Source organism: Serratia sp. ASV30 (assembly GCF_016428815.1).
GTDB lineage: Bacteria > Pseudomonadota > Gammaproteobacteria > Enterobacterales > Enterobacteriaceae > Chania > Chania fonticola_C.
Genome location: NZ_JAELTL010000012.1, coordinates 1 through 57,671, shown reverse-complemented (window position 1 = coordinate 57,671; position 57,671 = coordinate 1). Strand labels below are relative to the sequence as shown.

At 53.7% G+C, this 57,671-nt stretch carries 54 protein-coding genes and 1 other annotated feature (1 of these 55 running past the window's edge); of the genes, 17 read left to right on the top strand and 37 right to left on the bottom strand.

What is annotated here, in order from left to right:
- On the top strand, positions 1-556 hold the 3' portion of the coding sequence (pykF, locus tag JHD74_RS07655; protein ID WP_024529892.1) for a pyruvate kinase PykF. It extends 857 nt beyond the left edge of the window; the window shows 556 of its 1,413 coding nt (coding positions 858-1,413); its start codon lies beyond the left edge, outside the window; its stop codon occupies positions 554-556.
- Between the two features lie 307 nt (positions 557-863).
- A complete protein-coding gene (locus JHD74_RS07650; protein WP_005165631.1) occupies positions 864-1,100 on the top strand; it encodes a major outer membrane lipoprotein in 237 nt (78 codons plus the stop codon).
- Between the two features lie 152 nt (positions 1,101-1,252).
- Here the strand turns inward: JHD74_RS07650 and JHD74_RS07645 are convergent, their stop codons facing one another.
- The 7 genes from JHD74_RS07645 to sufA form a co-directional block, all read right to left on the bottom strand.
- Positions 1,253-2,272, bottom strand: coding sequence for a L,D-transpeptidase family protein (locus tag JHD74_RS07645; RefSeq protein ID WP_024529891.1), 1,020 nt, complete (start codon positions 2,270-2,272; stop codon positions 1,253-1,255).
- Between the two features lie 280 nt (positions 2,273-2,552).
- Complete coding sequence (gene sufE / locus JHD74_RS07640; protein WP_199062312.1) at positions 2,553-2,969, bottom strand: cysteine desulfuration protein SufE; 417 nt, start codon at positions 2,967-2,969, stop codon at positions 2,553-2,555.
- Between the two features lie 17 nt (positions 2,970-2,986).
- Positions 2,987-4,207, bottom strand: coding sequence for a cysteine desulfurase SufS (gene sufS / locus JHD74_RS07635; protein ID WP_199062310.1), 1,221 nt, complete (start codon positions 4,205-4,207; stop codon positions 2,987-2,989).
- On the bottom strand, positions 4,204-5,490 hold the full coding sequence (sufD, locus tag JHD74_RS07630) for a Fe-S cluster assembly protein SufD (protein ID WP_199062308.1): 1,287 nt from the start codon (positions 5,488-5,490) through the stop codon (positions 4,204-4,206). The genes sufS and sufD overlap by 4 nt, the downstream gene beginning before the upstream one ends.
- Positions 5,465-6,211: a Fe-S cluster assembly ATPase SufC gene (sufC, locus tag JHD74_RS07625; protein WP_021804565.1), complete on the bottom strand. Its 747-nt coding sequence runs from the start codon at positions 6,209-6,211 to the stop codon at positions 5,465-5,467. Before sufC ends, sufD begins: the two co-directional genes overlap by 26 nt.
- Positions 6,212-6,254: 43 nt before the next feature.
- Positions 6,255-7,754 carry a Fe-S cluster assembly protein SufB gene (sufB, locus tag JHD74_RS07620; protein ID WP_024529887.1) on the bottom strand — a complete coding sequence of 500 codons (1,500 nt, stop codon included), beginning with the start codon at positions 7,752-7,754 and terminating at the stop codon, positions 6,255-6,257.
- A 14-nt stretch (positions 7,755-7,768) separates the two neighbouring features.
- Positions 7,769-8,140 carry a Fe-S cluster assembly scaffold SufA gene (gene sufA, locus JHD74_RS07615; protein WP_021178114.1) on the bottom strand — a complete coding sequence of 124 codons (372 nt, stop codon included), beginning with the start codon at positions 8,138-8,140 and terminating at the stop codon, positions 7,769-7,771.
- Positions 8,141-8,615: 475 nt separating this feature from the next.
- Here sufA and JHD74_RS07610 point away from each other — a divergent pair, with 475 nt between their 5' ends.
- Positions 8,616-9,020 (top strand): hypothetical protein, encoded by a 405-nt coding sequence (locus tag JHD74_RS07610; protein ID WP_024486172.1) that lies wholly within the window; start codon positions 8,616-8,618, stop codon positions 9,018-9,020.
- Between the two features lie 171 nt (positions 9,021-9,191).
- Here JHD74_RS07610 and menI read toward each other — a convergent pair whose 3' ends face one another.
- The 4 genes from menI to JHD74_RS07590 form a co-directional block, all read right to left on the bottom strand.
- The gene (gene menI, locus JHD74_RS07605) at positions 9,192-9,608 is read right to left on the bottom strand and encodes a 1,4-dihydroxy-2-naphthoyl-CoA hydrolase (RefSeq protein ID WP_021178115.1); all 417 of its coding nucleotides are present in this window, start codon (positions 9,606-9,608) and stop codon (positions 9,192-9,194) included.
- The gene (locus JHD74_RS07600; RefSeq protein ID WP_024531325.1) at positions 9,605-12,661 is read right to left on the bottom strand and encodes an FAD-binding and (Fe-S)-binding domain-containing protein; all 3,057 of its coding nucleotides are present in this window, start codon (positions 12,659-12,661) and stop codon (positions 9,605-9,607) included. Before JHD74_RS07600 ends, menI begins: the two co-directional genes overlap by 4 nt.
- Positions 12,662-12,908: 247 nt before the next feature.
- The gene (locus tag JHD74_RS07595; RefSeq protein WP_074031386.1) at positions 12,909-13,811 is read right to left on the bottom strand and encodes an L-ribulose-5-phosphate 3-epimerase; all 903 of its coding nucleotides are present in this window, start codon (positions 13,809-13,811) and stop codon (positions 12,909-12,911) included.
- 257 nt (positions 13,812-14,068) lie between these two features.
- On the bottom strand, positions 14,069-14,878 hold the full coding sequence (locus JHD74_RS07590; RefSeq protein ID WP_199062306.1) for a DeoR/GlpR family DNA-binding transcription regulator: 810 nt from the start codon (positions 14,876-14,878) through the stop codon (positions 14,069-14,071).
- A gap of 474 nt (positions 14,879-15,352) precedes the next feature.
- Between JHD74_RS07590 and araD the strand changes: the two genes are divergently transcribed.
- Positions 15,353-16,048 (top strand): L-ribulose-5-phosphate 4-epimerase, encoded by a 696-nt coding sequence (gene araD, locus JHD74_RS07585; RefSeq protein ID WP_199062304.1) that lies wholly within the window; start codon positions 15,353-15,355, stop codon positions 16,046-16,048.
- Between the two features lie 239 nt (positions 16,049-16,287).
- A complete protein-coding gene (gene ydiK, locus JHD74_RS07580; protein WP_199062302.1) occupies positions 16,288-17,388 on the top strand; it encodes an AI-2E family transporter YdiK in 1,101 nt (366 codons plus the stop codon).
- A 406-nt stretch (positions 17,389-17,794) separates the two neighbouring features.
- Here ydiK and ppsA read toward each other — a convergent pair whose 3' ends face one another.
- Positions 17,795-20,173, bottom strand: coding sequence for a phosphoenolpyruvate synthase (gene ppsA / locus JHD74_RS07575; RefSeq protein ID WP_199062300.1), 2,379 nt, complete (start codon positions 20,171-20,173; stop codon positions 17,795-17,797).
- 473 nt (positions 20,174-20,646) lie between these two features.
- Here ppsA and JHD74_RS07570 point away from each other — a divergent pair, with 473 nt between their 5' ends.
- The 9 genes from JHD74_RS07570 to JHD74_RS07530 all read left to right on the top strand — a co-directional run bounded on the left by JHD74_RS07570 (position 20,647) and on the right by JHD74_RS07530 (position 30,138).
- Positions 20,647-21,468 (top strand): pyruvate, water dikinase regulatory protein, encoded by an 822-nt coding sequence (locus tag JHD74_RS07570; RefSeq protein ID WP_021804571.1) that lies wholly within the window; start codon positions 20,647-20,649, stop codon positions 21,466-21,468.
- A gap of 169 nt (positions 21,469-21,637) precedes the next feature.
- Positions 21,638-22,684 (top strand): 3-deoxy-7-phosphoheptulonate synthase, encoded by a 1,047-nt coding sequence (locus JHD74_RS07565; protein WP_021178121.1) that lies wholly within the window; start codon positions 21,638-21,640, stop codon positions 22,682-22,684.
- A 740-nt stretch (positions 22,685-23,424) separates the two neighbouring features.
- Entirely contained in the window at positions 23,425-23,910 is a 486-nt protein-coding gene (locus JHD74_RS07560; protein WP_024529998.1) for a glutathione peroxidase, read from the top strand.
- Between the two features lie 155 nt (positions 23,911-24,065).
- Positions 24,066-24,260: a hemin uptake protein HemP gene (gene hemP, locus JHD74_RS07555; RefSeq protein ID WP_021804574.1), complete on the top strand. Its 195-nt coding sequence runs from the start codon at positions 24,066-24,068 to the stop codon at positions 24,258-24,260.
- Positions 24,261-24,353: 93 nt separating this feature from the next.
- Positions 24,354-26,426, top strand: a complete 2,073-nt coding sequence (locus JHD74_RS07550) for a TonB-dependent hemoglobin/transferrin/lactoferrin family receptor (protein ID WP_199062298.1) — start codon at positions 24,354-24,356, stop codon at positions 26,424-26,426.
- A 68-nt stretch (positions 26,427-26,494) separates the two neighbouring features.
- Positions 26,495-27,529, top strand: a complete 1,035-nt coding sequence (locus JHD74_RS07545; protein ID WP_199062296.1) for a hemin-degrading factor — start codon at positions 26,495-26,497, stop codon at positions 27,527-27,529.
- Complete coding sequence (locus JHD74_RS07540) at positions 27,526-28,356, top strand: hemin ABC transporter substrate-binding protein (RefSeq protein ID WP_074031023.1); 831 nt, start codon at positions 27,526-27,528, stop codon at positions 28,354-28,356. The genes JHD74_RS07545 and JHD74_RS07540 overlap by 4 nt, the downstream gene beginning before the upstream one ends.
- Positions 28,356-29,360: an iron ABC transporter permease gene (locus tag JHD74_RS07535; RefSeq protein ID WP_199062294.1), complete on the top strand. Its 1,005-nt coding sequence runs from the start codon at positions 28,356-28,358 to the stop codon at positions 29,358-29,360. The genes JHD74_RS07540 and JHD74_RS07535 overlap by 1 nt, the downstream gene beginning before the upstream one ends.
- Entirely contained in the window at positions 29,353-30,138 is a 786-nt protein-coding gene (locus tag JHD74_RS07530; protein ID WP_074031021.1) for a heme ABC transporter ATP-binding protein, read from the top strand. Before JHD74_RS07535 ends, JHD74_RS07530 begins: the two co-directional genes overlap by 8 nt.
- Before the next feature lie 27 nt (positions 30,139-30,165).
- Here the strand turns inward: JHD74_RS07530 and JHD74_RS07525 are convergent, their stop codons facing one another.
- From JHD74_RS07525 to thrS, 22 genes are all read right to left on the bottom strand, one after another.
- Positions 30,166-31,608: a protein adenylyltransferase SelO gene (locus JHD74_RS07525; protein WP_074031020.1), complete on the bottom strand. Its 1,443-nt coding sequence runs from the start codon at positions 31,606-31,608 to the stop codon at positions 30,166-30,168.
- A 271-nt stretch (positions 31,609-31,879) separates the two neighbouring features.
- The gene (locus tag JHD74_RS07520) at positions 31,880-32,617 is read right to left on the bottom strand and encodes an EAL domain-containing protein (protein ID WP_199062291.1); all 738 of its coding nucleotides are present in this window, start codon (positions 32,615-32,617) and stop codon (positions 31,880-31,882) included.
- A gap of 300 nt (positions 32,618-32,917) precedes the next feature.
- Positions 32,918-33,931, bottom strand: coding sequence for a lipoate--protein ligase A (locus tag JHD74_RS07515; protein WP_024530006.1), 1,014 nt, complete (start codon positions 33,929-33,931; stop codon positions 32,918-32,920).
- A 57-nt stretch (positions 33,932-33,988) separates the two neighbouring features.
- On the bottom strand, positions 33,989-34,447 hold the full coding sequence (locus JHD74_RS07510; protein ID WP_021178133.1) for an NlpC/P60 family protein: 459 nt from the start codon (positions 34,445-34,447) through the stop codon (positions 33,989-33,991).
- Between the two features lie 167 nt (positions 34,448-34,614).
- Positions 34,615-35,004, bottom strand: a complete 390-nt coding sequence (gene arnF / locus JHD74_RS07505) for a 4-amino-4-deoxy-L-arabinose-phosphoundecaprenol flippase subunit ArnF (protein WP_024530007.1) — start codon at positions 35,002-35,004, stop codon at positions 34,615-34,617.
- Entirely contained in the window at positions 35,001-35,345 is a 345-nt protein-coding gene (gene arnE, locus JHD74_RS07500) for a 4-amino-4-deoxy-L-arabinose-phosphoundecaprenol flippase subunit ArnE (RefSeq protein WP_024530008.1), read from the bottom strand. The genes arnF and arnE overlap by 4 nt, the downstream gene beginning before the upstream one ends.
- Positions 35,342-37,006, bottom strand: coding sequence for a lipid IV(A) 4-amino-4-deoxy-L-arabinosyltransferase (arnT, locus tag JHD74_RS07495; RefSeq protein ID WP_199062290.1), 1,665 nt, complete (start codon positions 37,004-37,006; stop codon positions 35,342-35,344). The genes arnE and arnT overlap by 4 nt, the downstream gene beginning before the upstream one ends.
- Positions 37,003-37,914, bottom strand: coding sequence for a 4-deoxy-4-formamido-L-arabinose-phosphoundecaprenol deformylase (gene arnD, locus JHD74_RS07490; protein WP_199062288.1), 912 nt, complete (start codon positions 37,912-37,914; stop codon positions 37,003-37,005). Before arnD ends, arnT begins: the two co-directional genes overlap by 4 nt.
- Positions 37,911-39,893, bottom strand: coding sequence for a bifunctional UDP-4-amino-4-deoxy-L-arabinose formyltransferase/UDP-glucuronic acid oxidase ArnA (gene arnA / locus JHD74_RS07485; RefSeq protein ID WP_024530011.1), 1,983 nt, complete (start codon positions 39,891-39,893; stop codon positions 37,911-37,913). Before arnA ends, arnD begins: the two co-directional genes overlap by 4 nt.
- A complete protein-coding gene (gene arnC, locus JHD74_RS07480; protein WP_024530012.1) occupies positions 39,893-40,873 on the bottom strand; it encodes an undecaprenyl-phosphate 4-deoxy-4-formamido-L-arabinose transferase in 981 nt (326 codons plus the stop codon). The genes arnA and arnC overlap by 1 nt, the downstream gene beginning before the upstream one ends.
- A complete protein-coding gene (gene arnB / locus JHD74_RS07475; protein ID WP_024530013.1) occupies positions 40,860-42,014 on the bottom strand; it encodes a UDP-4-amino-4-deoxy-L-arabinose aminotransferase in 1,155 nt (384 codons plus the stop codon). Before arnB ends, arnC begins: the two co-directional genes overlap by 14 nt.
- 397 nt (positions 42,015-42,411) lie before the next feature.
- Positions 42,412-43,167 (bottom strand): vitamin B12 ABC transporter ATP-binding protein BtuD, encoded by a 756-nt coding sequence (gene btuD, locus JHD74_RS07470; RefSeq protein ID WP_199062286.1) that lies wholly within the window; start codon positions 43,165-43,167, stop codon positions 42,412-42,414.
- 16 nt (positions 43,168-43,183) lie between these two features.
- A complete protein-coding gene (locus tag JHD74_RS07465; protein ID WP_024530015.1) occupies positions 43,184-43,735 on the bottom strand; it encodes a glutathione peroxidase in 552 nt (183 codons plus the stop codon).
- A gap of 70 nt (positions 43,736-43,805) precedes the next feature.
- Complete coding sequence (gene btuC / locus JHD74_RS07460) at positions 43,806-44,813, bottom strand: vitamin B12 ABC transporter permease BtuC (RefSeq protein WP_199062284.1); 1,008 nt, start codon at positions 44,811-44,813, stop codon at positions 43,806-43,808.
- Between the two features lie 247 nt (positions 44,814-45,060).
- Positions 45,061-45,357, bottom strand: a complete 297-nt coding sequence (ihfA, locus tag JHD74_RS07455; protein ID WP_004943604.1) for an integration host factor subunit alpha — start codon at positions 45,355-45,357, stop codon at positions 45,061-45,063.
- 4 nt (positions 45,358-45,361) lie between these two features.
- A complete protein-coding gene (gene pheT / locus JHD74_RS07450) occupies positions 45,362-47,749 on the bottom strand; it encodes a phenylalanine--tRNA ligase subunit beta (RefSeq protein WP_199062282.1) in 2,388 nt (795 codons plus the stop codon).
- Positions 47,750-47,763: 14 nt separating this feature from the next.
- The gene (gene pheS, locus JHD74_RS07445; protein ID WP_021804595.1) at positions 47,764-48,747 is read right to left on the bottom strand and encodes a phenylalanine--tRNA ligase subunit alpha; all 984 of its coding nucleotides are present in this window, start codon (positions 48,745-48,747) and stop codon (positions 47,764-47,766) included.
- Between the two features lie 139 nt (positions 48,748-48,886).
- Positions 48,887-49,011 (bottom strand) — a sequence feature (Phe leader region).
- Positions 48,961-49,005 carry a pheST operon leader peptide PheM gene (gene pheM, locus JHD74_RS07440; RefSeq protein ID WP_121608962.1) on the bottom strand — a complete coding sequence of 15 codons (45 nt, stop codon included), beginning with the start codon at positions 49,003-49,005 and terminating at the stop codon, positions 48,961-48,963. Its footprint overlaps the feature before it by 45 nt.
- 113 nt (positions 49,012-49,124) lie before the next feature.
- The gene (gene rplT, locus JHD74_RS07435; RefSeq protein ID WP_004963673.1) at positions 49,125-49,481 is read right to left on the bottom strand and encodes a 50S ribosomal protein L20; all 357 of its coding nucleotides are present in this window, start codon (positions 49,479-49,481) and stop codon (positions 49,125-49,127) included.
- Between the two features lie 43 nt (positions 49,482-49,524).
- A complete protein-coding gene (gene rpmI / locus JHD74_RS07430; protein WP_024485856.1) occupies positions 49,525-49,722 on the bottom strand; it encodes a 50S ribosomal protein L35 in 198 nt (65 codons plus the stop codon).
- Positions 49,723-49,819: 97 nt separating this feature from the next.
- The gene (gene infC, locus JHD74_RS07425; RefSeq protein ID WP_071683678.1) at positions 49,820-50,371 is read right to left on the bottom strand and encodes a translation initiation factor IF-3; all 552 of its coding nucleotides are present in this window, start codon (positions 50,369-50,371) and stop codon (positions 49,820-49,822) included.
- A 3-nt stretch (positions 50,372-50,374) separates the two neighbouring features.
- The gene (gene thrS / locus JHD74_RS07420; RefSeq protein WP_074031015.1) at positions 50,375-52,303 is read right to left on the bottom strand and encodes a threonine--tRNA ligase; all 1,929 of its coding nucleotides are present in this window, start codon (positions 52,301-52,303) and stop codon (positions 50,375-50,377) included.
- A gap of 303 nt (positions 52,304-52,606) precedes the next feature.
- Between thrS and JHD74_RS07415 the strand changes: the two genes are divergently transcribed.
- The 3 genes from JHD74_RS07415 to JHD74_RS07405 all read left to right on the top strand — a co-directional run bounded on the left by JHD74_RS07415 (position 52,607) and on the right by JHD74_RS07405 (position 55,395).
- Entirely contained in the window at positions 52,607-53,185 is a 579-nt protein-coding gene (locus tag JHD74_RS07415; protein WP_199062280.1) for a DUF2239 family protein, read from the top strand.
- 86 nt (positions 53,186-53,271) lie between these two features.
- Positions 53,272-54,636, top strand: a complete 1,365-nt coding sequence (locus JHD74_RS07410; RefSeq protein ID WP_024530021.1) for an MATE family efflux transporter — start codon at positions 53,272-53,274, stop codon at positions 54,634-54,636.
- A 72-nt stretch (positions 54,637-54,708) separates the two neighbouring features.
- The gene (locus JHD74_RS07405) at positions 54,709-55,395 is read left to right on the top strand and encodes a MarC family NAAT transporter (RefSeq protein ID WP_024530022.1); all 687 of its coding nucleotides are present in this window, start codon (positions 54,709-54,711) and stop codon (positions 55,393-55,395) included.
- Positions 55,396-55,432: 37 nt separating this feature from the next.
- On the opposite strand, the gene JHD74_RS07400 is transcribed toward JHD74_RS07405, so the two are convergent.
- The 3 genes from JHD74_RS07400 to JHD74_RS07390 form a co-directional block, all read right to left on the bottom strand.
- Positions 55,433-56,716 carry an HAAAP family serine/threonine permease gene (locus tag JHD74_RS07400; RefSeq protein WP_074031010.1) on the bottom strand — a complete coding sequence of 428 codons (1,284 nt, stop codon included), beginning with the start codon at positions 56,714-56,716 and terminating at the stop codon, positions 55,433-55,435.
- Between the two features lie 230 nt (positions 56,717-56,946).
- Positions 56,947-57,498 carry a hypothetical protein gene (locus JHD74_RS07395; protein ID WP_199062278.1) on the bottom strand — a complete coding sequence of 184 codons (552 nt, stop codon included), beginning with the start codon at positions 57,496-57,498 and terminating at the stop codon, positions 56,947-56,949.
- The coding region (locus JHD74_RS07390; protein ID WP_199062276.1) for a hypothetical protein at positions 57,479-57,671 on the bottom strand (193 nt) is incomplete at its 5' end. The genes JHD74_RS07395 and JHD74_RS07390, both read right to left, overlap by 20 nt.

The window sequence follows — 57,671 nt, the reverse complement described above, 5'->3', positions numbered from 1 at the left end:
GAACCCGCGCCCTACCCGTGCAGAAGCTGGTGACGTTGCCAACGCCATCCTGGACGGTACCGATGCGGTGATGCTGTCTGGTGAAAGCGCCAAGGGTAAATACCCGCTGGAAGCCGTCACCATCATGGCAACCATCTGCGAACGTACCGACCGCGTGATGCCTAGCCGTATCGACACCCTGAACGACAACCGTAAACTGCGTATTACTGAAGCGGTGTGCCGCGGTGCGGTAGAAACTGCCGAAAAACTGGACGCACCACTGATCGTGGTGGCTACCAGCGGCGGCAAGTCGGCCAAATCCGTGCGTAAGTACTTCCCTAACGCCGTGATCCTGGCGCTGACGACTAACGAAGTCACTGCTCGTCAGTTGATCCTGAGCAAAGGTATCACCACTCAGATGGTCAAAGAAATCGCTTCTACCGACGACTTCTACCGCATTGGTAAAGAAGTTGCTTTGGCGAGCGGCCTGGCACAGAAAGGCGACGTCGTGGTGATGGTTTCTGGTGCTCTGGTACCAAGCGGCACCACCAATACTGCCTCGGTTCACGTGCTGTAATAATAAACGTGACAACAAATCTGTGACCCAAACGCCGCTAAGCGGCGTTTTTTTTATCTGCAATACCGCACTTTCAGAAAAACGCAACCATTAAAGCGGTTTATTTCGCCAATTTCATTTGAGAGTTGTCCCATAGAATCAGGCTGTTTTCCTTCGATTTTTTAACTATTTTGCAAAACAAGATGCAAGTTTGAGCGAACGATCAAAATAAAGGGCCTTAATACAAAAAATTTATTCTCTTTCGAAAAAAGTTTGTGTAATACTTGTAACGCTACATGGAGATTAACTCAATCTAGAGGGTGTTATAATGAATCGTACTAAACTGGTACTGGGCGCGGTAATCCTGGCTTCTACTATGCTGGCTGGCTGCTCAAGCAACGCTAAAATCGATCAACTGTCTTCTGACGTTCAGACTCTGAACGCTAAAGTTGATCAGCTGAGCAACGACGTGAACGCAATCCGTTCTGACGTTCAAGCAGCTAAAGACGACGCAGCGCGCGCTAACCAGCGTCTGGACAACCAAGCACACGCTTACAAAAAGTAAGTTAGCTTCGGTTATTGAAAACGGTGCACATTGTGCACCGTTTTTTTTTGCCTCTCATTTGCCCCCTTGCAGGCAAAAAAAAGCCCGGCTCAACGCCAGGCTTCAGATTGGTGACACAAGGGGTATACCACGCCCTTACACAATGCAGGAACTCAGTTCACCGAGCTAATCGGTGCACCAGACTCGCCAGAGGGGTCAGCTCCCTCACCAGGAAGCGCTGTAGGCGGCGTAGCGACCTCAGAAGGCTCTTGCCCTACACTGACCAGCACCGGCATACCTGAACGCCGTACGATGGCGCTGTCGAGCATTGCCTTATCGGTTTGTGGATCGGCAGCAAAGGCTTTCTGATTTTTAGAAAGCGTGATAGGCATGGTCTGGGGATCGTCACTGGCCACTCTAGACAATGGCTGATGTACTTCTACATAGCGTTTGCCGTCTGGCTCCACGGAGACCTTCACCGGTTCATTGACGATTTGCACTCTGGTGCCTTGTGGCACCTGGTTGAACAACGCTTCGATATCGTCCGGGCGCAGGCGGATACAGCCCGAGCTCACGCGCATCCCGATACCAAAGTTGGCATTGGTGCCGTGGATCAGGTATTCACCGTGCCCCATGGCCAGACGCATGGCAAACAGCCCCATCGGATTCTCTGGCCCAGCCGGTATTACCGCAGGCAGAGTCACACCCTGTGACTGGTAGCGCTTGCGGATGTTGGCGGTGGGTGTCCAGGTTGGATTCGGGATCTTCTGGCTGACCGAGGTCACCTTCAACGGTGTATTCATACCGGTCTGGCCAATACCGATCGGATAGACAATCACCTTATCTTCCCCTTTCGGGTAATAGTACAAGCGCAGTTCTGCCAGATTGACCACAATTCCTTCACGTGGGGTATCCGGCAGCAGCATCTGTGTCGGGATCGTCAGCGCCGACCCCGGTTTAGGCAGATAGGGATCGGTCCCCGGGTTAGCTTCCAGCATGCCCAACAGCCCAATCTTGTAGTCAGCCGCAATGGCTTCCAGCGAACGGCCATCGTTTGGCACGTTGTAAATCGTATTCTCACCAATCAGACGGCTGCCTGGCGGCGGCAATGGGTATTCGTTCGCACTGGCGACCTGGGTGCCGGTCAGTACGGTGGCGAATAACACGCCCATTAGAGTCAACGCACGTTTCATTCTTATCCCTATTGATTTTACGGTTCATTGCAAGGCTAGCGGTCGCTGGCCAGCAGGTAAATAAGATAAATGCTCGTTCGATATTAGCAAGAACCGAGTCAAAGGCAATAAATTGTAAAAAATCAACATGTTATAACGTAATCAAACACAGGAATTGTCAATGCATCGTCAACGAGTAACTGACTGAAATAGCTATGATTTGCGGAAAACAGGCGGAGCTTGGCAGGAATTGTAAAGGCTCATTGACATAACCTGTCATCAATAAGCCTTGGGTGCCCGGTCAGGCGAGCTGGGCCGCTTTACTGCGAATAGCGCGGATCATCGCTTCCAAACCTTGAGAACGGGAAGGCGTCAGATGTTGGCTCAAGGCCAGTTCGCCGAAGAATGGACGTACATCCAGATCGAGAATTTGCTGCGGCGTAAGCTGGTGATAAACAATAAACACCACCGCCAGCAACCCCTTGACGATGGCGGCATCGCTATCACCATGAAACTCAACACGCCCTTGCGCATTGTTGCTCATCACGATCCAGACCTGGCTTTGACAGCCAGAAATCAGGTTGGCCGCCTGCCGCTCGCGTTCATCCAGCGCTGGCAACTGGCTTCCCAGCTCGATTACGTACAGGTACTTCTCTTCCCAGTTCAGGCAGCGGGAAAAATTACGCACCAATTTATCTTTGTCCGGCAAATGCGCCATGGGGCTCCCTTTAATGATTAGCCTAACAAGCTGTGGATGCGCTGCAAACCGGCGACCAGCCGATCCACTTCCTGGCGGGTATTGTACAACGCCAGCGAGGCACGGCACATACTTGGCACCCGGTAGAATTCCATCAGCGGCATGGCGCAGTGGTGTCCGGTTCGGATCGCAATGCCGTATTGATCCAGGAAACTGCCCACATCGTAGGCATGGTGTTCACCCAGGTTAAAGGCAATCACGCCGGCACGCTGTGCGGGGCCATAGATCTTCAGCGTTGGCACCTGCTGCAATCCATCCAATGCGTAGCGCATTAAAGATTGCTCGTACTCGTGGATGTTTTCCAGCCCCAGAGCCTCGACATAGTCGATGGCCGCTCCCAGCCCCATCATACCTGCCGTATTAGGTGAACCGGCCTCAAAACGCCAGGGAGGCGCTGCAAAGGTAGTGCCTTGCGTCAGGCTTACCCGTTGGATCATCGCGCCGCCACCTTCCCACGGTGGCATCTGTTCCAGCAACGCTTGCTTACCATACAGAATGCCGATACCGCTAGGCCCATACAGCTTGTGGCCGGAGAACACATAGAAATCACAGTCAAGCGCCTGGACATCGATACGTTGATGCATCACCGCCTGAGCGCCATCCACCAGCACCTTCAGCCCAGCCGCTTTGGCCACGGGAACGATCTTATGCAGTGGGTTGACGGTTCCGAGCACGTTCGATACCTGGGTGATCGCCAACAGCTTGGTGGAGGCATCGATCAGGCCCGGCAGTTGCGCCAGATCCAAGGTGCCGTCTGGCTGCAATGGCCAAACACGCAGCGTGATGCCACGCTCTTGCGCCAACATTTGCCACGGCACAATGTTGGCGTGGTGCTCCATCTCGGTGATGATGATGCTATCGCCCGCCGTCAGCAAATGGCGGCCAAAGCTGTTAGCTACCAGATTAATGCCTTCGGTAGTACCTTTGACGAACACGATTTCTTCTGCAGAATCCGCGTTGATAAAGCGCGCCACTTGCTCACGCACGCCCTCCATCTGCTGGGTAGCTTCGGCGCTCAACGTATGAATGCCGCGGTGAACCGCGGCATAACCGTGACGGTAGAAATCCAGTTCGCGGTCAATCACGCTCTGCGGTTTCTGCGCGCTCGCAGCACTGTCCAGATAAGCCAACGGTTGCCCATTTACCTCCCGAGCCAGCAGGGGAAAATCACTACGTATCCGTTCCAGGGGATAACTCATGCCGCCTCCTGGGGTAAACGATCGGCGATACGAGCCAGCACCAACTCCCGTATGACCGGGTCGGCAATGCCCTCCGTCAGTTCAGCGGCAAAGGCAAAGATGATCATCTGCTGCGCCGCGTGCTTATCAATACCGCGCGATTGCAGATAGAACAGTTGCTCTTCATCGATCCGGCCCACGGTGGCACCGTGGCTACATTTGACATCATCGGCGTAGATTTCCAACTGCGGTTTGGTATCTACCTCCGCCACCTTGCCCAACAACAGGTTGTGGTTGTTCATTTGTCCGTCGGTTTTGATCGCGTGTTGCGCGACCTTGATCATGCCGTTAAACACCGCTTTGGCTCGATCGCTGACCACCGTTTTGTGCAGTTGGCGGCTTTCGCAGTAGCCTTTGTTGTGTTCCAGATAGGTACGGGTATCGCATACCTCTTTACCTACGGGCAGCACCAGACTATTGATGACCAGATTGCTCCCCTCACCGTTTAACTGCGCACTGGTGTGGTGGCGTGTCAGCCCCGCCCCGAGCAGGAAGCTGTCGCTTTTAACCCGCGCATCGCGGCCAACCAGCAGGTCGTTATGGGCAAAGTGATAACTGGCCTGGCTCTCAAACGCCAGTTTGCAATGATGCAGCTCGGCATTATCACCCACTGTCACGGTCAGGCGCGCACCGGTAAAGTGGGCCGCAGCGCTAACGCTGGTGTAGTGTTCGATGACCGAAGCTTGTGCGCCACTAGCAATCTCCAGATGATGCCGGTGATGCAACGTATTCACTTCTCCGGGCTGCTCGCGACCGGTGCTGATATGCAACAGATAAAGGGGCTTAACCGGATCTGTGCCAGCCGCCAGGCTAATCACGCTGGTTTCCTGTGCCAGGCTTTCTGTCAAATGCAGGAAAATTTCAGGCTGGATCGGATCCGGCAGCGTGAGTGGCGCATCATAGGCCACCCTGGTCAAGCGGTAGTCGCCAAGATCCTCATCGCTCAGTTGTGAACATAAGCGCCCATCGACAAACACCAGGCGATACGCATCGATCTTCAACGCCAACTTGTCACGCTGCTCCGCACTGAGCACGTTGTCTACAGGCTCCAGAAACTGCTGCTCCAGCAAGCCTTCCAACGGAGTATATTTCCAGTTTTCCTGCTTGCGAGTCGGCCAGCCTTGGCGCAAAGCCTGCTGCCAATGCGCTAACGCATGCGCAGAACGCTCGCCGCCGCGAGCTTCGAACAGGCTGTACATCTGCTGTAGTGCCTGTGAACTACTGTTGGTCGGAAAGCCAGCCATAGCCCTGCTCCTCCAACTGTTTCACCAATGAGAAATCACCGGATTTCACTATGCGCCCCTGGGAAAGCACGTGAACGTAATCCGGTTTGATGTAATCGAGAATACGCTGATAGTGGGTGACAATAATAAAGGCGCGCTTGCCGTCACGCAGCGAATTGACGCCGTTGGCGACGATCTTCAGGGCATCGATATCCAACCCGGAGTCCGTTTCATCCAGAATGCACAGCTCCGGCTCCAGCGCGGCCATTTGCAGGATGTCGTTGCGCTTCTTCTCGCCGCCGGAAAAACCGACGTTGACCGAACGGGTCAACAGATCCGCTGGCATATTCAGCAACTCGATCTTCTGTTCGATAAAGTCGGCGAAGTCGAAGCGATCCAGCGCCTCTTGGCCGCGGTAATTACGCACCGCATTCACCGAGGTCTGCAGGAAGAAATGGTTGCTGACGCCGGGGATCTCTACCGGATACTGGAATGCCAGGAACACGCCCTCACCGGCCCGATCCTCAGGAGCCAGCTCCAGCAGATCTTTACCTTTAAACGTCACTTCCCCAGCGGTGACCTCATACTCTTCCCGGCCAGCCAACGTGGCCGAAAGCGTGCTTTTGCCAGAGCCGTTGGGCCCCATAATGGCGTGCACTTCGCCGGGTTTGATATCCAGGCTCAGCCCCTTGAGGATCTCATTACCTTCGGCGCTGACGTGCAAATTCTTGATACTTAACATGCTGTGTCCTCTGATCGCGCTGCTGCGCTATAAATACGGGTGCTTAACCGACGCTGTGTTCCAGGCTGATAGCCAGTAACTTCTGTGCCTCCACGGCAAACTCCAGCGGCAGCTCGGAGAACACGTCCTTACAGAAACCATTGACGATCATTGAGATAGCGTTATCTTCGCTGATGCCTCGTTGCAGGCAGTAGAACAGTTGGTCGTCACCAATCTTCGAGGTGGTAGCCTCATGCTCAAGCTGGGCGCTGTTATTGCGCGTTTCCACATAAGGGAAGGTATGCGCCCCGCTGTTGGGCCCGATCAGCATCGAATCGCACTGGGTAAAGTTACGGGCGTTTTCCGCCCCAGGCAGGATTTTCACCAGCCCACGATAGGTATTTTGGCTGTGCCCGGCGGAGATCCCTTTGGCAATAATGGTCGACCTGGTGTTTTTACCAATGTGGATCATCTTGGTGCCGGTATCCGCCTGTTGGTAGCCGCTGGTCAGCGCCACCGAGAAAAACTCACCGATCGAGTTGTCGCCCTGCAAGATCACGCTTGGGTATTTCCAGGTGATGGCCGAGCCGGTTTCCGACTGTGTCCACGACATTTTGGACCCTGAGCCTTCACACAGCGCACGCTTGGTGACGAAGTTAAGAATGCCGCCCTTGCTTTCTCCGCCGCCGGAGAACCAGTTTTGCACCGTGGAATACTTCACTTCGGCGTCTTTATGCAGGATCACTTCTACCACCGCCGCGTGCAGTTGATAGCTGTCGCGTACCGGTGCTGAGCAGCCTTCGATATAGCTGACGTAGCTGCCTTCATCGGCAATCAGAATGGTGCGTTCAAACTGGCCGGTTTTCGCAGCGTTAATACGGAAATAGGTGGAAAGCTCCATTGGGCAGCGTACGCCCTTCGGCACGTAGACGAAGGTGCCGTCGGAAGCCACCGCAGCGTTTAGTGCGGCAAAGAAGTTGTCGTTATGCGGCACCACTCGGCCCAGATACTTACGTACCAAGTCTGGATGGTCGTGAATGGCCTCACCGAACGAGCAGAAGATCACCCCACTCTCCGCCAGCTTTTCACGGTAAGTGGTCGCGACGGAAACCGAGTCGAAAATGGCGTCTACTGCCACTTCGCTACCTTCACGCACCGGGACACCCAACTGATTAAACGCCAGTTCAACCTCGCTGGTCAGGTAGCCGTTTTCCGTACTGGCGCCAGGCTGCTGCTCAGCCCCAGGCTGAGAACCGCAGGAGTCATCACAGCTGCCGCAGGACGGCGCTGAATAGTAGCTGTAATCCTGATAGTTCAGCTTGTCATAGTGGGCTTTAAGCCAGTGTGGCTCTTCCATTTGCAGCCAGGCACGGTAAGCCTCCAGGCGGAATTCCAGCATCCACTCGGGTTCGTTACGCTTGGCCGAGATGGCGCGTACCACCTCTTCGTTGATACCTTTGGCCAACTCATCGGTGGCCAGTTGGGTAAAGAATCCTTCCTTGTAGCGACCTTCGCTGACCCAAGCCGGTACATCTTTCGCTGCTTCTACGTTGCTTCGTGTCATGTTGATTGCATCGCTTAAACGCCAAAGCTCTCACCGCACCCGCAGGCGTTCTGAGCTTTAGGGTTATTAAATTTGAACATCTGATTCAGCCCTTCCCGAACAAAATCTACCGTGGTGCCATCGATAAACGGCATCGCTTTGAGCGGCACGAACAGCTTGGCCCCGTCACGTTCGAACAACAGATCGTCGCTGGCCGGTTCGCGGGTCAAATCCAGTACATAGGCAAAGCCCGCACAACCCGATTGTTTGACGCCGAGTTGCAGCCCTTTCACCTGAGCATCCTGCTGCATGAGTCTGATTATCTGCTTCACCGCGCTGTCGCTCAGCGAAATGCCTTGCCAGACGTTGTCTGCCAAGGAAAAAGTACCAACATCTTCCGTATGCATATGGCCTACCTCACATTCGTGTTTTACTACAGCCGATCTGGCTTACCGTCCATGTTAGTGATAATGATTATCACTTCAACCGTTTGTTTTGCGGGGGTATTTACCAAACGCCCGGATTTACGCTCGGCAACACGATAAATCGATGGCGCATCCAGGCAGAATAGACATGGGGATAATTTTTATCCCTCTGAATTCATAGCAATTAATCATATCTTGTACGGCTTATCCCGCAGCCCCGATAAGGTTATAACACCGGATAAGTCGTCTGTTTTAAACATTCATAGAAAATACCTATTTCTGCATTTTGTCTGTCTGAAAAATGCCTTTCCCTGCTTTAAGTCTAGTCGCTCGCGTATTTTTAGCCCGTGGCGGTCAAAAGACCCACAACAGAAAAAAAACTGCGGGGAGCATTGATCATCGCCACAGCTGCAAATATGATAATGATTATCATTAAGCTTTAATTGGGCGTGGACCTATGGCTATCTCGATGAATGCGTGGCTGCTGAGCAAAATTGATGAATACAAGTTCAACATCCGTGATGCCACGGTGGATTTCTATATGGCGGAAGCGGCGCTACAGCGGCCGGAATGCAACATCAATCATCTGAAGCGTTACAACGGCGTCAGCCTTGGCATGGCGAATTTATGCCTGGAAAATGGCGATGACGAGAGTTACCTGCATGCGCTGAGCAAACTGCATAACCGGCTGATCGTCGAGATCAACAACCCACAGCGTTGTCAGCTGTTCCGCGTACAGTGCTATCATTTTGCCCGGCATACGCTAACGCTGATTTGCCAGAAATATTCGATGGAAGGCGGCTGGGACAAGGCTACCGCTTTTCAGAAGGATTTTGTGAAACGGGTCCCCTTCCAGTTATAAAGCTGGCCCCTCTCCCACAGGGCAAGGGGACCGATCGAGTGCAACTGAAATTCGCTGACGCACTTTGGATGAGGGGGCGTTCGCGTTTGCTGAGATGACCTCCTTACTTCCAAAAAAGCAGAGGCCAACAGCTCCCTCTCCCTGTGAGAGAGGGTTGGGGTGAGGGGGCCTCTATTCCAATACCGCCGTGGTCAGCCGTGAGGTACAGCACAGGCGATCGCGATCGTCGAAGATCTCGATCTGCCAGACCTGATTGCGGCGGCCAGCATGCAACGCGCGACAAACCCCGCGCACCTGCCCTTTAAATACCGCACGCAGGTGGTTGGCGTTAATCTCCAACCCCACCACCTTTTGCTCCCCTTCGGTGCACAGATAACCGGCCATGGACCCCATAGACTCGGCCAGCACCACCGAAGCCCCTCCATGTAACAGGCCAAACGGCTGGGTCGTACGGTGATCGACGGGCATCACTGCTTCTAAATAGTCATCTTCCAAACGGGTGAACTGAATACCCACATGGGCCACCATGCATCCTTCGCCGCTTTGGTTGAGTTGTTCCAGCGTTGTTTCACGTTTCCACAGCTTCACGCAATCATCTCCAGAAGTGCCTGTAATGGATGCCGCACGCCATTGCCTTCAATGCGTTTTACCTGGCTGCGGCAAGAATAACCGGTCGCCAGACAGCGTTGCCTTGGCAAACGTTGTAGCGCCTGATGCCATGATAGCTCATAAATACCCAGGGAATTTTGCAGATTCTTGGCTTCGTGACCGTAAGTGCCCGCCATGCCACAGCAACCGACGCTGACGTTTTCCAACTTGGCGCCAAAACGGGCAAAGATGGCAGCCCACTGCTGGGTACTGGCCGGTAATGCGGTGGTTTCGGTGCAGTGACCAAACAGATACCACGCTTCCCCGGTGGCAGGCTGTTCCGCACGTTCTGCCAACAACTTTTGCAGCCATTCATGGACCAGTTGCACCTGGAAACTCCCCCGTTCGGCCCCGAGAATTTCTTGATACTCGTCGCGATAACACAGCACCAGCGCCGGATCGACACCCACCATCGGCATCCCCAGTTTGGCTACCCGGTTAAGGAAGTCCGCGGTCTTGCGCGCCGTTTTGGCAAAGCGCGTCAGGAAGCCTTTGATATGCTGTGCCTTACCGTTCGGTGAGAAAGGCAACAGCACCGGCTTGTAGCCCAGCTTTTCCACCAGCCGTACAAAGTCTGCCACGACCTGGGCATCGTAATAGCTGGTAAACGGATCCTGTACCACCAGCACATGCTGTTCGCGCTGGCTTTCGCTCAATGCTTCCAACTGTTCAAGCGTCATGCTGAACGCGCTATGGCCCGACAGCTGTTGGCGTAACGTTGGGCTGGATAGCAGCGGTAAATCCACCATACCGATGCTGCTGCGGCTCAGTTCGCGCACCCATGGCTGCTTGAAGAAGAAGTTGAACACCTTCGGCGCTTTGGCCATCAACGGGGTATAGCTCTCGACACCAGCGACCACATAGTCACGCATTGGGCGCAGATAACGGGTGTGATAAAGCTGCAGGAAGCGCGAACGGAAGCCCGGCACGTCGATCTTGATCGGGCACTGGGTCGAACAGGCTTTACAGGCCAGGCAGCCAGACATCGCTTCTTTGACTTCATGAGAGAAGTCATACTCGCCCTTGCCTGCATGCCAGCTATTACGGGTTTTCTCAACCAGAGTGCGGAAGCTGAGGCGCTGCTGCGGCAACTGCTTTTCCAGCGCGACGGGATCCACGCCCTGCTCTGCCAATAACCGTAACCATTCCCGCACCAGTGCCGCACGGCCTTTCGGCGAATGGATCCGATTCGCGGTGATCTTCATCGATGGGCACATCGGGCTGTGGACATCAAAGTTGAAACACAGTCCGTTGCCGTTACACTCCATCGCTCCACGGAACGAGGTGCGGACATCGATGGGAATGCGGCGATCAAACGTACCGCGTTTCACCGCATCGACTTTCATCATCACGGCATCAACACCCAGCGGCGGGCAGATTTTACCCGGGTTGAGTCGATTGAGCGGGTCAAACGCGGCCTTGATGCGGCGCAGTTCCTCGTAAAGTTCTTCGCCGAAGAACGCTGGGCTATACTCCGCCCGGAAGCCCTTTCCGTGTTCCCCCCACAGCAGGCCACCGTACTTCGCGGTTAATGCCACCACCTGGTCAGAGATCTGCTTCATCAGCACTTCTTGCTGGGGATCGCACATATCTAATGCCGGGCGCACGTGCAGTACCCCAGCATCAACGTGGCCGAACATACCGTAGCTCAGATTATGGCTATCCAACAGTTGGCGGAACTCGGTGATGTAGTCGGCCAGGTGCTGCGGCGGCACGCAGGTATCTTCGGCAAACGGAATGGGTTTGGCTTGCCCTTTGGCGTTACCCAGCAACCCAACCGCCTTTTTGCGCATATTGTAGATGCGCTCAATGCCGCTCAAATCGCCGCAAATCTGATAACCGATCACGCCAGCCTGTTGTTCGGAGATCAAGTCATCCAGACGCTCGCACAACGCTTCCATCTGGCCGTCGATCAGTTCCTTATCGTCACCGGCAAACTCAACGATGTTCAACCCGAGCATCTCTTTATCCGGCACGTTGGTGATCAGTTCGCTGACCGAGTGCCAGACGATATCTTCGCGGGCCAGATTCAGCACCTTGGAATCGATGGTTTCCACCGACAGCGCCTTGGCTTCCACCATAAAGGGGGCATTGCGCAAGGCTGAATCGAAAGAGTCATATTTGACGTTTACCAGCCGCCGCACCTTCGGCAACGGCGTGATATCCAGCCGCGCTTCGGTGATAAAGGCCAAGGTCCCTTCGGCACCGGTAAGAATGCGGGTCAGATCGAAAGTTTGCAGATCGTCGCTCAGCACGTGGCGCAGATCGTAGCCAGTGAGGAAACGGTTAAGCTTGGGGAATTTTTCCAGGATCAACGCCCGTTGCTCGCGGCATCGGTTCAGCACGGTGTGGTAGATCCGCCCCTCTGGCGTATCTTCCTGAGCAATCGTTTCCGCCAGCGGCGTCGGCATGACGCGGGTGTCGATCATTTCGCCCCCCAGCAATACCGCCCGCAGCCCCAACACGTGGTCTGAGGTTTTGCCGTACACCAGCGAACCTTGGCCAGACGCGTCGGTATTGATCATACCGCCAAGAGTAGCGCGGTTGCTGGTAGAAAGCTCCGGCGCAAAGAAATAACCGAATGGCCTTAAATACTGGTTGAGCTGGTCTTTAATCACCCCCGCTTCTACCCGTACCCAGCCCTGCTCGACGTTGATGTCCAGAATGCGGTTCATGTAGCGCGACATATCAACCACAATGCCGGTATTAAGTGCCTGCCCATTGGTGCCTGTGCCGCCACCGCGCGGGCTGAAGGTCAGCGCCTTGAAGCGTTCTTCGTCGGCCAACCGGGCGATCAGCGCCACGTCGGCGGTTGAGCGAGGAAACACCACCGCATCAGGCAACAGCTGGTAAATGCTGTTATCCGTCGCCATCGTCAGCCGATCGGCATAGCTAGTGGCGGTATCGCCGTTGAATCCGCTCTGTTTTAACGCGGCCAAAAAGTCCAGCACCCGTTGAACGAGGCCGGATGCCTGAGAAATTTGTGGGATCATTCGCTTGTTTGACTCTGTCTGCTCTTAATTGCTTAATCGGGCCCGGAACTGACCCTCCCCTGTCTTTTATTATCACGATAACCGCAAGGGGCGTTACTCGCCCCTGCATCATCGCTATCTACCTCATAATGGCGGGTGTTTTGCCGCTTGTACATCCTGAATTTGGCATTATTTGGCGGGAAAAATGATAGCGCAGCCGATGGCTACGCTTTAGGAAGAGGAAACTCTGGCGGTTATTCCACCGCGCTTAGTTTAATACTGGCTCCCCAGGAATGATCATGGATGAACGCTCATCCTGCCAGCCCGCAAGGCGCATCTGTTCTTCGATCCACTGACGCGCATGAATGATATCCAACATGGGTTGCGGCGACTTTTCTGTCCACATTTCGATCAGAAAGGTACCACGATAGTTGAGCCGCTGCAGGGTTGTGAACAGCCCGACAAAGTCCACGCATCCGTCACCAAAAGGCACATCGCGGAACTGCCCCGGCGCATCCGCAGTGACCGGATAAGTATCCTTCAGGTGAATTGCCGCGATCTGATCGATGCCGCAACTCAGCTCACTGTCCACATCATTGCCCCAGGCGGTCAGGTTGCCGATATCCGGGTAAACGGTAAACCAAGGTGAGTTGATCTTGTCTGCCAGCACTTTCCACTTGCTGATGGCGTTGATAAAAGGCGTATCCATTATCTCTACCGCACACATCACCTGCGCCCCGGCAGCCAGTGCCACTGCCCAGGCCAGCGAGGCTTCAAAATGCGCTATCGTTTCGCTGTCTTGCGGTTCGTAATAAACATCGTAACCCGCCAGTTGAATGGTGCGAATGCCCAAGTCCTGCGCCAGTTTTATCGCCTTGACCATGATAGCCCTGGCCCGCTCGCGGGTGGCGCTATCGCGGCTGCCAAACGGGAAACGCCGGTGCGCCGAGAGACACAGCGTCGGGATGCGAATACCGGTCTGCTGCATGGCCTGAACGATCGCCATCCGTTCGTCCTCGCTCCAGTCCAGGCGAGCCAGGCGTTCATCACTCTCATCAATCGACATTTCGACAAAATCAAAACCACAGGCTTTGGCCAGCACCAGCTTCTCAAGCCAACTGGTTTGCTTTGGCAACGCTTTCTCATAAATCCCTAATGGATGATTACGCATTATTTCTCCTCACTGCTGGCCAGCGAATGCTGCTTGGCCCGATTACGATCCATGGCACGTAGAGCCTGCCATTTGTCCAGAAAGATGTTGAACGTCAGCGCGCAGCCCACCCCAGAGCCACGTGCAGGCCCTTCGTTAAGAAAGGGAGGATTAATATTATCTTCACTTAAATATTTAAACTTACGCGGATGTGAGTGTTATTTTCCTGCGGCGTACAATAGTTATTTATTCGCGACCGTCATTTTCTTAAAAACAGCTTACTTATGAGCTTCAATAATTTCCAACCTCGGATTATCCCCGCGGTATTTAGATGAAACGAGTTTATTGGTGATCAGAATATCCACTTCATCCAACATGCATATTTTACAAAAGGAATATTGTTCAAACTTGCTGGAACCGGCCAGCAAAATCTTTTTCGCCGACACCTGCAACATGACCTGTTTTAATCTGGCATTGATTTCATTGCCATCGCGAATACCGTGTTCCTGATTTAACCCTTGGCACGAGAAGAAAAAGGTATTGATCTGAAAATTTCTCAGCGCGCTTTCGGCCACTGGGCCATGAAAGTCATCATGCCTTCTTGAGTATTCACCACCGATGCCTATCACACGGATCTTATCGCGACAGGCCAAGGCCTGAATGATTTTGACCGAGTTGGTGACTACCGTAATCTCAATATCCGGGATCTGCCGTGCCAAAAACCAGCAGGTACTGCTGTTATCCAGCAGAATGCAGTCGCCCGGATGGATAAACTGCAGGGCAGATTTGGCTATTTTCATCTTGATATCAGGGTGTTCTTCCGTTCTTTTGCGAAAGCTCTCAGCCTGATCGACACTGTTTGACACCGCAGTGCGCTCCCAAGAGTCAATCACTGGTACTTCATGTACATCCAGCGCCACGGCTCCGCCGAAGCTGCGGATTAGCTTCTTGTTCTTCGCTAATACCCGCAAATCGCGGCGGATCGTCTCAGGCGATACCTGACAGACCACGGATAACTCAGTTACCAAAGCAGAACCCTGTTGGTGTACGTGCGTACAAATGAGCTTATAACGTTCAGCTTGTAACATGTTATCCCTCTAAAAATACCGAGATTGGCTTAACGCTATAATGATATTTTTTAGCTGGCATGAAAGTGACTCAATTCAAGAAACTCTTTCCCTGACTTTTCCACTCATTATTATGTGATTTTATTAACAATAAATTGCAACAAAACAGAACACAAGACACTTTAATTGTGACCAAAGTCACATAAAAAAGAGCATTAGACATTATAGAAAGCCATTACCAAAAACAAACGGTCACAGTCAGGCACAAAATCAATGCCCGAATGTGACCGATTTCGCCCAAATATAACCATTTACTTTCCCCGTCAATGCTGTGCGCTTTATTCCTATTGGCAAGCGCAGTATTTTAACCTGAGAAAAATAATATTATTCGCCAGGTACTCAAGCTTTATTGACGCTAGCGTCTTTACCCGAGTGCGCAGAGAAAAAAATTGGTGATACTCCCCACCGCCCAACAGATATCTCACGAGGTAACTCATGTTACAGGAATTAAAACGGCAGGTTTTTGAGGCAAATTTATTATTGCCCAAACATCAATTAGTGACATTTACCTGGGGAAATGTCAGCGGTATCGATCGCCAAAGCGGGTTAATGGTGATTAAGCCCTCAGGGGTGGAATACAGCACTATGCAGATAGAAGATATGGTGGTGGTTGAACTGGCGAGCGGCAAAATCGTCGAGGGAAATAAAAAGCCCTCTTCGGATACGGCAACTCATCTTGCTCTGTATCAGGCCTTCCCCGACATTGGTGGCATCGTCCACACCCATTCCCGCCATGCCACCATCTGGGCGCAGGCGGGAAAGTCGCTTTCGGCATTAGGCACCACCCACGCCGACTACTTCTATGGCACCATACCCTGCACCCGTCTGATGCAGGATGAGGAGATTGCTGGCGAATACGAGCATGAAACCGGTAAGGTCATTATCGAGACCTTTCAACAGCTCGGCATCAACCCTAATGAGATCCCGGCAGTTCTGGTCAACAGCCATGGCCCCTTTAGCTGGGGAACAAATGCGGCCAGCGCAGTGCATAATGCAGTCGTTCTGGAGGAAATCGCCTATATGAATCTGTTTACCCAGCAACTCAGCCCACAGGTCCCCACAATGCAAGCCACGCTGTTAGACAAACATTTCTTACGTAAGCACGGAGCCAAAGCCTATTACGGCCAATAAACTACTGTCAACCCGCGCCCTGATTATAGCGATAAGCGACCAGCCAGATCCCTGGGTGGTCTGCCCTCCTAGCCGCAAATCTGTTCCCCCACATAACTTATTAATCCCACTAATCAATGAAAGTCTGTACCCCAGACCAAAATTCGCAGGAAAATGTGCGCTTAGCTGTGAAAGTTGCCAAAAATGCTCCATGATAAAAGGGTACCAAGGAATTAACTCACTAGGATGAAAACGCATTCATGACACAACCGCAACGCCGCTACGATTTACCGACGATAATTTTTGGCGTGCTGTTTATCGCCATTTTGATCGTTGCCAGCTTTTGGGTCGTTCAACCGTTTATTTTGGGCTTTGCCTGGGCATCCATGGTGGTGATCGCCACCTGGCCAGTGTTGATTAAGCTACAGCATTTGCTATGGGGCCGGCGGTCTCTGGCCGTGTTGGTGATGACCATCCTGCTGCTCTTGCTGTTCGTACTACCTATTGCCCTGCTGGTTAGTAGCGTGGTGGATAACAGTGCGCCAGTCGTGGCTTGGGTCAACGCACCGGGCCAAATCCACGCGCCACAATTGGAATGGCTACGCTCTACCCCGCTAATTGGGCAAAAACTTTATAGCAGCTATCACCTGCTGGTGAACACCGGTGGCAACGCCTTGATAGCCAAAATACAGCCTTACTTCGGCCAAACCGCTACCTGGTTTGTTGCTCAGGCGGCGCATATTGGCCGTTTCCTGATGCACTGTACGCTGATGTTACTGTTCAGCGCCTTGCTGTATGCCCGCGGTGAGCAGGTCGGTATGGCGATCCGCCATTTTGCCGTGCGCCTTGCTTCCAACAGGGGCGATGCGGCCGTGTTACTGGCCGGGCAAGCGATCCGTGCGGTAGCGTTGGGCGTGGTGGTTACGGCGTTGGTGCAATCCATATTGGGTGGCATTGGCTTGGCCGTTGCGGGCATTCCTGCCGCCACCCTGCTTAGCGTACTGATGTTCGTTTTCTGCGTGGCCCAACTGGGACCATTGCTGGTGCTGATCCCGGCTATTATCTGGTTGTATTGGACCGGTGACACCACCTGGGGCACAGTGCTATTGGTGTGGAGCTGTGTGGTAGGGACGTTGGATAACTTCCTGCGCCCGGCGCTAATCCGCATGGGTGCCGACCTGCCGTTGATTCTGATCTTGTCAGGCGTTATCGGTGGCCTGCTGGCCTTCGGGATGATTGGCCTGTTTATCGGCCCAGTCGTGCTGGCGGTCTCTTATCGGTTGCTTAGCGCCTGGGTAAACGAAGCCCCGGAACCCACTACCGATCTGGAAGAAGTCGCCAAAGATTTAGAACAGCTGTGATCCTGCATCGCCTGCCCATCCACTGGGCAGGAGATGACTCCGATATTCCCTTTCCACTCCGCATCCTCTCCGATAATTTCTCTACTGACTTACCTGCTTGCCATTCAAATGCCTGTTATTGCATTGGACCCATATAATCCCGCCTGTTTTATTGGGACGATTCTTAATGACGCGCGCCAGATAACTACCTAGTATGAAACTCTATCTTGCTGAAAATCATTGTTTTACAAACATTGTTTTCCAGTCAAGTCAGCTAACAAGGTAACCCCGAATCACTGAATTGCTGTGTGTAGTCTTTGCCCGTCTTTTGATGGGCTTTTTTTTATGCAAAATAACCCGCTCATATAAAAAAACCGCCAGGATTAACCGGCGGTTTTATGTTTTCAATAGACGTTGTTATTCAGGTTTACTTTCTTTGTGACAAATTAACCCAGGTCTGCACCACGGTATCCGGGTTAAGCGACAGGCTATCAATCCCCTGATCCATCAGCCACTCGGCAAAGTCTGCATGGTCTGACGGGCCTTGCCCACAGATGCCGACATATTTGCCGTGACGCTTGGCCGCCTGGATCGCCATGGAAAGCAGCGCCTTGACCGCCTCGTTGCGTTCGTCAAACAGTTCTGAAACCACACCGGAATCGCGATCCAGCCCCAGCGTGAGCTGCGTCATATCGTTGGAGCCGATAGAGAAGCCATCAAAGTGCTCAAGGAACTGATCGGCCAGCAAGGCGTTGGACGGGATCTCACACATCATGATCACTTTCAGCCCGTTTTCGCCGCGCTTGAGGCCCTGACGCCCCAACTCTGCCACCACGGCCTCCGCCTGAGCCACGGTACGCACAAACGGCACCATCACCTCAACGTTGGTCAAGCCCATTTCATTACGTACCCGCTTCATCGCGGCACATTCCATGGAGAAGCAGTCGCGGAAGCTGTCCGCCACGTAACGACCCGCGCCACGGAATCCTAACATCGGGTTTTCTTCGTGCGGCTCATATTTCTCGCCGCCGACCAGGTTGGCGTATTCGTTAGATTTGAAATCGGAAAGACGCACGATGACGCGCTTCGGCCAGAATGCCGCACCCAGCGTAGCGATCCCTTCGGTCAAACGACCGACATAGAACTCGACCGGATCGTCATAGCCTAACATCAGCGTCTTGATTTCTGCCTGCAGCTCTGGGGTCTGCTGATCGAACTCCAACAGGGCACGCGGGTGTACGCCGATCATGCGGTTGATAATAAACTCCAACCGGGCCAGCCCCACACCTTCATTTGGCAAGCGAGCGAAGTCGAACGCGCGGTCTGGGTTACCGACGTTCATCATGATCTTCAACGGGAGCTCTGGCAGTTCAGTGACTTCCGAGCTTTGCACGCTGAATTCCAGCATGTCGCTGTAGACAAAGCCGGTGTCGCCTTCGGCGCAGGAGACGGTGACTTTCTGCCCTTCTTTCAGCAGATCCGTCGCGTGGCCACAACCTACAACGGCAGGGATCCCCAGTTCACGGGCAATGATCGCCGCATGGCAGGTACGCCCGCCACGGTTGGTTACGATCGCAGCCGCCTTCTTCATGATCGGTTCCCAATCCGGGTCGGTCATATCGGTGACCAACACGTCACCCGGTTCAATGCGATCCATTTCGCTGATATTGTGGATGACCTTCACCGGGCCAGCCCCAATGCGATGACCTATGGCTCGGCCTTCCACCAGCACGGTGCTGTTACCGTTCAGTTGGTAGCGTTCCATCACCTGCTCATTGGAACGCACGGTTTCTGGCCGCGCCTGGACTATCAGCAGCTTGCCAGTATGACCGTCTTTGGCCCACTCGATATCCATCGGGCGGCCATAGTGTTTTTCGATCAACAACGCCTGATGCGCCAGTGCCTGGACTTCATCATCGGTCAAAGAGAAACGATTGCGTTGCTCTTCTGGCACATCTTCGATACGTACCTGCTTGCCGTGATCCTGTGAAGGCGCGTACACCATGCGGATTTTTTTCGAGCCAAGGTTGCGGCGCACAATGGCCGGATTGCCCTTCAGCAGCGTCGGTTTATGGACATAAAACTCATCCGGGTTGACCGCCCCTTGCACCACCATTTCCCCCAGGCCGAACGCCGAGGTAATAAACACCACCTGATCAAAGCCGGACTCGGTATCAATGGTAAACATGACCCCAGAGGAAGCCAGGTCGGAGCGCACCATGCGCTGTACACCGGCGGAAAGCGCCACGCCACGGTGATCGTAACCCTGATGCACACGATAAGAGATGGCCCGGTCGTTAAACAGGGAGGCGAAGACGTGTTTGATCGCCACCATCACCGCATCAATGCCCTGCACGTTGAGGAAGGTTTCCTGCTGGCCGGCAAACGAGGCGTCTGGCATATCTTCAGCCGTGGCGGAAGAACGCACGGCGAAGGAGGCTTCGCTTTCACCCTCGGACAGTTGCTGGTACGCCAGCGTAATTTCACGCTCAAATTCCGCGTGGAAAGGCGTATCGATCACCCATTGGCGAATTTGCGCACCGGCCTTGGACAGTTGAGCAATATCGTCAACGTCAGTCTGATCCAGCAGCTGATAAATGCGCTGGTTAACCCCACTTTGCTCAAGAAAATCGTTAAATGCCTGGGCGGTGGTGGCAAAACCGTTGGGTACGGCCACGCCCAAATCGGAGAGATTGGTGATCATTTCACCGAGGGAGGCATTTTTGCCGCCAACACGGTCAACGTCGTGCATGCCAAGCTGGTTGTACCAAAGCACATTACGCAAGTCTGGGCCATTGTTAGACATCGAGACAATCCTTATTGCTATCAGTAGGGTATTGACGGATTTTTGACTCGTACCGCAAAACACGGCACCCACCCACACTAGCACAATGATCCATAGACAATGGACAGGTGAATCGATCAAGCCAATGAAGAAAATAGCAATTAACAGAATTCCAGCAGGCACAATTTTATTAGGGATCGTTCCCTAACTGGCTAAAAGCTTACAATTCAACAAATTATGTATTATTTAAACTTTTTCTTAAATACCCGTACTTTTAGTGATTTTTTTGACGAAAATAGCGCCAACTTGCGTCGAGGTAGGTAGTTAAAATAGTATTCACTATTTTATAAAAAATGAAATTATGTTTTACTAAAAAAATCAAATTTCCGCAAATTATTCCCAGCGTCACAAAATTTCTATCCCCCTCTTTACCATATATGGATATGCAGACCATGATGTTGCTATCAGTCGTTTCAGGCATTAAGGAGTTATGGGTGGAAAGAAGCGTTTTTTATATCTCGGATGGCACGGCCATTACCGCCGAAGTATTGGGGCATGCGGTGCTGTCACAGTTTCCCGTCAAGGCCACCACTTTCACTCTACCTTTTGTGGAAACCGAAGCGCGTGCGCGGGGCGTATGCCAACAGATCAATGATATTTACCAGCAGACCGGGGTGCGTCCACTGGTGTTCTATTCGATTATCTCGCCGGAAGTGCGCCAGGTGATCACCCAAAGTGAAGGGTTCTGCCAGGATATCGTGCAAGCCCTGGTCGGCCCGCTACAGGGTGAATTAGCGGTGGATCCAACGCCGGTGCCTAATCGCACCCACGGGCTCACCGAAAACAACCTGGGTAAGTATGACGCCCGGATCGCGGCCATTGAATACACCCTGGCCCATGATGATGGGATATCGCTGCGCAATCTCGATCAGGCGCAGGTGATCCTGCTCGGCGTATCCCGCTGTGGTAAAACCCCCACCAGCCTGTATCTGGCGATGCAATTTGGTATCCGCGCGGCCAACTATCCGTTTACCGCCGATGATATGGATAATTTGCAGCTACCCGCCGCGTTAAAACCGTTTCAACATAAGTTATTTGGGTTGACCATTAACCCTGAGCGGTTAACGGCGATCCGCGAAGAACGCCGCGAAAACAGCCGTTACTCTTCCCCGCGCCAATGCAGGATGGAAGTTGCCGAAGTAGAAGCGTTGTTTCGCAAGAATCAGATCCGCTATCTCAATACCACCAACTATTCGGTGGAGGAGATCTCCACCAAGATCCTCGATATCCTCGGTATGAGCCGGCGGATGTTCTGATAGTAGGGGCTGGCGGATAGTCGTCTATGCCCCTCTTTTGTGCTTTTTTACCGGTTTTAATCAGCAGATCACAATCTCTACGGTTGAATTCAGCGGTTTTTGCGTTATTGTGATCGCCATCACTTCCCGGTATTCCTGCCGTCGCGAAGAACAAGTTTTAGAGACAATCATGCACAAAACAGATGAACTGCGGACCGCGCGCATCGACAGCTTGGTCACGCCTCAGGCGTTGGCAGAGAAGTTGCCGATCTCAGCATCGGTAGCCGATAACGTGACAGCGTCACGTAAACGTATCGAAAAAATCCTAACTGGCGAAGATAAACGCCTGTTGGTAGTGATTGGCCCCTGCTCCATTCACGATCTGGATGCGGCGATGGACTATGCCACCCGCCTTAACGTATTGCGCGAGCGCTATCAGGACCGCCTGGAAATCGTGATGCGTACCTATTTTGAAAAACCGCGCACCGTGGTGGGCTGGAAAGGCTTGATTTCCGATCCCGACCTGGACGGCAGCTATCAGGTCAACCGTGGCATTGAGATGGCGCGCAAGCTGCTATTGTCAGTGAATCAGCTTGGCCTGCCAACGGCGACCGAGTTCCTGGATATGGTGATCGGCCAGTATATTGCCGACCTGATCAGCTGGGGCGCAATTGGCGCTCGCACCACCGAAAGCCAGATCCACCGTGAAATGGCCTCGGCGCTCTCTTGCCCGGTTGGTTTCAAAAACGGTACCGACGGCAATACCCGCATCGCCATTGATGCCATCCGTGCTGCACGCGCCGGTCATATGTTCCTGTCGCCAGACAAAACCGGCCAGATGACCATTTACCAGACCAGCGGCAACCCTTATGGCCATATCATCATGCGCGGCGGCAAGACGCCAAACTATCACGCGACCGATGTGGTAGCCGCGTGTGATAGCTTGCGCGAGTTTGATTTACCTGAACAGCTGGTGATCGACTTCAGCCACGGTAATTGTCAGAAATTGCATCGCCGCCAGTTGGAAGTGGCGGAAAACGTCTGCCAACAGATCCGTGCAGGCTCCGTGGCCGTCGCTGGCGTGATGGCCGAAAGCTTCCTGGTGGAAGGCACGCAGAAGATCGTGGCTGGCCAATCACTAACCTACGGCCAATCCATTACCGACCCTTGCCTGAGCTGGTCGGACAGCGAGCAGTTGCTGGCTATGCTGGCCGACGCGGTAGATACCCGTTTCTGATTATTTTAGCCAGCATGCTTTTGGCCTGCTGGCTCTCATTTATTCGTTCACGCAGTATCACTTTCGTGATGGGATTGAAAACTCAATAATTCATCCACCCAATCATAAAAACCAAAAAAGGCATGAAAGAAAGATTTACGTACAACATACCTATGTTATCTATTTCTTTTAGGCATTTCTTTCCTTTAACCCACCGTATTACACAAGCCAATAGCATGAGAATAATGCAAAAATTTGCAGTGAAAATCTTATAGCCACTAAATACCCCTGCAAAAAAAAGCATCAAAGAGGCAAGTGTCATTGTATTTTTCTTAACGTCTGGAAATATTCTCGAACCCACAAAAAAGTGACAACAGACTGATAATATTAGAAATCCCATATTTAACACACTCATATCATCTCCCTATACAATAACTAGCTCATACTTTCCCTATTTACATCGACACCACGAAAAATAATATTCACATTCAAAAATCCAAGCGTCAATGCTTGTAAAATAAAAGTTGAACACCTATTATTACTCAATCAATTAAACATTCTCAATATAGTATGACATTTACATGTGATGCTTATTTTAATTTAATTATTGCTTTTCAACGAGTAAGTGGAAATTTTTAACACTACATTATCGGATTTTCATCACCTAAATCAGGTTATTGATGCCATATTCTACGAAGTATTCTTACCTCATTCAGCTATACTGGCCAAACATCCGAGCTAAACCGATCTGGAGCCCTTCTGTGAACCATTCACTGCTGTCCATTCCCTGTATCACCCTGCAAGGGGAACATAAAACGCTGGCCGACTTTCCGGCGCGAGCCTACCTGGTGGTCAATACCGCCAGCAAGTGTGGCTTTACCCCGCAGTATGCAGGCTTGGAAAAGCTGTGGCAGTATTATCGCTCACGAGGGTTGATGGTGCTGGGCTTCCCCTGCAATCAGTTTGGCGGGCAGGAGCCAGGCAACCCGCTGGAGATTGCCAACTTCTGCACTCTCAACTATGGCGTCAGCTTTCCGCTGTTCAGCAAGATCGACGTCAACGGCGCGCAGGCGCATCCCCTGTTCAGCGAGTTAAAACGCCGTGCTCCCGGTCTGTTAGGCAGCCAACGTATCAAGTGGAACTTCACCAAATTCCTGCTCACCGCCGATGGCGAGCGCATCACACGCTTTGCCCCCATCACCAAACCTGAGCGCCTGTTCGGCCGTATCGAAACCCTGTTGAAATAGCCGTTTTATCAGCAAATTGATCGCAATCAATCTAGCTCCGGTAAGCATGACGACAAAAAGGTTCCATCGGTAAGAAAATTTCCCTTGATGTAACCTTTTGCTCACATGATAATGATTATCAATTTGATACTAATTACCATTTACCGGTTGAATTTATGGACAATCTCAATAATTGCCAACAGTCCAACAACGCTTTGGTTACTCCTGACGGCAGTGCTCCTGCCGCTTTACCGCCCTGCTTCGACAGTGCCGAACTACTGGGCACGGATGGGCTGGCGGTGATCATCCATCAAGGACAACGCTATCAACTTCGCCAAACCAAAGCGGGAAAATTGATCTTAACCAAATAACGTCTTAGTTCCTTTTAACGCCAGCCACCCCGATCTTGCGATCCAGGCAGCCAGCAAATCTATTGATATGTTGAGTCATACGGAGAGTTGCACATGCCTGCCATTTTTGCCTCCCGGCTGCGTTTATCCGCATTAAGCCTGGCCATTGCCTGCGCTTTGCCTACGGTGGTTTTTGCTCAGACCGACACCAGTGTTTCCGCTGCCACCAAGGCACAAGAAAAAAACAGAGATGAGGCCATGACCGTGGTCGCCACCGGTAATCAGCGCAGCAGTTTTGAAGCGCCGATGATGGTGACGGTGATCGACGGCAACAGCCCTCAGAGCCAAACCGCCACCACCGCCGGCGATATGCTGCGTCATGTGCCTGGGGTTACCGTGACCGGTACCGGCCGGAGCAATGGGCAAGACATCATGATGCGGGGTTACGATCGCCGTGGTGTGCTGATCCTGGTTGATGGTATTCGTCAGGGAACCGATACCGGCCATATCAATGGCACCTTCCTGGATCCTGGATTGGTAAAACGTATTGAAGTAGTGCGTGGCCCGTCAGCACTGTTGTACGGCAGTGGCGCATTAGGTGGAGTTATCTCCTATGAAACCGTTGATGCCGCCGATCTGCTTTTGCCCGGCCATAACTCCGGCTACCGCGTGTTCGGCACGGCAGCTAGCGGCGATCATAGCCTTGGCATGGGTGCCAGCGCTTACGGTAAAACTGACGATCTCGATGGTTTGATCTCTTTCGGCACTCGCGATGTCGGCAATATTCGCCAAGGCGATGGCTTTAATGCACCGAACGATGAGACCATCAGCAACGTTCTGGCCAAAAGCGCCTGGGCCATTGATGACAACCAGTCCCTGAGCGGTAACCTGCGCTATTACAATAACCGGGCACAAGAACCCAAAAATCCGCAAACGCCTGATGTTTCAAGCAGTAATGTGTTAACTGACCGTTCTACGATTCAGCGTGACGCACAGCTCGGTTATAAGCTCAAACCTACAGGCCAAGATTGGCTGGATGCCGATGCCAAGATTTATTACTCCGAAGTAGAGATCAATGCGCATACGGACGGCAGCGCAGATGAAGCTCGCAAACAAACCACCAAAGGTGGCAAGCTGGAAAACCGTACCCGCCTGTTCGCCGACAGCTTCGCTTCACACCTGTTCACCTATGGTAGCGAAGCCTACCGGCAGGAACAGACGCCGGGGGGCGCAACAGAAAGCTTCCCACAGGCCAAGATCAACTTCGCTTCCGGCTGGCTGCAAGATGAGATCACGCTGCGCGACTTGCCTGTCTCTTTCCTGGCCGGGACGCGTTATGACAATTTCAAAGGCTCTAGCGACGGTTATGACGACGTCAACGCCAACAAGTGGTCATCCCGTGGTGCGATGAGCGTTACCCCTACTGATTGGTTGATGATGTTTGCCTCCTATGCTCAGGCATTCCGCGCACCGACCATGGGTGAGATGTACAACGACTCCAAGCACTTCTCGATCCCGATGGGGCCAACCACGATCACCAACTATTGGGTGCCGAACCCAAATCTGAAGCCAGAAACCAACGCCACGCAGGAATACGGTTTCGGCTTACGCTTTGACGATCTGTTAATGGCCGACGACAGCCTGCAATTCAAGGCCAGCTACTTCGATACCAAAGCCAGGGATTATATCACTACCGGTGTCACCATGGAGTTAGGCCGTGGCCCACGTGGCATGTACTGCATCAGTTGTACCACCTTCTCAACCAATATCGCTCGCGCCAAGATTTGGGGATGGGATACCTCGCTGAACTATAAAACCCGGTGGTTCGGTTTGGATCTGGCCTACAACCGCACACGTGGAAAAGATGAAACTACGGGTGACTGGCTCCCCAGTGTCAACCCGGATACGGTCACCAGCGTGTTGGATATTCCTATTGCCGAGACCGGTTTATCCACTGGCTGGGTCGGAACCTTTGCACAGAGTGCGCATAACGTGGCTACCGGCTACACCAAACAGGCCGGGTATGGCGTGAACGATTTCTACCTAAGCTATAAAGGCCGCGAAGACCTGCAGGGCGTCACCACTACCGTGGTCCTGGGGAACGCCTTCGATAAAGAATATTACTCACCACAGGGCATTCCGCAGGACGGTCGTAACGCCAAACTGCTGGTCAGCTATCAGTGGTAACCCATTGAACCACAGCGGGCAGGCCGTTTTTGCCCGCTCCTCCCCCCACAAGCACAGGAAGAAAAATAATGAGCGAGACCCTATACCAACGTTATGAGCAGGCGAAAATTGATCACCCAGGTAAATATGCCCGCGATCTGGCCGAGCTGTTGGGTATCAGCGAAGCCGAACTGACCCATGCCCGCGTCGGCCACGATGCTCGTCGCCTGCAAGCCGATGCCCGTACGCTGCTGACCGAACTGGAACAGGTTGGCGTCACCAAGTCCATCACGCGTAACAGCTATGCGGTACACGAGCAAGTTGGGCGTTATCAGAATCAGCACCTCAATGGCCATGCTGGGCTGATCCTCAACCCGCGCGAGCTGGATTTGCGCCTGTTCCTCAACCAATGGGACAGCGTTTTTGCCCTGAGTGAAACCAACAAGCGTGGCGTGCGCCACAGCATCCAGTTCTTTGATCATCAAGGCGATGCGCTGCATAAGGTGTACACCACCGACGAAACCGATCTCGCCGCCTGGTTCGCCCTGGTCGAGCGCCATCAGACTGCGGAAAACTCGGCACTGGAGCTGCAACCGGTCGAGATTAAAGAGAGTAACAGCGCGCCGGATACCGCCAAAATCGATGCCGACTGGCGTGCCATGACCGACGTCCACCAGTTCTTCCAACTGCTAAGCCGTAATAATCTGACCCGTCAGCAGGCCTTCCGCGCCGTGGGTAACGATCTTGCCTATCGCGTGGACAACAGCTCGCTGACGGCGATCCTGGAAGCCGCCAAGACTGCGCAAAACGAAATCATGATCTTCGTCGGCAACCGGGGCTGCGTGCAGATCTTTACCGGCCAGATCGAACGTCTGATGCCGCAGGACGGCTGGGTCAACATCTTCAACCGCCACTTTACCCTGCACCTGATTGAAGGGGCGATCGCCGAAAGCTGGATCACACGCAAACCAACCAAAGATGGCATGGTCACCAGCCTGGAGCTATTTGCCGCCGATGGCACCCAGATCGCCCAACTTTACGGGCAACGTACCGAAGGCCAACCGGAGCAGCTGCAGTGGCGTGAACAGGTTGCTGCACTTGAACCGAAGGATGTCGCCGCATGATAGCTTCATTGTTTCGTCGCCTGGCGCTGTGCGTTGCGCTGGCATTTCCATTAGCCGCCGTGGCGGCAGAGAGGATTGTTTCGATAGGGGGTGACGTGACCGAAATTGCCTTAGCGCTGGGCGCAGGTGATGAAGTTGTGGCTCGAGACAGTACCAGCCTACATCCTGCTGCGGTGCAGACATTGCCAGACGTGGGCTATATGCGCCAACTGAATGTCGAAGGTATCCTGGCGCTGAAACCCACCCTGATCCTGACCACCGAGTTGGCGGAGCCAGCATTGGTGCTGAAGCAGTTGGAAGACAGTGGTGTGAAGGTGGTGCGTATCCCTGGGGATACCTCTGTACAGGCGGTGCCCGAAAAAATCAGCGTGATAGCCGGGGCAGTCAACCGCAGTAGCCAAGGCAAGCAGTTGGCCGAACGCTATCAGCAACAGTTGGCAGCGGTAGCCAATACGCCGCTGCCGGTGAAAGTGCTGTTCGTGATGAGTCACGGAGGTATCACCCCCATGGCGGCGGGCCAGCAAACCGCGGCAGATGCCATTATCAGAGCGGCTGGGTTGAAAAACGCGATGCAAGGTTTCAGCCGTTACCGCCCGCTCTCGCAAGAGGGCGTGATTGCCAGCGCACCAGACTTGCTGTTGGTGACTACCGATGGCGTTCGCTCCATCGGTGGCCAGGAAAACCTGTGGCTGTTGCCCGGCATGGCTCTGACACCGGCGGGGAAAAACCGCCGCGTGCTGATCGTTGATGATATGGCGCTGCTCGGTTTTGGTCTTGAAACACCGCAGGCGCTGGGCCTGTTGCGTAAAGCGGCGGAGCAAAAGTAATGCGTTGCCGAACCTCGCCCCGCCTGGCGATCGTCAGCCTGCTGATCCTGCTGACGATCCTGGCACTTGGGGCCGCTAACCTGGGGGCGTTGACACTATCATTTCGCACCTTGTGGCAGGCTCCTCTCAGCGATGCCTCCTGGCATATCTGGCTGAATATACGCCTGCCTCGCGTGCTATTGGCCGTAGTGATCGGATGCGCGTTGGCGGTTTCCGGCGCGGTGATGCAGGGGCTGTTCCGGAACCCCTTGGCCGATCCCAGCCTGTTGGGGATCAGCAGCGGCGGCGCACTGTTCGTGGCCCTGGTGATCGTCATGCCGCTGGCCCTGCCCCCGCTCATCGCGCTATACAGCCATATGCTGGCGGCGTTTCTTGGCAGCCTGCTGGTTTCGATACTGATTTACGGCATCAGCCGCAGCGGGCACGGCAGCCTTTCTCGGCTGTTGCTGGCCGGTATCGCCATCAATGCGCTGTGCATGGCGGCGATTGGTGTGCTGTCGTACCTCAGTAGCGACCAGCAATTACGTCAGTTTTCACTCTGGATGATGGGCAGCCTTAGCCAGTCACAGTGGCCTACCCTGGTAGTGTCCGCTTCGCTGATCCTGCCAGCCGCATTGCTGACGCTGTTACAGGCTCGTCGTTTGAATCTGCTACAGCTGGGTGATGAAGAAGCACATTACCTTGGAGTTAATGTGCAACGCGCCAAGCTGCAGTTGCTACTGTTGAGCGCTCTGCTGATTGGGGCTGCCGTAGCGATGAGTGGCGTGATCGGCTTTATTGGCCTGGTGGTACCCCACCTGGTGCGTATGCGGCTTGGGGGCGATCACCGCTGGTTGTTGCCAGCCTCTGCCCTCGGCGGTGCCTGCCTGCTGTTGGTGAGCGATACGCTGGCACGGACGCTGATCGCTCCGGCAGAAATGCCGGTAGGCCTGATGACCAGCCTGATCGGTGGTCCCTATTTTCTGTGGCTGGTGATGCGCCAGCGGGAGCGCACCGGTGGATGATTCATCAAAGCTGACAGCACGGCAATTGCGTTACAACCTGGGGGATCGCAGGCTGATCACCGATGTCTCCCTCAGCATCACCAGTGGCGAAATGGTGGCGATTATCGGCCCCAACGGCGCGGGGAAGTCGACCCTGCTACGCTTACTTACTGGTTATCTGGCAGCAGACTGTGGCGAGTGCCGCCTGCAAGGTAAACCGCTTGAGCAGTGGCAACCGCAGCAGTTAGCCAAGGTCCGGGCGGTAATGCGTCAACACAGCGAACTGGCCTTTCCGTTTACCGTGGAAGAAGTGGTTGCCATGGGTCGCTCTCCGCATAGCGGGCGCGATGCCAAACGGGCGATCCAACAGGTGATGGAGCAGACCGATTGCACCAGCCTGGCCCAACGTGATTACCGCCAGCTTTCCGGCGGGGAACAGCAACGGGTGCAACTGGCCAGAGTATTGGTGCAGTTGTGGCAGCCGCAACCCGCACCATCCTGGTTATTTCTTGATGAACCCACCTCGGCGCTCGATCTGTATCATCAACAGCATACCTTACGCCTGCTGCGCTCCCTGACGCGTCAGCAGCCGTTGGCGGTCTGTTGCGTATTGCACGATCTTAATCTGGCCGCGCTGTATGCCGATCGTATTCTGTTGTTGCATCAGGGCCGCCTGGTCGCTTCCGGTACCCCACAGCAGGTATTGCAGACAGATATCCTGACACGTTGGTATCAGGCAGATCTCGGTGTCGCCGCCCACCCGGAGACCGCACTGCCGCAGGTGTTTTTACGTCAGTAACGGTAAGCCATGGAGGGCTTGCTACATTCAGCTCGAACAGGAAATTTCCAGATGCTTGCCCCAATCCGGTGGCAAGGCCGCCAGATCGTCATACTGAGCATCGTCGGCGAAAGGTTGCAGCAACGCCTGGTGCAAACGCGCCAACTTGCTGACATCGTCCTGCTCTGCCGCTTCGATAGCCTGCTGCGCCAGATAATTACGCAAAATCAGTTTAGGATTCGCCAGCTTCATCGCTTGCTGGCGCTCGGCATCACTCACCTGCTCAAGCTGTAAGCGCTGGCGATACTTTTGATACCAACCGTCAAAGGCGCCGCGATCGATAAAGTCATCACGCAATGGCGTTTGCGCCTGCTGCTGCTCAACGGCGCTCAATAAGCGGAAGGTGCGAGTGTAGTCACGTCCCTCTTGCGCCATCAGGCTCAATAAGCCGGTCAGCAGATCGTTATCCTGTTTTGACTGGGTAAACAAGCCCAGTTTGGCACGCATTTGCTCACCATAAGCCTGCATCAGCGCCGGTTCATAGGCGGCCAGTGCCTGCTGTAACTGCTCGGCACTCAGCAAACCGGATAGCGTTTGTGCCAATCGATGCAGGTTCCATAACCCCACGGCAGGCTGGTTATCGAACGCATAACGACCCTGATGATCGGAGTGGTTGCAGATATAATCGGGCCGGTAGTCATCAAGGAAGCCATAAGGTCCATAATCCATCGTCAGGCCGAGGATCGACATATTGTCGGTATTCATCACGCCGTGGGCAAACCCCACGCACTGCCAATGGGCAATCATACGAGCGGTGCGTTCCACCACATCGGTAAACCACAGCAGATAGCGATCCTGCTCATCAACCCATTGCGACCAATGGCGGGCAATAACGAAGTCCGCCAATTGCCTGACCTGCTCCGACTGTTGGCGGTAATAGAAATGTTCGAAATGCCCAAAGCGGACATGGCTTTCCGCCACCCGCAGCAGCATTGCCCCGCGCTCCGGTTGTTCACGGAACACAGGATGTTCGCTGGTGACAATTGTCAGGGCCCGCGTCGTCGGGATCCCCAGATGGTATAGCGCCTCGGAGGCCAGGAATTCACGGATCACCGAGCGTAGCACCGCCCGCCCATCGCCCATGCGTGAATATGGCGTTAAGCCAGCGCCTTTCAGATGCCAGTCCATACTGCGGCCGTCCACAAGCCGCTGTTCGCCCAGCAGGATCCCCCGGCCATCTCCCAACTGACCCGCCCAGGAACCAAACTGATGGCCGCTGTAAACCTGCGCCAAAGGCTGCATGCCGGGCAACAGGGTTTCCCCTGCCCAGATTGGCGTTTTCTCCGGGGTAAACCAGCTTGCGTCCAGCCCCAGTTCCTGAGCCAGTGGCTGGCTGTAATACAGTAAACGGGCCGCTTTAAGCGGCGTCGGCTGCAGTGCGGTATAAAAACCGGGCAGTTGTTGGTAATAAGCGTTTTCAAATTGCGGCATAGGCCCTCCGTAACGCTTAGTGTAGAGCCTGGAGGTGCGGATTAACACGGAGGATTTACAAGGGATTCGCCACTGGCCGATAACCTGCAGGGGCGCGGTAGACTAAAAAGCTGCAGCTTGGTTATTTAGCGCCTGCGGCGTGAGTCTTTTAATGACCTACTACGCGCATGGCTAAAGTGCTTTATCAATGATAAAGCGACAATAATTATCAGTACTGGGATCACGGTAAAAATCATCCAGTCCACTATTTACCCCGGTATGTAAGTAAAAATCAGCTATTATTATCGAACTCTTCAGCAATCCTGCGTAGAGACCGCAGATTATCCACACTGATGGCAGGCCATAAAAACCCCTGTAGCCCTAAAACACCGGTGTTAGTCAGTTTATTGAAATACTCATGTTTCTCAATGCCGCAAACAATAACTCCCTTACAAAGTTGATTGATATTCTTAAGCAGTGAATCGATAACCAGGTCATATCCCTGATGGGTAACCAATTGCCAATAAAAGCGTTTGTCGATCTTCACAAAATCAAATAAACCATCGTACAACGCGGCCAACGTCGCTTTGCCAGAACCGAAACCATCGAGCCAAAGCGAAAAGTAGGAACTTAACAAGCGGATTTTTCCGTTGTCTTTCCCCGCGGAAAGGTTGGGAAAACTCTCATTAATTTCAAAAGCAATAAACGGCAACTGCTGCACTCGCTGACGACATGTCTCGCTGCCAAGTAACCAATCGACAACCGTTTCTTCGATATTAATGGTCAATGTCACCCCGCTGGCAACAAACCATGACGCGTGCTTTTCAGCCAGCGTGAGTTGGTCGTTGAATAACTCAATCCTTTGTTCTGGGGTTAATAACCGCAGGCCGATCTCCGTAGGCATCGCCAGGTTGTCGCCCGAACCAGTAAAACGGGTGAGAAGTTCCACCGCCAGCAATCTTCCCGTCATGGCGTAAATCGGCAAGAAGACGTACTGACTAATAAAATCAACGTCAGATTGAATATTCATTTTAATGCCAGAGGCTTAATGGCGTGCAAACCATCGTATAACAATAAGTTATACCGATCAATCCCTCGGGAATAGTTCATAAATAGTAATGTGATTAGCTAGGCGTTGCCAAGTAATTGATAGCTTTAGCGATGTTTTTTTGTTCAGGCAGTCAGGTGCGATAATTATATTTGCGGCATCTATCGTTACACATTAAAAGCTTTACGCAATGCGTGAGTTATTTTTTATGTTCAACGATCAGGTGATGCGGCGACCACCTGATTTCATTAATAAAATTCCTAACTTATTTACCACACAGCACTACTTAATGGTTTCCAACAACCAACGCTGCAACTCACTAAGCTCGCTCTCCTGCTGTGGATATTGCGCTACCAGCTGTGCACAACAGTCTGCCAACGCCTCGCTGCGATAGGCACATCCCACCAGCTTTTCGGCCAAAGTCTGTAATGGCGCAGGGTTGAGGCTGTCGGTGAATATCTGCGCGCGTACAATCGCGCCCTTCTCGACGTCAAAAAAGATATCCACCCCACCCCAGGTAAATCGTTCATTCAGCAAGTGGCTAAACGCTGGCGCTTTGCCAAAATTCCATTCCCAACTGCTCTGCTTGGCAAATTGCTGGGCAAAATCAGGCAGGTCAGGGAAGACATCCGGGGAGATCACTTCCGGCTGTGCCGTTTCACCATAATGGGCGAAGAAAGCCTGAATAACGGCGTCACAAACCTGCTGATGGTCTATTTCTGGCACAAACTCGGCCAGGTTAGCGACCCTGGAACGTACAGAAGTGATGCCTTTCGCCTGCAATTTTTTCGGATCGGGATTGAGATAATCCGCCAGGCGATTGAGATCGGCATTCAACAATAGCGTACCGTGATGAAAGCCACGATCCTGGGTTTCTCGATAGGCTGAACCGGAAATTTTGCGCATTCCGTCGGCCGTTTCAACCACCAGATCGTTACGCCCGGAAGCCGATGCATCAATCCCAAGCTGTTTCAGCGCCGCCAAAATAATGCCGGTAGAAACGGTTTTATCGTAGCCGGGCTTACCGGCCATAAAGGTAAAGCAGGTATTGCCCAGGTCGTGAAACACCGCCCCGCCGCCGCTGCTGCGCCGTGCCAGACGAATGCCATCCTGTTCCATCCGCCGGGTATTGCATTCTTTCCACGGGTTCTGCGACTGGCCAATTACCACGGTTTCGGCATTACGCCACAGGAAGAGGATTTTTTGCGTGGTCATTTCGCGGAAGATGCACTCTTCTACCGCCAGATTAAACCAGGGATCGTAGGAATCAGAAATCAATAAACGTAAGGAATTCATGGCAGTCACCTCATCATGCAGTGCTGCCATAATACACCAGATAGGGGGTTTGGGTCGTTAAATCCGGCGCGCCTGCCAGTACACCTTGCGCCAGTAAACGTTGTTGAGTGAAGAACGCGTCACGCCTTTGCTGGTCGAGGCATGAATAAACTCGTCGTTGGTATCGTAGATCCCCACATGCAGGCCATTCTCTCCGCTGCCGGTTTTAAAGAACACCAGATCGCCCGGCATCAGCTCGTCGCGCGAGACTTTGGTCCCCAGCCCGGTTTGCTGCGCCGTGGAGCGCGGTAATTGCATATCAAAACGATCGCTGAAGGTGCGATAGACAAAGCCGGAACAGTCAACACCGCCGCGATCCAGCCCGCCGTAGCGATACGGAGTGCCATACCATTGACGCAGTTGCTCGTTCAATTGCGCTACCACCACAATGGAATCGGACAAACGGCCACTCGGCGGTGGCGCATGGCTGCTGCAACCGGCGAGAATTAAACTGGCTAATAGAAACCACACACGCATCGCATTTTACCTTTCACTTGAACACCGAACCGGATCAACCGCCTGCGGTATTTCACCACGCCACTCCAGGTAAGGAGAATGCTGTTTGGCGTTAATTTATCGCCCAAGATAATAAAAAGGCAAGCTTTGTGCGTGAGATATTCGAATCGACAGCGTTTTTTCCGCTATTAACGGTTTTTTTCCGCCCGATGGCTATTAATCAACCAGACGCCGAACAGAATAAACACTGTCCCCAGCGTTTTGAGCAAGGTGGCCGATTCATTAAACCAGGGCAGGATCACCGCCGCCAGGTAAACCAGCGCATAACTGACGCTCAACAGCGGATAAGCCCGGTTCAGCGGCAGGTAATGAAGCGCAAAGAACCAGCACAGCATTGATAATCCATAGCCGAAAATCCCGGCGGCTACCGCCAGCAAGGCCATTCCATACTGGTTGAGTAACGGCCAGGTAACATCGGCAAAGGACAACAGCGGGATCTGCCCCATCCCCCATTTCATCAACAGCTGGGCCAACGTGACTAACAGAACGCTGCCCGCCCCCCAAAGATAACCTTTCATGATTGCAGACTCATCATCAGGATCCCCAGCATAATCGACGCCACGCCGCACCAGTGGCGCACCGTGGTCGGCTCGTTAAACAACCAGCGTGCCGCCAGCGTCACCAGGACAAAGTTGAGGCTCAGCATCGGATAGGCCAAGCTGAGCGGCAGGCGCTGCAATACATTTAGCCACACCAGCATGCCCAGCCCCAATAACAATACTGCCAGCGCCAACCAGCGCAGCGTTAAAGCCCGCCGCCGCTCGCCAGCCTGTTGCCAGGTAAGGGCAGCCTGCTTCTGACACAGCTGCCCCGCACAGGTGAACAGGCTAACCAGGATCACCAATAAATACGCCATCATGGCTGCTGCTTGTACCATACCAATGCCATGCGATGCATCTCGACAACGCTGTCTGGCGTTGGCAAATCTGTCGGCACGTGCTCACCACGGGAGAGTTGCATGATCAGTGACACATCCCCTTGTTTGCGAGCCTCAGCCAACCAGCCAGCAAAATCTTCTTCGCTGATATAGTGGCCGTGCGCATCGGGATACGCCAAGCCATAAGTAAGCTCGCCTTTTTCACCGTACATCAGCACATCGCTGCGTTTCAGTTCCCAGGCCAGGCCTGCGGCGATACCCACGCGATCGGCCAGCACAAACTGGCTCTGGCTGAGCGTAGCTATATTCTCACGAATGAAGTTTTGCGGCTGCTTGGAGTCGATCACCTGTTGCGGAATAGCGTAACCGATCAACAGACAAAGCAGCAGCGGGCAAGCGGCCGCCCAGGTCCAGCGTTTCGCGTTATCACGAGCGGAAATCACGGCAAACAGCAGCCAACCACCAAAGGCAATCAGGCCGAGCACGATTTTCGGCCACTCATCGGCGGTAAACAGATGCACTTTAGGTAACACACCTGAGCCGATGAGCAACAACGCGATAATGCCAATCAGCCCAAACAGGCCATTTAGCACGGCATTCATCTTGAATACCCGAGTACGTAACTGCCCCGCGCAATCCTCGGCGTAAGCCGCCATCAGCAGTGCCAACGGCGCCATGCAAGGCAGAATATAGGTAGGCAACTTGCCTTTGGCGATGCTGAAGAAGATCAGCGGCATCACCACCCAGCTCAACAGGAAAAACAGCTCCGGGCGCTGCACACGCTCACGCCATCCCTTGAGCAGGGAACCTGGCAATAACCCCAACCACGGCAGTACCGCAGCGATCAGGATCGGGATGTAATACCAAAAAGGTGCCTTATGCTGGGCATTGTCTTCGGCAAAGCGCTGAATATGCTCCACCCAGAAGAAGTAGTTCCAATAGTCCGGCTCTCGTTGGGCCACCGCCAGCGCCCACGGCAGGCTGAGCAGTACCGCCACCACAATCGCCACTGGCCCATAGCAGAACAGATCTTTGACCTTACGCTGCTGAATAACAATGGGGATAACGGCAATCACCGGCACCGCCAGCGCCAGGAAGCCTTTGGTCATAAAGCCCATACCACAGGCCAGCCCGAGCAACACATAGGCACCCAGCTTACCTTTGGCGGTGGAGGCTTTCAGCGTCAGGTAATAACTGACCATGGCTGCCGTCAGCCACAGCGAGATCATCGGATCGAGCACGCTGTAAGTGCCGATACTGAATACCAGCACCATCGACAGGAAGATCAGCACCGCCAGATAGGCACGACGCGCATTTTTCCACATCAGCCAGGCCAGAGCAAAGACCAGTAAGGCAGTCAGGCCCGTGCTGAATATCGAGCCAAAGCGCACGGCAAAGTTACTATCGCCGAACAACCACTGGCTAATGTTGTTAAACCAGTAACCGGCAACCGGTTTTTCAAAATAGCGCAGGCCTAGCAGGTTAGGCACTATCCAATCTCCGCGCGCCAGCATTTCACGGCTAATTTCGGCGTAGCGGGTTTCATCCGGCTGCCATAGCAGCCGCCCATTCACCGGCAGCAGATACACCAGGGCAAAAAAAATGGCCAATACAATGGCCCAGGATCCTTTCAACGCTTTCATGAAACCTTTTCTCCCCCAACTTCGGTTTGATAACCCAACCAGCCTTCTCGGCCAGGAAATGGTGCGCGAGTAATGCGGCCTAACGGCAGTGATGACACATCTTGGGGCAGCAATGCACTCAGCGGGCAGAACTCGATACCTTGCTGTTTTGCACGCTGTAACAGTTGTTCGAACATGGCCGACTGCGACATGCCTTCCACCTCGGTATGTATGGTGTACACAGGCACCCCACGATCGTTTTCTATCGCTCGCAAAATATAATCATTGAAATCCGCCATGCTGGTCTCACGACCAATCACCTCATCAAAGGTTGGAAGAGTCACGGGGATTTGCACCGTGCCCGGTTGGCCATTCTCTAATAGCGGACGGAACGGGTGGGTGCCACGGCAATCACTGTTATACTCGAAACTAAAACCTTGCTTAACCTCCACGACGCGCTGATCGGCACGCCACCCCGCCACCGCCGAAAATCGGACCGGTTGACCGATCGCGTTTGACAGCGCATCAATGCCCAACTGAACCTGGTGCGTCAACTCGGGTTTGGACCACTTCCCCACCTTGGCCTGCCACCCTTGATGATCCCAGGCATGCAAACCCACTTCTTGGCCCATCTCCAACGTGCGTTTCATCAACGGCCCCAAAGATCGGGAAATATTCCTCCCAGGCCACGCGGTCCCCGCCAGCAGGATATCCCAGCCGTACAGGGAGGCGGCCTTGGAACGTAGCATTTTCAGCAGGAATTGGGGACGAAGCAGGCGCCACAAGTGGCGCCCCATGTTGTCCGGCCCGACGCTGAAGAAGAAGCTGGCCTGAATATCGTACTTGGCAAACAGTTCCAGCAGGCGCGGCACCCCTTCACGGGTACCGCTAAAGGTGTCTACATCAACTCGCAGGCCGACCTTCCTCATGCACCATCACCTTCCTTTACCGTGGTACGCAGGAAGTAGTCCAGAGTTTCGGCAACGGTTTGCTGCATGGCGATCGTCGGCTGCCAGCCCAGCAGGCGGCGCGCGTTCTTGATGCTTGGCGTACGGTGCTCAACGTCCTGATACCCTTTGCCGTAGTAGCTGCTGCTTTCCACGTCCTTGAAACCGGCAAACGGCGGGAAATTGCCGCGCAGCGGATGTTCATTGAAGCTGGCCAACAGCATTTCCGCCAGCTCACGAATACTGGCTTCGTTGGTTGGGTTGCCGATGTTGACGATCTGACCATCACATTGGCCATCGCGGTTTTCAATAATGCGATACAGCGCTTCAATACCGTCGTTGATATCGGTAAAGCAACGTTTCTGCGCCCCACCGTCCACCAGCTTGATCGGTGAGCCTTCGACCAGATTCAGGATCAACTGGGTGATTGCACGCGATGAGCCGATACGTGCCGCATCCAGGTTATCCAGGCGTGGCCCCATCCAGTTAAACGGACGGAACAGCGTGAACTTCAGGCCTTCTTTGGCCCCGTAAGCCCAGATAACCCGGTCCAACAGCTGTTTGGAGACCGAATAGATCCAGCGCTGTTTATTGATTGGCCCGACGATCAGGCGCGAGGTGTCCTCATCAAACTCTTTATCGTCACACATGCCATAAACTTCTGAAGTGGACGGGAAGATGATGCGTTTGTTGTATTTCACACAGTCGCGGACGATTTTCAGGTTTTCTTCGAAATCCAACTCGAACACGCGCAGCGGATTACGGGTGTATTCGATCGGTGTGGCGATTGCCACCAGCGGCAGTACCACGTCGCACTTCTTGATGTGATACTCGATCCACTCGGAATGAATGCTGATATCCCCTTCCACAAAGTGGAAGCGCGGGTTATCCAGGAAGCGGCTGATGGCGTCAGAGCCGATATCCAGACCGTAGATATCGTAGCGGTCTTCGCGCAGCAGACGTTCGGTGAGATGGTTGCCGATAAAGCCATTGACACCCAGGATCAGCACGCGGGTCCGGCGCTTCATCACAGAGCTTGGTTTGGCAGCCAGACGTACGTCGCTCACCATGCCCATTTCCGCTGCCAGGCGGCTGCCTTGCACATACAAACCAGACTCGCTCTGGCCAGCCACGATTTCCAGCGCACCTTCACCACAGGCAATTACCAGTGGGGTGGTGCTCAGCACCGTGCCTGGCTGCTTATCATGCGCGGTATCCAGAACGCGTGCGCGCCAAACGATCACCTTGCGCTGCCCCAGATAGCTGAATGCGCCCGGATAAGGTTCGGTGACAGCTCGCACCAGGTTGTTGATTTCATGAGCAGACTTGTGCCACTGGATCTCACCATCAGCAGCGGTACGGCGGCCAAAATAGCTGGCATCCGCTTCGTTTTGCACCGTCAGGCTGGCCGTACCGTTTTTCAGTTTCGGCAGTTGTTCTTTCAAGACGATCTGCGCCGCTTCCAACACTTTTTTGTGCAGCGTCAGTGCGGTGTCCTGATCGGAAATCGCCACTTTATGCTGACCTACGATATCACCGGCATCCGGACGTTTGACCATCTTGTGCAGCGTGGCACCGGTTTCGGTTTCGCCGTTCACCAGCGCCCAGTTGATCGGCGCGCGGCCACGGTAGCGTGGCAACAGTGAACCATGCAGGTTAAAACCACCTTTTGGAGCCAGAGACAGGATCTCATCGCTCAACATATTGCGGTAGTAGAAAGAGAAAATGATATCCGGCTGTAGCTCACGGATACGCTCAACCCACAACGGATGATTGACATCTTCCGGTGCATACACCGGCAGCTCCAGTTCAGCACCCTGGCGAGCAACGGAAGAGAAGAAGTTGTTTTCACCTGGATCATCGGTATGGGTAAATACGGCCTGTACGTCATAACCCGCTTCTGTCAGCGCTTTCAAGCCTGCGCAGCCGATATCATGGTAAGCAAATACAATAGCTTTCATCATTCTTCTTCCTGAGTATTTTGGGTTGGCTTGGCGCCGACCACTTTCTGGACAAAATAGCGGGGACGAGCACGGACGTCGTTATAAATCCGGCCGATGTACTCCCCTAACAATCCCATACCGACAAACTGTGCACCGATAAAGGTGAATAACACTGCAAACAGCGTGAAGACTCCGCCTGCCGCCCATTCTGGCCCCAAGACCAAGCGCAGCACGATCAACAACACCGCCAGCACGAAGCCCGACAGTGCAATCACGCTGCCTATCACGCTAAGCAGACGCAGCGGCGTGGTGGTCAGGCAGGTGATCAGGTCATACATCAGGTTGATCAGCTTCATCAGGCTATATTTGGAGTCACCGAACTCGCGTTCAGCGTGACGCACCTCGATCTCCGTGGTACGGCGAGCAAAGGTGTTGGCCAGGATCGGAATAAAGGTACTGCGCTCATGGCAATGCAGCATCGCTTCGATGATATGGCGACGATAGGCACGCAGCATGCATCCATAGTCGCCCATGGATTTACCGGTCGCGCGCTGGATCATCATATTGATCATGCGGGAGGCCGTCTTGCGGAACCAGGAGTCCTGACGGTTGGCACGCACGGTACCCACCACGTCATAACCCTCTTCCGCGACGCTGACCAGACGGGGAATTTCCTCCGGCGGGTTTTGCAAATCGGCATCCAGGGTGATCACCAGATCGCCACTGACCTGATTGAAGCCCGCCATGATGGCGGAATGCTGGCCGTAGTTACGGTTCAGCAGCACGGCAATAATGCAGCTATCAGGCTGTTCCGCCGCGGCGGTCAGCATGGCGGCAGAGTTGTCGCTGCTGCCATCATCAATCAGAATAATTTCGTAAGGTTGCAATAGTTGTTTACAGGCGGCGGTGGTGCGCTCCAACAAGGCAGGTAAACTCTCCTGCTCGTTGTACACCGGGATCACCACCGAAACTTTGCTAATAGGTTCAGCGCGAGACACGGGAAGACTCCAATACGGAAGACAAGGCATTGACCACGCGATCGACATCGGCTTCGGTCATATCTGGGAACAGCGGTAAAGTGCACAGGCGTGCCGAGTTCCATTCGGTATTGGGCAGTGACAGCTGTGGGTAACGTTCGCGGTAGAATTTTTGCGTATGGGCGGCGCGGAAATGCAGACCGGTGCCGACCCCAACTTCTTTCAGCCGTTCCATCAATTGATCGCGCCCAATGCCGCAACGTTGTTCATCAACACGCACCATAAACAGGTGCCAGGCGTGATCGTGCGGGTAATCTGGTAACCCCAACGGCTGGAAAGGCGAATCTTGCAGCGCGGCCAGGTAACGTTCCGCCAGCACCTTGCGCCGGGCGTTCAACTCTGGCAAACGCGCCAGCTGCACCACAGCGATCGCCGCATGAATATCTGACAGGTTGTATTTGTAGCCAGGTTCAACCACTTCTGCCTGCGGCTTACGCCCCTGCAGTTGGCGGTCAAAAGCGTCAACACCCAGGCCGTGGAACTTCAGGCAGCGGACGCGATCGGCCAGTTCATCGTCATCGGTCGCGATCAGGCCGCCTTCAGCACAGGTCAGGTTTTTGATGGCGTGGAAAGAGAAAATGGCAGTACCACGCGCGCCCACCCATTCACCATTGAAACGGGTGCCTACGGCGTGAGCCGCATCTTCAATCAGGGGGAGGTTGTGGCGTTCAGCCACGGCGCGCAGTTCATCCATCGGTAATGGTGCGCCCGCATAGTGAACGGGAATAATCGCTTTGGTACGTGGGGTGATGGCCGCCTCAACATCGGCTGCACTGACCATCAAAGTGTCCCGGTCAACATCGATCATCACCGGCGTAGCGCCAAGCAATTCGATCATGTTGAGGGTGGAAACCCAGGTTTGTGAAGGAGTAATGACTTCATCCCCTGGCCCGATATCCAGAGCCATCAGAGTGATGTGCATCCCCGCCGTTGCAGAGCAGACGGCAACCGCATGCTTGCAGCCGAAAGTTCGGCAAAACTCGCTTTCCAACTGCTGATTTTGCGGCCCGGTGGTGATCCAGCCAGAACGCAACACCTTTTCTACCGCCGCAATTTCTTCATCCCCAATTGCCGGGCGTGAAAAAGGCAGGAATTGATCCATAATTAAACCCCAAACGTCTAGATTTTCTTTAAGCCACTGTAAGACTTTTACATTTAACGAATAGTAAACGTCGCAAAGAATGATCACTGGTGGATTAACTGCCAATGTACTTGGGCAAGCTTAACTAAACCTTAAGGGAGAAATTATTATCAGGAAACCTTCTGTAAAACTTCTTCATCAAGGAACCAATAATTAGTTGCATAATCATTGGGTTATGCAGTTATATTTTTTTACTTATTTTTTTTCAACCCGTTCAGCGTAGCAGGTAATCGTGGATTTTCCATCTTATTTTGTGAGATTAACGTGAGAATTTGCGCCCTTGCAGGGTAATTATATCGAGCACGTTTACTTTTCGTTTAACTTCCATTTAATCGGTTAAAATAGCAGCTAAACATCGCTAGGCCGTTTTGGTCATAATCCAGCGCTGTTCCCCTATCGCCTGCAGATGAAAATCCACGTCATAAACCTTGGATAATAACCCCGGCTCCATTACCTCGTGGGTGATCCCCTCGGCCACCAGCCGTCCGGCTTGCAGTAACCAGACTCGATCGGCCTGTTGCAAGGTATGATTAAGATCGTGAGCGCAGACCAGTGCACTGCGGCCACTTTGGCAAAATTCGCGCAGCAGGCGATCGAGTGCCACCTTTTGCGCCACATCCAGGCTGTTGGTCGGTTCATCGAGCAGCAGTAATTGGCTTCGCGGGTTGACTGTCGGCCAAACCTGCAATAGCACCGCGGCCAACCGCACCCGCTGCCATTCCCCCCCGGAGAGTTGAGTCAGCATGCGGGATAATTTATCCGCCAGCTTCAGGCTACGAGCCAAATACAAGATGGCGTTCTCCAGCTCGCTTTCGTCCGCTCCGGCGGGCTGATGTAAGGCGAGATATTGAAATACCGGCATCAGCGCAACCGGAGGCTGCTGCTGGCACAGATAAGCCCGGTGCCTTGCCAGTTCATTCCCCGCATACGCTTCCAGCAAACGCCCAGACAGCCGAACTTCGCCAAGCCCTGGCAGCATACCCGCCAATCTGGCCAACAGCGTACTCTTACCCGCGCCGTTTGGGCCGATCAGGTGCACCTGCAACCCAGCGGCGATCTGCCCAGAAAACGGCACTAATCGCCCTTCTACCCCCACCTCACTGAGTTGCAGCATGGCTCTGTTCGCTCCTTTACTTGGCCAAAGCCTGTTTGATGGCCTCGGACACCTGTGGGTCTTCTGGCGTCATATCCGGTGAGAAGCGTTGGATCACCGTACCATCACGGCCAATCAAGAATTTCTCAAAGTTCCACAGGATATCGCCAGTGTGCTTCGGCGCGCGGCCTTTGCTGCTCATCCGCTCCAGGAAACCACTGCCTTCTGGTGCGACGGCCTGTGGCTGTGCGGCAATCAGTTCCCGATACAGCGGATGACGGCCCTCACCATTGACTTCAATTTTGGCAAACATCGGGAATTGGACGCCAAAGGTGCCCCGGCAAAACGCCAGGATCTCTTCATTACTGCCCGGCTCCTGACCAAGAAACTCATTAGAGGGGAAGCCCAACACCGCAAAACCCTGCTCACGCCAGGTTTCATAAAGTTTTTCCAGACCTTCGTATTGCTTGGTCAGGCCGCATTCCGACGCTACGTTGACCACCAGCAGTACTTTGCCGGCATAGGCGTTCAGTGTGGTAGATTGGTTCTCAATGGTTTGCAGGGGAATGGCATAAATGGGGTTGCTCATCAGATGTTTTCCTTTGGTTTTATTTGCAGGTGATACAGAGAAACGCCGCCGGTCATTACCGGCAGCCGGTTTACCTTACGCTTTTTGTCCGGGCCAGTAACCAGATAAAAAGAGGGGCTCCCAGCGTTGCAGTAACCACGCCGATGGGTAATTCTGCCGAAAACAGCGCAATCCGCGCCACCACGTCAGCCACTAACAGCACGCCCGCGCCCGCCAGCGCGCAGCCAGGTAACAGATAACGTTGGTTGGTCAAACCGCTGAGGCGCAAAATATGCGGGATCACCAGGCCGATAAAGCCAATCACACCCGCCAAGGCCACGCTGGTTCCCACCAGCCAGCCGATGGCCAGCACCAGCAGATTACGCCATATGTGCAGGGAAAGGCCCAACTGCCGGGCCTGCATCTCGCCAAGCGCCATCAAGTTCAGCGCCTTGCCTTGCGCGCATAGCCACAGCAGCGCCGGCAACAAGGCTAACAGCAGCCATTTCTGCCGCCAATCCACCCCGCCGAAACCGCCCATCATCCAGTACATTAGCTGCCGCAGGTCGAGGCTCGAACTGAAATACACGGCCCAAGTCATAATCGCGCTGCACACAATCCCCAGTGCGACTCCTACCAGCAGCAAACGTGCGTTGCTCAACCTACGACGGCGGGCAAAAATCAGCAACAGGGAGGTCATCACCAGGGCGCCTGCGATGGCGTTCATGCTCATCAGCGCCACCGGCAGCAGGCCGTTGCCGAACAGCACCGTCAGCACCAGCGCGACTCCGGCACCGTTGGATACGCCAAGCAGCCCAGGTTCTGCCAGCGGGTTCTCAAACAGGGCCTGCATCGCCGCCCCCGCCACCGCCAGGCTTGCCCCCACCAGCATCACCGCCAGCGCTCGTGGCAAACGCAATTGCCAGACAAACAGCTGTGCAGGTTCACTCAACCACTGCGCAGGCCAGATCCACAGATCCCCGGCGCTCAGGCTGAAGGCGAACGCTAGTACGACGCCCAGCGTCAGCCAGGTCAAATAGCGTTTATCGCGACGGTGTTGATACTGTTGTAACAAAGTGAAGGTCTGACTGCTCGGCATAACTACACAACTTCCCTACTGGCCAGGATAACGACCTGAAAATAACGTCTTGCAGCAAATAGTAGGAGGTTCGGACGTTTAGGGGAAGGACTGAGTGAACGAATGGTGGTGAAAGCAGCGGCTGGCACCGCCGGTCATCGAGGTAATGATGGTAATAGACGGGAACAGCATGCAGCGCCGACCTGTGAGGTTGGTAAACCGCCTAAAGAAAAAGGCCGCTTGCGCGGCCTTTTTGGCGTTGTATAACCTACTCTTTCGGGCTGGCGTTCTCCACCCGGCTTTTCAGTTTCTGTCCCGGACGGAAAGTGACCACGCGGCGCGCCGTAATCGGAATGTCCTCACCGGTTTTCGGGTTGCGTCCCGGACGTTGGTTCTTGTCTCGCAAATCAAAATTGCCAAAACCAGACAGCTTGACCTGTTCTCCGTTCTCCAGAGCTCGACGGACCTCTTCAAAGAACAGTTCTACCAGGTCTTTGGCATCCCGTTTGCTAAGCCCTAGCTTCTCAAACAGGTGTTCTGACATTTCAGCTTTAGTAAGCGCCATAGGTTCAATCCCTCAAGGATGCTTGGAATCGCTGTTTTAGAGCCTCTACACATTTTGCAACGGTAGCGGCAATCTCCTCTTCTTCCAGTGTACGGGCGGTATCCTGCAACACCAGACTGATAGCCAGGCTCTTATAACCCTCAGCTACGCCCTTGCCACGGTACACATCAAACAAGTTTACGCCAACTACCTGATTTGCGCCAACTTTCTTACACTCTGCCAAAATATCTTCTGCGGCGACGTTTTCAGCCACTACAACGGCGATATCGCGGCGGTTTGCAGGGAAGCGAGAAACCTCACGGGCCTGAGGCACGGCGCGGCTTGCGAGCTTGTTCCACTCCAATTCAAATACCACAGTACGGCCGTTAAGATCCAGTTTACGTTCAAGTTCTGGGTGAACCACACCGATGAAACCGACACGCTCGCCGTGTAAATAAATGGCCGCACTTTGCCCAGGATGCAGGGCGGGATTGGACTCTGCCTTGAACTGAATTTCGGATAATTTACCGGTCAGCTCCAATACCGATTCCAGATCCCCTTTCAAATCATAGAAGTCCACCGGCTTTCTTGCCAGATCCCAATGCTCATCATGGGTATGCCCAGCAATTACGCCGGCCAGCATGACATCCTGACGGATACCCAGATTTGCCGCAGTATCAGGGACAAAGCGCAGGCCGCTTTCAAACAGGCGCACCCGAGTTTGCTGGCGATTCTGGTTATAAACCACCGCCGAAAGCAGGCCTGTCCACAGTGACAGACGCATGGCAGACATCTCTACCGAGATAGGGCTTGGCAGGATCAGGGCTTCTTCACCTGGGTGCAGCAACGCTTGCACTTTCGGGTCGACAAAACTGTAAGTAATTGCTTCCTGATAGCCATGATCGACCAACATGGTCTTCACGCGCTTCAGGGTCAGATCGGATTCACGGTGTTTGGTCATCACCAGATCGGCGCGCACTGGCACATCCGGGATGTTGTTGTAGCCATAGACACGGGCCACTTCTTCCACCAAATCTTCTTCGATCTCCATATCGAAACGCCAGCTTGGCGCCACCGCCAGCCAGTTGTCGCCCTGCTCGGTAACCTGGCAACCCAGGCGACGCAGAATATCGCTCACCTGCTCGCTTGGCACTACGTGGCCAATCAGACGATCCAGCTTTTCACGGCGCAACGCAATGGTGGCACGCTTAGGTAAGGTGCTTTCATCGCTAACGTCAATGATTGGGCCAGCCTGACCACCGCAGATGTCGATCAGCAGGCGTGTAGCACGCTCCATCGCTTTATGTTGCAGTGCCGGATCTACGCCACGCTCGTAACGATGTGAAGCATCGGTATGCAGACCATGACGACGAGCACGGCCAGTAATCGACAGCGGGCTGAAGAAGGCGCATTCCAGCAGCACATCCTGGGTTTCGTCATTCACGCCAGAGTGCTCACCACCAAAGATGCCGCCCATGGCCAGCGCTTTTTGCTGATCGGCAATCACCAGGGTGTCTGCCTGCAGTTTGGCTTCGTTGCCATCCAGCAGGCGCAGCGTTTCACCTTCGTGGGCCATACGCACCACAATACCGCCCTCAATACGATTGAGGTCAAAGGCGTGCATCGGTTGGCCCAGCTCCATCAGCACGTAGTTGGTGACGTCGACCACGGCATCAATCGAGCGAATACCGGCACGGCGCAGCTTCTCACGCATCCACAGTGGTGAAGGTGCCTTCACGTTGATGCCTTTCACTACGCGGCCAAGATAACGTGGGCACGCCTGAGGGGCTTCTACACGGATTGGCAGGGTGTCGGTGATGGTGGCAGCAACCGGGCTCATATCCGGCTCGGTCAGCGGCAGTTGGTTCAGCACGGCAACGTCGCGCGCGACACCAATGATACCCAGGCAATCGGCACGGTTCGGCGTAACGCTGATTTCGATCGCGCTATCGTTCAGTTGCAGATAGTCACGGATATCGGTGCCGATCGGCGCATCTGCAGGCAGCTCAATGATGCCGTCATGATCGTCTGAAATCGCCAGTTCGGAGAACGAACACAGCATGCCTTCAGAAGGCTCGCCACGCAGCTTGGCGGCTTTGATTTTAAAATCGCCTGGCAGTACGGCTCCGACAGTAGCAACGGCTACTTTCAGACCCACGCGGCAGTTTGGCGCACCACAAACGATGTCTAACAGGCGCTCACCGCCCACGTCGACTTTGGTCACGCGCAGTTTGTCGGCGTTCGGGTGCTGACCGCACTCCACCACGTGGCCCACGACCACGCCTTTGAACACGCCAGCCACCGGCTCAACGCCGTCTACTTCCAGGCCAGCCATGGTGATTTGATCGGATAATGCTTCGCTGCTGATGGCCGGGTTTACCCACTCGCGCAACCAGAGTTCACTGAATTTCATGTGATATTCCCGCCTTACTTAAACTGTTTGAGGAAACGCAGATCGTTTTCGAAGAACGCACGCAGATCGGTGACGCCGTAACGCAGCATCGTCAGGCGCTCCATACCCATACCGAAGGCAAAACCGGAATAGATTTCCGGATCGATACCCACGTTGCGCAGTACGTTCGGGTGCACCATGCCGCAACCCAACACTTCCAGCCACTTACCGTTTTTGCCCATTACATCCACTTCGGCAGAAGGTTCGGTGAACGGGAAATAGGAAGGACGGAAACGAACCTGCAGGTCTTCTTCAAAGAAGTTGTTCAGGAAATCGTGCAGCGTCCCTTTCAGGTTGGTGAAGCTGATGTCCTTGTCGACGATCAGCCCTTCCATCTGGTGGAACATCGGCGTATGTGTCTGATCGTAGTCGTTACGATAGACACGGCCCGGCGCGATGATACGGATCGGTGGTTGCTGGTTCTTCATTGTGCGGATCTGCACGCCAGAAGTTTGGGTACGCAGCAGGCGCGTCGCGTCAAACCAGAAGGTATCGTGATCGGCACGGGCCGGGTGATGCCCTGGGATATTCAGCGCGTCGAAGTTATGGTAATCGTCTTCGATTTCCGGGCCGGTCTCTACCGAGAAGCCCAGTTCGCCAAAGAAGGTTTCGATACGATCGATGGTGCGAGTGACCGGGTGCAGGCCACCGTTCTCCAGGCGACGCCCCGGCAGAGAGACGTCGATGGTCTCTGCCGCCAGGCGGGCGTTCAGCACCGCAGACTCCAACGCGTTCTTACGCGCGTTCAGCGCATCCTGAACTTCCTGTTTTGCCTGGTTGATCACCGCCCCGGCTGCCGGGCGATCTTCCGCTGGCACTTCACGCAGGGACTGCATCTGTAAGGTAAAATGACCTTTCTTGCCAAAATATTCGACGCGTACCAAATCTAACGCGGCAACATCTTGGGCATCTTCTACGGCTGCCTTGGCGTTGGCAACCAGCTCTGCGAGATGTGACATTGCTTTCCTCTTCCTCTGGCCTTGTGGCCCTAAGTAATTGTTATCTATTATTCCAACACGCCTTTGGTTGATCTTCAAAGAATTTCAAGCCGTAGCCAAGCAAGTACCGCAGGCCCAAAAGGCGCAGAAGGTGGCCAAAAACAAAAAAGCCTCCACTTGGGAGGCTTAGGCGCTACTTTCCGTTTCTTTTCTTACGCGCAAAGCCTCCTGAAGTCAGGCGCTAAAGTAAAAAAAGAAGCGGAAAATAACAGCGTGCATGTTGGTAGTACCTTGTCGATGGATTGGCAACCAGTGTGATAGCGCCAGCCGATAAAAGTCAATATCTGTATTGGGAACAAACAGTAAAAGAGGGAGCAAGCTCCCTCTTTTCAACCAGCTTACGCCAGTGCTGCTTTCGCTTTTTCAACCAGTGCGCCAAAGGCCACTTTGTCGAATACTGCGATGTCAGCCAGGATCTTACGGTCAATTTCAATAGAAGCTTTTTTCAAGCCGTTAATGAATTTGCTGTAAGACAAGCCGTTCTGACGAGCAGCTGCGTTGATACGTGCAATCCACAGCTGACGGAACTGACGCTTACGTTGACGACGGTCACGGTAAGCATACTGACCTGCTTTGATTACTGCCTGGAAGGCAACACGATAAACGCGCGAACGGGCACCGTAGTAACCTTTCGCTTGTTTCAGTATTTTCTTGTGACGTGCGCGTGCAATTACACCACGTTTTACGCGAGCCATATGCTCTCTCCTAAAGTCTTATTCTAGATTCAAAAAATGTGGCTTATGCGTACGGCAGGCACGCGATAACCAGGACCAGATCGTTTTTAGACACCATGCCTTTCGGACGCAGATGACGTTTACGCTTGGTTGCTTTTTTGGTCAGAATATGACGCAGGTTAGCATGTTTGCGCTTAAAACCACCGCTGCCGGTCTTTTTGAAGCGCTTGGCTGCACCACGTACAGTTTTAATCTTTGGCATGTTAATTAAATCCACTTCGCATTGTTAAACAACGAATCAGTGAGGCGAATAAAACCCACGCACGCTTGCACGGCGTGGGTTCGATTACTTGGAAGCCTTACTGTTTCTTCTTGGGTGCGAGCACCATAATCATCTGACGGCCTTCGATCCTTGTTGGGAAGGACTCGACCACTGCCAGATCAATATCTTCACACAGGTCTTTACGGACGCGATTAAGCACTTCCATACCGATCTGCTGGTGCGCCATTTCACGCCCACGGAAACGCAGGGTGATCTTGGCTTTATCGCCGTCTTCCAGAAAGCGAATCAGGTTGCGTAGTTTGACCTGATAGTCGCCATCATCGGTGCCAGGACGGAATTTGATTTCCTTAACCTGGATAACTTTTTGCTTCTTCTTCTGTTCTTTGGTCGACTTGCTCTTCTCGTAGAGGAATTTGCCGTAATCCATGATCCGGCAAACTGGCGGTTCGGCATTTGGGCTGATCTCTACTAAATCAACACCCGCTTCCTCAGCTTTTTCAAGAGCTTCATTCAGACTGACAATACCAATCTGCTCGCCATCGACGCCGGTTAGGCGAACTTCTTGCGCGCGAATTTCTTTGTTAATGCGATTTGGACGCGCCGGTTGAACTCGTTTTCCGCCTTTAATACTTTATTCCTCCAGTTGATGAAGACTTCGGCTGCGTATCTCATGTAGCAGCTTGTCTACGACTTCTTGTACGTCCAGGCTCCCCAGGTCTTTGCCACGGCGGGTACGAACGGCAACTTTGCCTGATTCGACCTCTTTATCACCGCACACCAACATGTATGGAACCCGTCGTAAAGTATGTTCGCGAATTTTAAAGCCAATCTTCTCGTTTCTCAAGTCCGCTTTTGCCCGAATGCCTGCATCTTGCAGTTTTTTGGTCAATTGCTGGACGTAATCAGACTGGCTGTCGGTGATATTCATCACCACTACCTGCACTGGAGCAATCCAGGTTGGGTAGAAACCGGCATATTCTTCGGTAAGGATACCGATGAAGCGCTCCATGGAGCCAAGAATAGCACGGTGTATCATTACCGGTACCACGCGTTCGTTGTTTTCGCCAACATACGACGCGCCTAAACGGCCCGGTAAGAAGAAATCGAGTTGCACGGTACCACATTGCCATGCGCGATCCAAACAATCATGCAAGGTAAATTCAATTTTTGGTCCGTAGAAAGCGCCCTCACCCGGCTGATATTCAAACGGAATCCCGTTTTCAGTCAGCGCAGCGGCCAGATCGTTTTCGGCTCGAGTCCACATTTCGTCAGTCCCGATGCGCTTCTCTGGACGGGTGGACAGTTTCACCACAATCTTTTCGAAGCCAAAGACACCGTACATATCGTAGACCATTTTGATGCAGTCGTTCACTTCGGAACGCACCTGATCTTCGGTACAGAAGATATGGGCATCGTCCTGGGTGAAACCACGCACACGCATCAGGCCATGCAGCGAACCGGATGGCTCGTTACGGTGGCAGCTACCGAACTCGCCCATACGCAGCGGCAGGTCACGGTAAGACTTCAGGCCCTGGTTGAAGATCTGCACGTGGCCCGGGCAGTTCATCGGCTTGATGCAATATTCACGGTTCTCTGAAGAAGTGGTGAACATGGCGTCTTTGTAGTTTTCCCAGTGGCCGGTTTTTTCCCACAGCACACGGTCCATCATGAACGGCCCTTTCACCTCCTGATACTGGTGTTCTTTGAGCTTCATGCGCACAAAGGCTTCCAGTTCGCGGAAGATGGTCCAGCCGTCGTTATGCCAGAACACCATGCCAGGGGCTTCTTCCTGCATATGATACAGGTCGAGCTGCTTGCCGATCTTGCGATGGTCACGCTTGGCTGCTTCTTCCAGACGTTGCAGGTAAGCGTTCAACTGCTTCTTGTCTGCCCAGGCGGTACCGTAGATACGCTGCAGCATTTTGTTTTTGCTGTCGCCACGCCAGTAGGCACCGGAGGTTTTCTGCAGTTTGAAATGGTGGCAGAAACGCATATTCGGCACGTGCGGGCCACGGCACATATCCACGTATTCTTCGTGATGATACAGGCCTGGGCGATCGTCATGGCTGATATTTTCATCCAGAATCGCCACCTTGTAGCTTTCGCCACGGGCTGCGAAGGTGTCGCGGGCTTCCTGCCAGCTCACGGTTTTCTTGATGACGTCATAATCTTTGTCGGCCAATTCATGCATCCGCTTCTCCAGCAGATCCAGATCTTCCTGCGTCAGGGTATGGTCGAGGTCAACATCATAGTAAAAACCGTTGTCGATCACCGGACCAATGGCCATTTTGGTATCTGGCCACAGCTGTTTGATCGCATGACCCAGCAGGTGCGCACAGGAGTGGCGCATGATATCCAGGCCTTCGGCATCTTTGATGGTAATGATGGCCAATTGCGCATCGGCTTCGATGGCATCGTTGGCATCGACCAGTTCACCGTTAACGCGGCCGGCGATACAGGCTTTGGCAAGGCCAGGGCCAATATCACGGGCAACATCCATCGGGGAAACGGCATGGTCGTATTGACGCTGACTTCCGTCAGGAAGAGTAATAACAGGCATTCATAATTCCTTATCTACAGTGGTGACCCACACGACAGATCACATGCAGTACAGATATTTTGGTTAGTGTTGAGTCAGTTATGCGTCATATCTCGCCCACAATTGCCAGATTGACGCACAACTTGGTCCGTTAATAACACCCGAACCTCCAGTGGCTGTTCACAGCCTCGCGAATAGTAACATTAAAACTGTAGAGGATAAATAAAGCGCAGTTTACCCTGCTGCATAATTGATCGCACTTGACTTACCACGATGACTCGGTCAAATTACCCGGGTAAAATAATTTAACCCGGATATAAAAATATGAAAACCCTCAATACGCCGAGCTGCACCGCTTTCTTGCAGCATCAACGAGTGGCTGCCGGGTCTTATGCCGATGTCGCTCAGGCGCTTGCTGCGATGGATCTCACTGCCGGGGGGCTGTTAGTGTTTGATGATGCCACCGGCTCCCAAGTGGATTACCCTTGGCCAGCAGGTTACGTTTGGCCCCAGCCTGATGGCGGTGTCGCTGAGCTTGATGCAGAACCGACAACTCAACCCTCGGTTGGTCGGCCCAAACTCGGCGTAGTGGCCCGCGAAGTGACCCTCCTGCCCCGTCATTGGGAATGGCTGGCACAACAGCGCGGTGGTGCTTCTGCTGCGCTACGTCGTCTGGTTGATGAAGCCAGGCGCACCACGGTCGAGCAGGATAATGAACGCCGTATCAAAGAGAACGGCTATCGCTTTATGAGCGCCATCGCCGGCTCTTTACCGGGCTATGAAGAAGCCACGCGCGCACTGTTTGGCCACGACAGCAAGCTGTTTGCCGAGCGAATTGCGCAATGGCCTGCCGATATCCAGGCGCATCTGGCCTGGATGACTCGCGATGCGTTCCCCCGCTGAACGCACTGGTTGTCAGCTACAATAACGTTATTTATGAGCACCGTTAGTGCTCGTTACAGGCCTTTAGGCGCAGGAAAAACGATTAAATGCAAACCCTTCCGCAGCACAAGCAGCCACCGCTTTGGCGCATCTATCTGATCTTTTTGGTGCCCATGGTGCTGTCCAACTTCCTGCAAGGATTTTCAGGCACGCTAAACGGCATCTATATCGGCCAGATGCTCGGCACCCATGCGCTGGCCGCCATCTCCGGTATGTTCCCGGTGGTGTTCTTCTTTATCTCACTGGTGATTGGCGTTGGTGCCGGTGCCTCGGTGCTGATTGGGCAGGCATGGGGCGCGAATGAACCGGAAAAAGTGAAAACCATTGCCGGTACGGCCTTGATGCTGGGCGTGTCGCTTGGCTTACTGGCGGCAGTATTTGGCAGTCTGTTTGCCCGCCAGGCGCTACAAGCGCTAGGCACGCCAGCGGACGTGCTGGAAGAAGCGGTCTCTTACGCCCGCATCATGATGCTGATTATGCCGTTATTGCTGGTATTTGTGTTGTTCACCCAGTTGCTGCGCGGCGTCAGTGACACGGTCTCACCACTCTTGGCCCTGCTGCTGTCTACCATCGTTGGCTTGCTGCTCACACCTGCCCTGATCCGTGGCTGGCTGGGCTTTGCCCCCATGGGCATACAGAGCGCGGCTCTGGCGGGTATGGTCGGTAACGCACTGGCAATGTTGTATCTGACATTGCGTCTGCGCCGCAAAAAACACGTGTTGGCCCCCGACCGGGCCATGCTGGCCGCGCTCAAGCTGGATACGGTGGTGCTACGCAAAGTATTACGTATTGGCCTGCCCACCGGTTTACAAATGGTGGTAATTTCTATCTCTGAGCTGATCATCCTGACGCTGGTCAATCGCCACGGTTCGGATGCCACGGCAGCCTACGGCGCAGTGACACAGATCGTAAACTATGTGCAATTCCCTGCCCTGTCGATTGCCATCACCGCCTCTATTTTAGGCGCTCAGGCCATCGGCGCTGGCAAAACCGAGCGCATTGCTCCTATCTTGCGTACCGGGCTATATATCAACCTCTGGCTGACCGGCTCGTTGATTATTCTGGTCTACCTGCTGTCACATTGGCTGCTGGGTTTGTTCCTGACCAGCCCGGTGGTATTGGCAGAAGCAGAGCATTTATTGCATATCATGCTGTGGAGCATGCTGGTATTTGGTTTCCAGGCGATTGTCGGCGGCATCATGCGCGCCAGCGGCGTGGTGTTAGTGCCGGTGACGATCTCCATTCTCTGCATCGTGGCCGTACAGTTGCCAGCGGCCTATCTGCTCAGCAATCACTTTGGATTAGAGGGGGTATGGATGGCGTTCCCTATCGCCTATTTGACAATGCTGGCATTGCAGACAACGTTTTATAGGCTGGTATGGCGACACAGAAAAATTGAGCGTCTGGTCTGACGCTGGTAGTCACAATACTTTTTGGGCGTAGTGACTGCGCCCCCATTTCATTCTCTTGCTGGGGTTTGTTTTATGTCGAGTATTCTGCAGTTGTTTCAGGCCATCGGGCTGGGGATAGCCCTACTGTTGCCACTGGCCAACCCGCTGACCACCGTGGCGCTGCTGCTTGGTCTGTCGGGAAATATGACCAACGAAGAGCGCAACCATCAGTCGCTGATGGCTTCGGTCTATGTGTTCTGCATCATGACGGTGGCGTTCTATGCCGGTCAACTTGTCATGAGCACCTTTGGGATCTCCATCCCCGGGCTGCGGATCGCCGGGGGTTTGATTGTCGCCTTTATCGGTTTTCGCATGTTGTTCCCACAGCAAAGTGCCGATGAAACACCGGAGGTAGAAACCAAAAGCAGAGAATTGCGCAAGAAAACCTCGGCCAATATCGCCTTTGTCCCACTGGCCATGCCAAGTACCGCTGGGCCGGGTACTATCGCCATGATCATCAGCACCGCATCCAGCGTCAATGAAAATACCCTGGGCTTTGCCCACTGGGTGCTGCTGGCCGCGCCGGTGGCCATTTTCCTGTCGATAGCGATCATTCTGTGGGTCTGTTTACGTAGCTCCACGGCGATCATGAAACTGGTTGGCGAAAGCGGTATTGAGGCCATTTCCCGCCTGATGGGCTTCCTGCTGGTGTGTATGGGCGTACAGTTTATTATCAACGGCGTGTTGGAGCTGATCTCTACCTATGTGCCAATGACCTAACCCAACCGGCCCCGCAGTCGCGGGGCCAATTTGATCGCTATGCCAACCCGTAAACCAAAGCGGAAAGTGCAATCAACCCCATCACAAGTACAAAGACATTACTCAAGGCACGATAACGGCGCATAGCCGGAACCGCGCGCACCGCATACATCGGCAGAATAAACAGGATCACCGCAATCAGCGGACCGCTGATGGTTTCAATGATATGCAAGGCGCTAGGATTCCAGACGGTGGCCGCCCAGGTGAGCAAGAACAGCACCACGCCGGAGATACGATGAGTCGTCCTGGCATTTAACGGCTTGCCAACGGCGCGGGTTAGCCCATCAATCAGGCTGGTTGCGCCTTCGGTTACGCCTAGAGACGTGCCAAGATAGGACTTTGCCATCGCCAACATCGCCATCACCGGCCCAAGATAGGCAATCAGCGGATTGGAAAACTTGTTGGCCAGGGTGGTCAACACCGTGATGTTCTGCGCTTTCGCCTGCTCCATCTCCTGGTGCGAAAGGCTCAGTACGCAGCTGAACACGAAGAACAGCACGGTAACGCAAATCAGCAGGTAGCTGTAACGCATGATCCGCGCACAACGGCGCTCGGCCTTGTCGCCATATAAGCTGTTCTGGGTGGACGCGAACGACGAAATGATCGGCGCATGGCTAAAGGAAAATACCATCACCGGGACTGCCAACCACAGCGAATGCCACAGGTCGGGGCTGTCAAATTGCGTGTTGGCCAAACCACTGACAAAGTTCTCGGTCTGCCAGGTGGGTACCAGATACAGCGAAATCCCCATCAGAAACACCAGCAATGGGAATACCAGAACGCCCATCGCGGCCACAATAGTATCCTTTCCGCGCAACAGCACCAGATTGAGCACCACCACTACCGCCAAACTCAGCCAGATACGGGGTACCGGGTTGAAGTGAAATTGGTGAGTCAGGAAGCTGTCCAACGCGTTGGTGATGGAAATACTGTAAACCAGCACGATGGGGAAAAACGCCATCAGGTATAGCACCATAATGATCTTGCCGGCTAACACGCCGAAATGCTCGACCACCACGTCCTGAATATTGCCATCGCGGCTGGAGCCGGAAAGGACAAAGCGGGTTAGTGCCAGATGGGGTAAATAGGTCAGAGGGAAAGCGAACAGTGCCATCAATAGCAGCACCAGCGGGCCATTCAGACCGGCATTGATCGGCAGAAACAGGGTGCCGGCCCCCACGGCCGTAGCGTAAAGCCCGAACATCCAGACGGTGTCGGTCTTGTTCCATTTGGCAGCTTGGGCAATGGCCAACCTGCCATGATCTGGAGAAATCGTACTCATGAGACAGCTTACCTTAATCTACAGCGCCAACGATTGCGCCCGACGGAAACTCCCTTCTCCGTAGAATGTTTATATAAAACAGGATATTAATGGCGAGAGAAATTCACCTACCTGATAAAAGGACGGCAAAGGATAAAGAAAATCTCTGGAATGGTCTATATTTCGGCGGTTAACTGCGCGCTTCGTGAGCAGCCGATGCCGCCCACGAGTCATATGGAATGGAACAATGCCTAGGCGCTGGCGGCGGCGACAAACCGGCGTATTTCACCAATATGCTGCGGGCCGTAAGCACATTGCCCTACTTCTATTTTTGGCTTGTTACGCCCGTGGAAGTCACTGCCGCAGGTAACAAACGCCGAGCGGCCCACGGTAAACTCATACAGCTGGCTAGCCAATTCGGGTGAATGATAGCTTGAGAACACCTCTACCCCCATCACACCAATCTTCAACATTTCATCGATGACATGGGTATGGTCCTGTTTAACGTTGGCACCGATATGTGCCAGGATCGGTATTCCCCCGTTATGGCGGATCACCTCCACCATGCGGCTCATAGCGGGATAGATGACCGGCATATAGCACACCTTTCCTGGGCCAAAAAAGTCCCAATAGAAATTGATTAGTGGCATATCGGCCCTTTCCCCCCCGGGCCGATAAGGCATCAGCAACGGATGCCCGTCATTACGCGGATCGTCGAGTATCACTTCACCCATCTGCTCTTCCTGCGGGATAGCGCCACCGCATACCTGCTCCAGGCGTTGCTCATCCAGATGGAATTTCAACCCGCGCAGCTTGGCAAATTTTTGCGGCGTCAGTTCCCGTTGAATGGCTGTCTCTTATACACATCTCCGAGCCCACGAGACAGGAGGTATCATCTCGTATGCCGTCTTGTGCTTGAAAAGGGGGGGGGGGGGGGGGGGGGGGGGGGGGGGGGGGGGGGGGGGGGGGGGGGGGG

Coding starts and splice junctions, on each gene's coding strand:
- ppsA (WP_199062300.1), bottom strand. CDS start 20,173: ATGTCTAACAATGGCCCAGACTTGCGTAATGTGCTTTGGTACAACCAG.
- arnA (WP_024530011.1), bottom strand. CDS start 39,893: ATGAAAGCTATTGTATTTGCTTACCATGATATCGGCTGCGCAGGCTTG.
- pheS (WP_021804595.1), bottom strand. CDS start 48,747: ATGTCACATCTCGCAGAGCTGGTTGCCAACGCCAAGGCAGCCGTAGAA.
- JHD74_RS07550 (WP_199062298.1), top strand. CDS start 24,354: ATGCCTGCCATTTTTGCCTCCCGGCTGCGTTTATCCGCATTAAGCCTG.
- JHD74_RS07650 (WP_005165631.1), top strand. CDS start 864: ATGAATCGTACTAAACTGGTACTGGGCGCGGTAATCCTGGCTTCTACT.
- btuC (WP_199062284.1), bottom strand. CDS start 44,813: ATGCCGAGCAGTCAGACCTTCACTTTGTTACAACAGTATCAACACCGT.
- JHD74_RS07515 (WP_024530006.1), bottom strand. CDS start 33,931: ATGAATTCCTTACGTTTATTGATTTCTGATTCCTACGATCCCTGGTTT.
- arnB (WP_024530013.1), bottom strand. CDS start 42,014: ATGGATCAATTCCTGCCTTTTTCACGCCCGGCAATTGGGGATGAAGAA.
- arnF (WP_024530007.1), bottom strand. CDS start 35,004: ATGAAAGGTTATCTTTGGGGGGCGGGCAGCGTTCTGTTAGTCACGTTG.
- JHD74_RS07465 (WP_024530015.1), bottom strand. CDS start 43,735: ATGAGCAACCCCATTTATGCCATTCCCCTGCAAACCATTGAGAACCAA.
- JHD74_RS07595 (WP_074031386.1), bottom strand. CDS start 13,811: ATGCGTAATCATCCATTAGGGATTTATGAGAAAGCGTTGCCAAAGCAA.
- JHD74_RS07535 (WP_199062294.1), top strand. CDS start 28,356: ATGCGTTGCCGAACCTCGCCCCGCCTGGCGATCGTCAGCCTGCTGATC.
- JHD74_RS07525 (WP_074031020.1), bottom strand. CDS start 31,608: ATGCCGCAATTTGAAAACGCTTATTACCAACAACTGCCCGGTTTTTAT.
- sufS (WP_199062310.1), bottom strand. CDS start 4,207: ATGAGTTATCCCCTGGAACGGATACGTAGTGATTTTCCCCTGCTGGCT.
- JHD74_RS07600 (WP_024531325.1), bottom strand. CDS start 12,661: ATGATCCCACAAATTTCTCAGGCATCCGGCCTCGTTCAACGGGTGCTG.
- sufA (WP_021178114.1), bottom strand. CDS start 8,140: ATGCATACGGAAGATGTTGGTACTTTTTCCTTGGCAGACAACGTCTGG.
- JHD74_RS07520 (WP_199062291.1), bottom strand. CDS start 32,617: ATGAATATTCAATCTGACGTTGATTTTATTAGTCAGTACGTCTTCTTG.
- sufC (WP_021804565.1), bottom strand. CDS start 6,211: ATGTTAAGTATCAAGAATTTGCACGTCAGCGCCGAAGGTAATGAGATC.
- ydiK (WP_199062302.1), top strand. CDS start 16,288: ATGACACAACCGCAACGCCGCTACGATTTACCGACGATAATTTTTGGC.
- JHD74_RS07405 (WP_024530022.1), top strand. CDS start 54,709: ATGTCGAGTATTCTGCAGTTGTTTCAGGCCATCGGGCTGGGGATAGCC.
- JHD74_RS07415 (WP_199062280.1), top strand. CDS start 52,607: ATGAAAACCCTCAATACGCCGAGCTGCACCGCTTTCTTGCAGCATCAA.
- hemP (WP_021804574.1), top strand. CDS start 24,066: ATGGACAATCTCAATAATTGCCAACAGTCCAACAACGCTTTGGTTACT.
- pheT (WP_199062282.1), bottom strand. CDS start 47,749: ATGAAATTCAGTGAACTCTGGTTGCGCGAGTGGGTAAACCCGGCCATC.
- JHD74_RS07610 (WP_024486172.1), top strand. CDS start 8,616: ATGGCTATCTCGATGAATGCGTGGCTGCTGAGCAAAATTGATGAATAC.
- JHD74_RS07510 (WP_021178133.1), bottom strand. CDS start 34,447: ATGCGTGTGTGGTTTCTATTAGCCAGTTTAATTCTCGCCGGTTGCAGC.
- JHD74_RS07590 (WP_199062306.1), bottom strand. CDS start 14,878: ATGTTACAAGCTGAACGTTATAAGCTCATTTGTACGCACGTACACCAA.
- sufD (WP_199062308.1), bottom strand. CDS start 5,490: ATGGCTGGCTTTCCGACCAACAGTAGTTCACAGGCACTACAGCAGATG.
- arnT (WP_199062290.1), bottom strand. CDS start 37,006: ATGAAAGCGTTGAAAGGATCCTGGGCCATTGTATTGGCCATTTTTTTT.
- arnE (WP_024530008.1), bottom strand. CDS start 35,345: ATGATGGCGTATTTATTGGTGATCCTGGTTAGCCTGTTCACCTGTGCG.
- rplT (WP_004963673.1), bottom strand. CDS start 49,481: ATGGCTCGCGTAAAACGTGGTGTAATTGCACGCGCACGTCACAAGAAA.
- JHD74_RS07400 (WP_074031010.1), bottom strand. CDS start 56,716: ATGAGTACGATTTCTCCAGATCATGGCAGGTTGGCCATTGCCCAAGCT.
- ihfA (WP_004943604.1), bottom strand. CDS start 45,357: ATGGCGCTTACTAAAGCTGAAATGTCAGAACACCTGTTTGAGAAGCTA.
- JHD74_RS07410 (WP_024530021.1), top strand. CDS start 53,272: ATGCAAACCCTTCCGCAGCACAAGCAGCCACCGCTTTGGCGCATCTAT.
- sufB (WP_024529887.1), bottom strand. CDS start 7,754: ATGACACGAAGCAACGTAGAAGCAGCGAAAGATGTACCGGCTTGGGTC.
- araD (WP_199062304.1), top strand. CDS start 15,353: ATGTTACAGGAATTAAAACGGCAGGTTTTTGAGGCAAATTTATTATTG.
- JHD74_RS07565 (WP_021178121.1), top strand. CDS start 21,638: ATGCACAAAACAGATGAACTGCGGACCGCGCGCATCGACAGCTTGGTC.
- thrS (WP_074031015.1), bottom strand. CDS start 52,303: ATGCCTGTTATTACTCTTCCTGACGGAAGTCAGCGTCAATACGACCAT.
- arnD (WP_199062288.1), bottom strand. CDS start 37,914: ATGAGGAAGGTCGGCCTGCGAGTTGATGTAGACACCTTTAGCGGTACC.
- JHD74_RS07645 (WP_024529891.1), bottom strand. CDS start 2,272: ATGAAACGTGCGTTGACTCTAATGGGCGTGTTATTCGCCACCGTACTG.
- JHD74_RS07545 (WP_199062296.1), top strand. CDS start 26,495: ATGAGCGAGACCCTATACCAACGTTATGAGCAGGCGAAAATTGATCAC.
- sufE (WP_199062312.1), bottom strand. CDS start 2,969: ATGGCGCATTTGCCGGACAAAGATAAATTGGTGCGTAATTTTTCCCGC.
- btuD (WP_199062286.1), bottom strand. CDS start 43,167: ATGCTGCAACTCAGTGAGGTGGGGGTAGAAGGGCGATTAGTGCCGTTT.
- rpmI (WP_024485856.1), bottom strand. CDS start 49,722: ATGCCAAAGATTAAAACTGTACGTGGTGCAGCCAAGCGCTTCAAAAAG.
- JHD74_RS07540 (WP_074031023.1), top strand. CDS start 27,526: ATGATAGCTTCATTGTTTCGTCGCCTGGCGCTGTGCGTTGCGCTGGCA.